Here is a 55685-nt window from a genome sequence, read left to right as displayed (position 1 = left end):
CGCTGGCCGGCTACTGTCACGGCATATTCCTGCATACTTTCCAGCAGCGCGGCCTGGGTTTTGGGGGGCGTCCGGTTGATTTCGTCGGCCAGAATAATGTTGGCAAAAATGGGGCCTTTCACAAAGTGAAAATCCCGCTGCTGGTTCATCGTTTCCGAGCCCACGATGTCGGAAGGCATCAAATCGGGCGTGAACTGGATGCGATTGAACGACAAGTCCAGCGAGTCGGCGATGGTCTGAATCAGCAGGGTTTTGGCCAGGCCAGGCACGCCCACCAGCAGGCTGTGGCCCTGCGAAAACACCGCGGTGAGCACCAGTCGCACCACCTCATCCTGCCCCACGATGACCTTGCCGATTTCCTGGCGCAGCTTCTGGAAGGAGGCCGCCAGCGCATCAGCGGCTTCTTTGTCGTTTTGAAATTGAGCCATTGGGGATTTTAGAAGGAGAAAAGCACGTCATGCCGGGCGCAGCCGGGGCATCTCGCGGGTAGTAGTAAATCTAATCGTTGAAAAAGGTTTACTGGTAACAAGCGAGATGCCTCGGTTGCGCCCGGCATGACGTGCTTTCGGGGCGCGGGTTTACTTTTCCGTCGCGTCCAGCACTTTGCACTGCGCGTATTCGGGGGCCACTTCCAGGTACACGGTACCGCGGTTCTTAGCAAACCACTCGTCGAGTGCCTTGGTCTTTTTCTCGTTCAGGGCGGCGGCGGCAATCTTCTGGTAGTCCTCCTGCAGGTTGGCCTGGTGAGGCGGGGTGTTCGATTTCAACCACAGGATGCGCATGGCGTCCTTGCCGTCGTCGGTGCGGTAGGCCATGGGTGGCGTAATGTGGCCCACCTTCATGGTGTCAATGGTAAAGAAGATGGCCGGGTCGAGCTTGTCGAGCGGCAGGCGCGAGCCGCCGTCCTGACGGTTGGCCAGCAGGCCGCCGTTGCCGCTGCTGGCTTTGTCCGACGAATTTTCCTTGGCTGCCTTGGCAAAGCTGATGCTGTCGGACAGAATCTGACGCCGCAGCTTAGTCAGGGTTTTCGCGGAGGCGCTGGCATCGGCTGCGCCGGTTTCGGGCTTCAGCAGGATGTGGCGCGTGGAATATTTATTGCCCTTGCGCTCAATAAACTGGATAAGGTGGAAGCCAAACTGCGACTGCACCACCGGCGAAAGCTGGCCGGGCTCCAGCTTCATCGAAGCCGCCTCATACTCTGGCACCAGCTCGCCACGCCCGAAAAAGCCCAAATAGCCGCCTTCCTTTCCCGAGCCGGGGTCTTCGGAATACTGCTTGGCCAGGGTGGCAAAATCAGCCCCACCCAGCACCTGCGCCCGAATGTCGTTCAGCTTGGCCATGGTGGCCTGCTTAGCCTTGTCATTCACCTGCGCCGGAATCACAATCTGACCCACTTCTACCTCGGTGCTGAAGTAGGGCAGGCTGTCCTTGGGCACTTTGCTGAAATACTGAGCCACTTCACGCGGGGTCACGGCCACCTTGCCGGTGATGGTTTCCTGCATTTTCTGCTGCGTGAGCTGGTCTTTGATTTGGGGCCGCAAATCGTCTTTCAGCGCCTTAATGGGCTTGTTGTACTGCTCTTCGAGGCGCTTCTCTGAGCCAATCTGCTGCACGAAGTAGGCCATGCGGCGGTCAACCTCGCCGTTCACCTGCTGGTCAGTCACGGTCACGGAGTCGACTTCGGCCCGGGCCAGCATGAGCTTGTTCAGCACCAGGCTTTGCAGGATTTTACATTTCAAATCGGGAGGCATGGTCTTGCCTTCGGCGCGGGCCATTTCCTGGTTGTAGATATTCTCCACATCGGAGCGGAGCACAATCTGGTTATCCACTTTCACCACAATGCCGTCGAGCAATTGCTGCCCTCTGGGCCGGCTAATGCCCAGCTGGGCTTGGGATGCGGGCGCGAAGCCCAGCAGTAGCAACAACGTAAGCAGGGCCGGCAACGCGGCACGATTCACTTTAACAAGCATAGTGTAGTAGGGTAAAGCCCGGCGGCCGGTGCCGGGGGCTTGGGCCGCCCGCACGTAACGCGCAAACGGGCCCACAAATTTCACGATAAATCCGTTGGCAGACAAAAACAGGGAGCGTCGGCTGGGCCGGATGGTTGCAGACGGATAATGGGCGCAAGAAAGAATGGGCGAATGGGCGAATACCAACGAGCATTCACCCATTCGCCCATTCTTTCTTGCACCCATTTATTACTTGGTTACCAGCTTGCTCACCTCCGCCTCATTCACCTTCACGGGGCGAGCGGCCCGCATCTGGGTAATCCACTCTTTCTCGAGGTAGGTCTGGTAATCGGAAGTGGCCTGGCCGCGGGATTCGGCCAGGGTTTTAGGGCCGGCGGGCAGAATTCTATCAATGGTGACGGCGTAGTAGCGGCCGTCTTTCTGCACGTTATAAGTGCCGGGGCCTTTGCTCATCAGTTCGTCAACCACCTTGTTGTCGCCTTTCTGGAACACCTTCTGGCTGATTTGCACCGACAGTGGGTTCTGCTCATTCAGCTCCGCCTCGATGGCGGCCGGGTTGGCACTGGCGAGGGCAATTTGCACGCTGCTCTCCGCGGCGGCGCCAGCCTGCATCTTTTTGCTGATGCGGCGGCTGGGTATGCCCCGGCGGTTGAGGAAGCGGGCCGCCGAGTCGGCACGGGCGGCGGCCAGGCTGGCCTTTTCGCCCTTTTTCATGCGGCCCGTGAAAGTCACGCGGGCCAGCGTATCCTGTAGCAGGCGCTTGGTCACATCCTCCAAAGCCAGCACACCGCCTTTCAACAGCGAGCCCGACCCTGTGCGGAAGCCCGCAGTTTTGGGTACGTTCTTGGTCACGGGGAAGCGGCCGGTTTTCAGCTCTTTTTGCACGCGGGCCAGCAGGGCGGGGGTAGCGGCGCTGGTAGCGGTACCCTGCACGCGCTGCTCCCACTGGTACTTGGTCTGGTTCTCGGCGAAGTATTTCTTCAGGCCCACAGTGTCCTCAATGGCTTTGCTCCACACTTTCTCATCCATTAATTGGAAGAGCAGAATGCCGTCGCGGTACTCTTTCACCAGCATGCGGTAGTCCTCGTACTTGGTTTCGAGGCTGTTTTTCTCGAACTCGGTCAGCGACTGTTCCACGTACTGGTCGTAGAGCTGCTGCATGGCAAAAGCGGGCTGCGTGCCGGTGCGGGGCCGCTGGTTCTGCTGGGCGTAGGTCAGGAAATCCTTCACCAGGTAAGGCTTGCCCTTGATGGTGAACAGTGCCGTGTTGTCGTTGGCCGTGCCTTTGGCGGCTTTGGCCGGAGCAGTCGGAGCCGTATACTTGTAGCGGCCGGCTACCAGGGCCGTATCCGCCTTGCTGAAGGCGTAGGTTTTGGCCACCGCAGTTTCCATAAACTGGTCTTCCTGGCGCACGCGCTTCAGGAAAGCCGCTTTGTTGAGCTCCGAGCGGGAGTCTTTGGCCACCTTGCTTTTCAGCGTCGATTCCACGTCGGCGAACTTGGCGAGCGGCTGGCGCTCAATCAGCTTGATGACGTGCCAGCCGTAGGGCGTTTGCACCGGGGCGGCAATCTCGCCCGGCTTCTGCATTTTGAAGGCTACTTCCTCGAAGGAAGGAATCATGCGGCCGGTGCCGAAGGGCGGCAACTCGCCGCCGTTGGCGGCCGAGCCGGCATCCTCCGAAAACTGCGCTACGAGCTTGTCCCAGTTTTCGCCTTTTTTCAGGCGGCTGTAGAGCTCGTCAATTTTCTTCTTGGCCGTGAGCGAGTCGCTTTTGGCACCGTTGGCGTTCATGCGAATCATGAGGTGAGCCACCTTGATTTCGCCCTGCGCCATCCGCTTGTCATTTACCTTGATAACGTGGTAGCCGAAGCGCGTACGAATGGGGGCCGACACCTGCCCCACCGGCGTCTTGTAAGCGGCCGACTCAAACGGGTACACCATCTGCATGGCCGTGAAGTAGCCCAGCTTGCCGCCGTTCTCCTTGGCCGAAGGGTCTTCGCTCTGGGCCCGGGCCAGCTGGGCGAAATCGGTGCCCGCCAAGGCATCCTGCCGGATTTTGTCAATTTTTTGATAAGCAGCCAGCGTGTCCTGCGGAGTAGCATCGGGCGCTACACGAATGAGAATGTGCGAGGCGTTCACCTCTTGGCTCATGCGCTCGTAAGCTTCGCGCACCAGCTGGTCGGTCACGCTCTTCTCCGTGAGGTAGGGCTGCGAGAGCTGCTGGCGGTAGCCGTCAAGCTCGCGCTTGAACGCCTGCGTGGTGTCGAGGCCGCGCTGCTCCGCTTCCAGCACCTTGAGGCGGAAGTTGGTGTAGAGGTCCAGGTACTCAGTCACGCTTGGGCGGGTGCCGTAGTCGGCCGCCGTGCTGTTGTTCTTGCGGTACACGTAGGCAAACTCGTTGGCGGGCACCGGGTAAGTGCCCAGCGTTTCAACGGCCGGACCGGTAGCAGTGGTCGCCGTAGCGGCCGAAGCAGCCGATTTAGAAGTTTGGCAGCCAGCCAGCAGCGTAACAACGGCCGCGCCGGCGTACAGAATGCGTTTGTGCATATAAGAATGAAGGAGACGATGGCACCGCACCGGAAGGAGTTAGCGGCGCGGGCACAAAATTACCGGTGCGAAATTAACGAAATTCCGGGGGGAAATTGCTAAACCGTAGCCCAATAGAAACAGAAAGCATTCGCCCCAAAAAACGGTCCTGCCGAGGGCCTCCGGAGTGCCTTCTGCGCAGCAATAGCCCAGTTGAAGGGCGTGGCTGCGTGGTGAAGGGTTCCGGAGGCCCTCGGCAGGACCGTACTCGTGTTGGCTGTGCTGCTAGCTAACGTTCTTGCTCAGGTGGCACACCGTGTGGTTGCCCCGCGTGAAAAATTCAACCCGGTCCATGAGGCGGTTAACCAGGGTCATGCCCATGCCGCCTTTGCGGCCTTGGCGAATGTAATCGCGCAAGTCAGGGTTTTGGTGGGGTGCGGGCAGAAAAATGGTGTCGCCGTGGTCGGCAATTTCCACGTTCAGGCTATGGGCGTCGAACGTCATTTCCAAATCGAGGAACTGAGTTTCATCCTCCCCGTTGGCATGAATAATGAAATTGGCCACCACCTCATCCACGGCCAGCACTACTTGGTTAACCATGACTTCCGACAGCTGCCGGCTACTGAGGTAGTTCCGCACGAAGTCACGCACCTGCTGGAGGTGTTTGCGTGAACAGGCGATACGGAGGACGGACTTCATTTTTAGTTATGAGTTAAAAGTTAAGAGTTATAAGGTAGTAGTCATGTGGCTAGACGGCATTGGCAAAATGTTCATCCAACTCACAACTCATAACTGATTAACTCACAACCACCTTAAGCTGCTTCGGCTTCAGTCACGCTTGGCACGATGGTCATCAGAGCATCCAGTCCCAGGATTTCAAACACGTTGAAAACCTTCTCCTGCATGTTGAAGAATACCAGTTTCACGTTGGCGTCCTGAAAGCGCTGCAGGTGGGAAATAAACACGCCCAAGCCAGCCGACGAAATATAGCTGAGCTTAGCACAGTCAATCAGGACTTTGCGGTAATTAAGGATATCGGGTTTCGCCAACTCAGTATCAAGAACAATGGCGGAGCTAGCGTCCAGCTCGCCATCGAGCAGTAGGGTGAGGGTATCGGCGGAGGGTTGCGCGGTAACTTTCATAATGAGGGCGATACGTCAGGCTAGCGGCAGGGGTTGGGCCGACTTGAATTTAATGACCAGTAGGGTCTGGTCGTCGTGGATGGGATGGCCGTGCGTAAAGCCGTTTAGGTCGTCCAGGATGAAGGATTTGATGTTCTCCGCGTCCTGAAAATAACTTTCCTCGAGCCGCTGCTTGAGTCGGTCTTCACCGTATTCGTCGGTGCCATCGCCGCCGCGCGCCTCCACGATGCCGTCGGTGTAAATCACCATGACATCGCCGGGGCTGTAATCGTAAAACTGGTTCTTGATGTGCTTCTCGTAGCTGTCGTTCCGGATGATGCCCAGCCCCAGGCCCGCCGACTGGAAGTAGAATACTTCCTCACGCAAGGCGTGGTAATACAGGGTGTGGCAGTGGCCGGCGCGGGCAAATACGAAGCCGCCCTGCTCATAATCAATGATGTAGAGCGAAGAGGTGATGAACGACGACTTTTCGAGGCAGTGGCTGAGGGCGGTGTTAGCCTGGGCCATAAATTTGCTGGGCACCGGGAATTTGTCGCGCTCGTTGCGGGCCAGGGGGTTTTCCTGCATCAGCGAGTGAAAAATTCCCTTCATCTGGGCCATGTGGAAGGCGGCGGTTACGCCCTTGCCGCTCACATCACCGATGATGACGGCCAGCCGCCGGCCCTGTAGATGCAGAAAGTCGTAGAAATCGCCGCCCACTTCTTTGGCTGCCAGCGAGTGCGAGCTGATTTCGAACCAGTTATCGGTAGGCAGGTTTTTTGGAATGAGGCTGTCCTGTACCTGCGAGGCAATTTTGAGCTCTTCCTGCGTGCGCTGGTTCTCGAGCGAAGTGCGCATCAGCTCCAGGTTTTCGATGCTGAGCACGGCCTGGTTGGTGAACGTTTGCAGAATGTTCAGGTCTTCGGGGGCGAACGTACGGGGCTCTATTTTAATGAGATAGAGAGTTCCGTAGTTGTTATGCAAACCCCGTATGGGCAACTGAATAAGCGAGCGGAAGGCCTGTGAGGTTCCCACGAAGCCCGGGTGCTGATTCAGGTCGTTGGTCACATAATCACCCTCGGCGGGTAGGTGCGCCAGCAGACCAGTCCGCAGCGTATCGGCCTGCTGGGGCAGCAGGTGGTAGTACTGGGTAGCGTTGGTTTCGTCGATTCCCGTGTGGCTGGGGTCAAGGTCAAGCCAGGCGGCATCGGCCCGGACGGTTTGTACCGCCGACTCCAGCAGAACACGGTACACTTGGGTCGAAGTCTGGCCGCGCTGCACGATTTGCGCCAGGCGCTGCAGGCTCAGAATTTCGTCGTGCCGACGTGGAACGGCCGGCTTTTCGGCCGGGACGGGAGCGGCTGGCCGGAAAAACAGCTTAGCCAACACGGCCAGGATGCCCAGGTCGGCCACCAGCAATAGCCAAGGTGCCCACGACGACGTTTCCGTGCCGCGGTCAGCCAACAGACTGCTCACGGCTACTCCGCCAATTAGCAGCGCCAATAAAAAACCAACGTAAAGTAACGGATGACGCACAGACAGAAACTAGGAATAACACAAGCGTACCAGCCTACCGCGCCTTTGCCGCCGCTCAACTGGCGTGCAAGATACAATCGGGTGGTCAAAGCCACTCACATAATTCTGGCACGCGCCTGGCGCGCAACAGCCGGGTAAATCGGTGTTGCGCGCTGACTACCAATGACTGCGACTGTGAATTTATCGGCTCGAATAATTCGGGGCCTCGCGGGTGATTTGCACATCGTGCGGGTGCGACTCGCGCAGCCCGGCTCCGGTGATGCGCACAAACTGAGCGGCCTGCAAGGCTTTCATGTTGGCGGCTCCTACGTAGCCCATGCCGGCGCGCAGTCCGCCTGCCAGCTGGTAAATGACTTCCGATACATCGCCTTTGAAGGGCACCCGGCCCACAATACCTTCGGGCACCAGCTTCTTTACGTCGTCTTCGGCATCCTGGAAGTACCGGTCTTTGCTGCCGTCTTCCATGGCTTCCAACGACCCCATGCCGCGGTAGCTCTTGTACTTGCGGCCTTCGTAAATGATAAGGTCGCCGGGAGCTTCCTCGGTGCCGGCCAGCAGCGAGCCCACCATCACCGCGGCTGCGCCACCAGCCAGGGCTTTCACGATGTCGCCCGAAAACTTAATGCCGCCGTCGGCCACCAGCGTCACGCCGGTGCCTTCGAGGCCCTTGGCGGCTTCCAGTACGGCCGAGAGCTGCGGCACCCCAATGCCGGCAATAATGCGCGTGGTGCAGATGGAGCCCGGCCCCACGCCTACTTTTACGCAGTCGGCTCCGGCATCGGCCAGGGCGCGGGCCCCGCTGGCGGTAGCCACGTTGCCGGCCATCACATCCAGATTCGGGTAGGCGGCTTTAATGGCGCGCACGGCATCGAGCACGCCCTTGGAGTGGCCGTGGGCAGTATCCAGGCTCACAATATCAACGCCGGCCTCAACCAAAGCGGCTACGCGCTGCAGCAAATCGGGGGTGACACCCACGGCGGCTCCTACGCGCAGCCGGCCCTGGCCGTCTTTGCTGGCGTGCGGGGCGCGCCGGCGCTTCCGGATGTCCTTGTAGGTCATCAGGCCAGCGAGGCGGCCTTCGCTGTCTACCAGCGGAAGCTTGTCCACTTTGCTGTCGGTGAGGAGCTGCTCGGCTTCGGCTTGGTCGATGCCGGCGGGCGCCGTGACGAGGTTGGCCAGCGAAATCATCACCGTCGTCACGGGTTGGCTAAGGTCTTTCTCGAAGCGCAAATCCCGGTTGGTGAGGATGCCGTGCAGGCGGCGGCCGGCGTCAACAATCGGAATGCCGCCGATGCCGTGCTTGCGCATCAGCTGGCGGGCATCGGCCAGGGTGGCGGTGGGCGGCAGGGTGAAGGGGTCCTGAATCAGGGCCGACTCGCTGCGCTTCACGCGGCGCACTTGGTCGGCCTGCGCCTTGATGGACATATTCTTGTGAATAATGCCCAGGCCGCCTTCCTGCGCCAGCGCAATGGCCATGTCCGACTCCGTAACGGTGTCCATGGCCGCCGAAATGAGCGGGGTTTGTAGCCGGATGGTAGCGGTGAGGCGGGTGCTGGTGTCGCAGTCGCGGGGCAGGACTTCGGAGTAGGCTGGTAGCAGCAGTACGTCGTCGTAAGTCAGGGCCTCGAAGGCAATTTTTGGGGTTGCGGAATCCGCCATAGCAAAAGGGGTTGGGAGTTAGGGCCTTTTGCCAGGCAAAGGTACGGCGGGAAGTTGGGTTAGAAGTCCGCCGTGCCCCGCTTTTTGGTTATTCCTTGCTGAATTTACTCACGCCCACGGCCCCGCCAGCCGAGAGGCGCGACAGGTAGAGGCCCGCGGGCAGGCGGCTCACGTCCACCGTTTGCCCGTTGCGGACGCGGGTTCGCAGCACGGCCCGGCCCGCCACGTCGCTGATTTCGAGTTGCGCTTCGCCGGCCACAGTGGCGGGCAGCGTCACGCGCAGCTCGCGGGCGGTGGGGTTGGGGTAAAAGCTCACCGCGAGGCGCTGGGCCGAACGGGCCGCCGAAGTCGTAGCCGGAGCGTAGAGCCACGAGTAGCCGGCCGGAAACTCACGCCGCCAGAACCATTCGGCGTGCTGGCCGGCGGGCAGCGTAATCTGGTAGCTGCGGTCGGTGGCGTCATACGTGAGGGCGTGGGCCGCGCTGCCCGGGTTCCAGTTGTTGAAGGAGCCCGCTAGGTAAATGGTGGCATTGGCCGGCGTATTGGCCGGTACGGCCGTGATTTTGAACGTGACCTGGGCCTGGGCCGTGAACGCCAGCAGGGCCAGCAGGAACGAGAAAAGCTTTCTCATGAGGGCAAAAATCTGGTGGATGGGAAGGTGATTTTGCGGAGCACATAAAGGCATGGCTTGCGCCTTTGGCTGGCGGCCGCGCCCAGGAATTTCAAACAATTCCCCGCTGCAATCCGTCTTAGCTGCTACCATTTTTTAACTTGTCTTATCATGTCTGACTCTAAATCCCAAACCTGGTTTATTACCGGAGCATCGTCCGGTTTCGGCGAAGCCCTGGCGGCCTACGTTCTTGAAAAAGAAGGCCGGGTGGCCGCTACCTTCCGCAAGTCCGAGCAGGCGGCCGAATTTACTGCTCAGGTTCCCGGCCGCACCCTGGGCGTGGTGTGCGACGTGACCAACGAACCTCAGGTGAAAACGGCCGTGGCCGAGGCTATTGCGCATTTCGGCCAGCTCGATGTCATCGTCAATAACGCCGGCTACGGTTCCATGGGCAGCATCGAGGAAGTGCCGGCCGAGGAAGTGCACCGCCAGTTCGACGTGAATGTGTTTGGGGTTTTGCACGTGCTGCGGGCCGTGTTGCCGCAGCTGCGCAAGCAGCGTTCGGGCCACATCCTCAACATCACCAGCATTGGCGGGCTGAAAACCTTCCCCGGCGTGGGCATCTACAACGCCAGCAAGTTTGCGCTGGAGGCTATCGGCGAGAGCCTGAGCCAGCAGGTAGGGCCGCTGGGCATCAAGGTCACCAACATAGAACCCAGTGGTTTCCGCACCAAGTGGGCCGGCGAGTCGGCGACCTTCGCTAACACCAAAATCGATGACTACGAGGCCACGGTAGGTGAGAACCTGCGCGGTATCCAAAGCTACAGCGGCCGCCAGCCCGGCGACCCGGTACGCGCCGCCCACGCCATGTACGAAGTAGTGCAGATGGAAAACCCGCCCCTGCACTTGCCACTAGGCAAAGCCGCCGTGAAAGGAGCCCGCGACAAGTTTGCTGGCTTAGTGAAGGAGTTGGAGCAGCACGCCGAGATGGGCGATGCAGCCGACTTCCCGGCCGGCGAGTAGAACGACACTCCCCTCCTTTCTTAAGGAGGGGAGTTTTTGCGAAGCAAAAACGGGGGTGGTGAAATCGTTGAACGATGGGCGAACAACTCGTCCGGGTATCGTTCAACGATTTCACCACCCCAATTTTGCTTTCAGCAAAATCTCCCCTTCTTGAAAAAGGAGGGGAGTTTATCGTTCTTGCGTACCCCAACCTTCCTACCACCATGTCCCTTTCCGCCAACGACTACGAAGCCACTTCCTGGGAAGACCTGCAGCGGCTGCTGTTTCAGGACACTTGGGATGCCCGCATTGAGCGGTTCCGGTCGCCGTACGTGTATCGGGGCGGCCGCTCGCGCCACTTTCAACTTGAGACCAGCCTGCAACGCCTAGGCGGCGACTACCACCAGCTGGAGCACCACCTGCTGCGCAACTTCCGCAAGTATGCCCGCGATACCACCGTGCCCGCCCAGGCGGCCAGCACCTGGGACTGGCTGGCCCTGGCCCAGCACCACGGCCTGCCTACCCGTCTGCTCGACTGGACGTATTCGCCCTACGTGGCCCTGCATTTCGCCACCGACGACCTGGATGCCTACCATGAAGACGGCATTATCTGGGCCCTGAACTACGTGAAAGCCGCCGAGCATCTGCCCCAACGCCTGCGTCAGGCTCTGCAAAACGAAGGCTCCAACGTCTTCACCTCCGAGCTGCTGCAACCCGTGAGCAGCAGCCTGCGCGAGTTGGAAGAGCTGCAGGCCGAGCCCTACGTTCTGTTTTTGGAGCCGCCCAGCCTCGATGCGCGTATTGTGCACCAATACGCCCTGTTCTCCTCGATGAGCACGGCCCAAAGCGTGCTGCACGACTGGCTGGCCGACCGGCCCGAACTTTATTTCCGCATCATTCTGCCCGCCCGCCTCAAGTGGGAAGTGCGCGACAAACTCGACCAGGCCAATATCACGGAGCGGGTGCTTCTGCCGGGCCTGGGCGGCCTCAGCCGCTGGCTGCACCGCCACTACTCGCCCCGCGGTCACGGCCGGAGCTTTCTGGATAACAACGAGATGCGCTAACGCCGCACCAAAGCCTGGTGGCTGGGGGCTGCAAACGCCACGCTCATCTGCACCGCGTTGCGGGCCAGGGCCCGCCCGGCTACGCCCGAGGCCTGCGTCTGATTCAGGTAGGCCAACTCCATGGTCGCCAAGCGGCTGATACGGTAACCCAGGCCCGCGCTGACGCGATTCTCCTCCAGAAAGCTGGCTCCGTCGCGCCGGCCGAGTCCGGCAAATACCTCATCGGCCACCACGGCATACACGCCGCCAACCGGTAGTGCGCCGCCTTTGCGCAGCGGCACCACCAGCCGCAGCTGGTAGCGCAGGCGTGGCGCGTAGCGGAACGCGGCTTCGGGGGTGGGGCGCAGCCACCGTTCTTCGGCACGCAGGCGGTGGCTTGCGCGCACGGGGCCACTCACATCAGCCAGGGCTATTTCCTGGTAAAAACGATGCTCGGGGGCTTTGGGGCCGTCGCTGGGGCCGTAGTCGTTGCCGGCCAGCACGTAGCCCGTAGTCAGGCTCAGGCTGGGTGCTAGGTGCAGCCGAAAGCCCAGGCGGCCGAGCTGCTGGGCGGCCAACTGGGCATTGCCTTGGCGGCTTTCTACTTCCGAATACAGGGTCCAGCGGCCTCGCATGGATACATCAGCGCTAAGCTTCAGCCAGCCCACGGGCGCCCCGCCGCCTTGGGCCCGGGCCGCACCGGTTCCGGCCAGCAAGGTCAGCAATAGCAACGAGGAGAGGTGTTTCATACCCTCAAGTTACGTAATTGTTACCTCATATTACGTAATTGTTACCTAAATAATCCGAAAATTCCCGGTGAACGGCGAAACTAGCACGACCAAGGTCTACTGGCCTAACCGCTTCTTGGTCAGTTTGGTCGGAATGTGCTCCATCGGCTTGTCGGGCCAGGGGTGTCGGGGGTAGCGGCCTTTGAGGTCTTTACGCACCTCGAAATAGCCTTTCTCCCAGAAGCTGCGTAGGTCGCGCGTCACTTGCGCCGGCCGGCCGCCGGGCGAAAGCAGGTGTAGCAGCAGGGGCACGCGTCCGCCCGCCACGGCAGGCGTTTCGGTGAGGCCGAACAGCTCTTGGAGCTTCACGGCCAGCACCGGGGCAGCGGGGTCGCTGTAGTCCAGGCTGATGTGCGAGCCGCTGGGCACTTCCAGCGCGGCGGGGGCTAGGCGGTCGAGGGCTTGGCGCTGGTTCCAGCCGCCGGGCAGGCGGGCGAGCAACGGCTCCATTAGGTCGAGGCGCTGCACGTCGGCCAGGGTTCTGAGGCCGGTGAGGTGCGGGCCCAGCCAGTCGGCTAGTTCCAGGGTCAGGGTTTGGTCGTCGAACGCCGGCCAGGTTTCAGCTGCTGATTCGTGGTTGGATACTTGGGTTGAATCAGCGGTTGCGCTGGAGAAGTGCCGCCGCAGAAACTCCAGCCGCTGTTGCAGCTGCTGGGCCCCGGCCGTCCAGTTTAGCTTGCTCAGGCCCGCTTCCTGCAAGTACGCGAGCAGGGCGTGCGCCACCAGTTCGGGATTGGGCTGGCCGATGACTTTCTCATCCAGCAACAGGGCTCCCAGGCGGCGCACACGTCGGCCCGTTACGCGTTGCGCCGTGGGGTCGTAGCGCACTTCTTCGGTAGTCGTAATCTGGTCGGCAAAAGCCAGCTCCAGCTCGTCTTGGTCCAGCGGCGCGGCCAGGGTAGCGCGCGGAGCCGAAGCCGTGCCCGCCAGGTGGGCCACCGCAAAAAAGGTGGCTTGGGGGTCTACATCCGTCGTATTCAGGCTCACGCGCTGGCCGGTCACGAGGCGCAGCCGGTCGTGGGTTTCGCGCTGGGCCAGCCGGTCGGGGTAGGCCAGCGCCGTAAGCAGGCCCACCGGCGCCTGGGCAACGGAGTGGCTGAGAGAATTGGCAGACTTGCCCAAGCGGCTGGTTAGGTTCCGGGCCACGTCGCGCACGCGCTGCAGCGTGGCGTGGTGCAACGCCAGGCCCGGCAAAGGCGGCCGGCCGCTGGCCAGCGCCTCAAGGCGCAAGCGCAGGTCGGGCGGGGAAGGGCGCGTATCGGTGGTGGCGGCCCAGCGCAGCAGGTCGCGCTCGGCCAGCAGCGCCGCTAAGGAAGCTGCCGCCGCGCCGTGGCCCAATTCCTGTCCGCGCACCACCAGGTGGGCCAGTCGCGGCGGCAGGCCCAGCGCGGCCAGCTGCCGGCCGTGGGCCGTGGGCTTTAGGGAGGAATTAAAAATGGCTTGTTCGGCATCGGGTTTTGGTGATGCTGAAGATTTTTCAAGGGCCTCATTTTTAATTAACTCCGACACCGCGCCCAGCCGTAACAGCAACTCTTGGGCCTGGGCAAAAGCGGCCGTGGGTGGCGCGTCCAGCCAGCGCAGGCTGTTGGGCGTGGCCGCTCCCCAGAGGGCCAGCTCCAGCGCGAGGCTGCTGAGGTCGGCGGTGTGGATTTCGGGAGGGCGGTGGGCGGGCAGGTTATGGTGCTCGGCTTCGGTCCAGAGGCGGTAGCAGGTGCCGGGGGCCAGGCGGCCAGCGCGGCCCCGGCGCTGGTCGGCGGCGGCGCGGGCCACGGGCACGGTTTCGAGGGTAGTGAAGCCCGTGCGCGGCACAAAGCGCGGCACCCGCGCAAAGCCGCCGTCAATCACCACCCGCACGCCCTCAATGGTCAGGCTGGTTTCGGCAATGCTGGTGGCGAGGATAACCTTGCGCCGCCCGCCGCCCACGGGGCGCAGCGCGGCATCCTGCACCTCCAGCGGTAATTCACCGTGCAGCAAATGGAGGTCGACGTGGTCGGGGAGCGAGTCGGTGAGCTTGCGGGCGCTGCGCTGCAAGTCGCCCACGCCGGGCAGGAACACCAGAATATCACCCTCGGCGTGAGCGCTCAGCGCAGCGCGCACCTGGGCGGGCACCAGCTCAGCTAGTCGTTCATTGGCCTTGTTAGGCAAAGCCGAGGCCCGGCGCGGGTCGAGGTAGTGCGTATCAATGGGAAACAGAAAACCGGCCGACGACACCACCGGCGCGGGCAGCCATTGCTCCAGCCGTTGCGCCTCCAGCGTGGCACTCATGATGAGAATACGCAGCTCGGGCCGCAGCACGGCTTGCGCATCCAGCGCCAGGGCCAGGCCCAAATCGGCATTCAAACTCCGTTCGTGAAATTCATCGAACACCACGGCCGCCACCCCTTCCAGCGCCGGGTCGTCCTGAATCATCCGGGTCAGAATGCCTTCGGTGATGACTTCCACGCGGGTTTCCTTGCTCACCTTGCTGTCGAGCCGCACGCGGTAGCCTATGGTGCGGCCCACGGGCTCGCCCAGTAGCTGGGCCAGGCGGGCGGCAGCTCCGCGCACGGCCAGCTGGCGCGGTTCCAGCAGCAGGATTTTGTCCTCGGGCGCACGCCATTCGGCAGCTAATAGCTCCAGTGGCACCACGGTGGTTTTTCCCGCGCCGGGCGGGGCTTCCAGTACCACGCGGCTGTTGGTGGCCAGCGCAGCCCGCAGCGCGGGCAGCGCCGCCAGGATGGGCAGGTTGGGAAGAGGCGGCAGGACGAAGGCGGGGTTCACCGACCAAAATTACGCCCCGCATCGTGGCAGCCGCCGGACTGTGGCTTGCCTAGCGCCCGGGCGGGCGGGAGGCTGGTGGTAAAAGCGTGCTCGCGGTTAAAAATAACTGAATTGTGGCCGAATTCACACCCGGCGCATGGGCCACAGCTCCACGCTCACGGGACTACCGGCGTGCACCACGGGCTCGCCAGCGGGCGTAGGCAGGCCCTGGCTTTCAATCAGGGTTGATTCCAGGTGCAGCACTTGAGCCGTGCGGAGCGGCCATGGCGCGTGCGCCACCCGGCCCCGGTAGAGCTTGGTTTGGGCCTTGTTGCTAGCGTAGAGGCAGTAGCGCTCGGTAAGGAAAAAGGCCAGCGAGCCGGGCTCGGCCGCCGGGAGGGGCGGCCCCAGCTTCCAGGTGGCGCGGAAAATGGCGGGTGCCACACCCGAGTGGGTGCGCGTGGCCGTGAACTGGCGCAGCTCCGGGCCGGGCTCGTCGAGGCGCATGGTGGCGCGCAGGTAGGGCAGGTTGAAAAACGTGCGCGCCGCCCACACGGCCAGCGGGTTGGCAGCGTCGAGCGAGAAAAACCACACGCCCGGCACGCCGTCCAGATGCACGTAGGTGCGCACGTTCAGCTCCAGAAACACGTTGGCTCCCGGCACAGGCGGACTGATGCGGGTGCGGACTTTCGACATGCGAAACGGTACGATGGCCAGCCACGCCATGCCGTCGTGGGTATCAATCTGAAGGCGGGGCGGCAGGTAGGGCTGCAGCAGCTCGGCCGGCACCGGCCAGTGCAGAAACAGCAGCTCGCTCCAGTCCTGGCGCATGATGGGCGTACCGGCGGGGCGCTCGCGCAAAGCCAGGCGCTGGGCGAGGGTGGGGGCAGCTACCGTAGCGGGCAGGGTGGGAGTTGGGAGAAAATCGGGCATGGGCAGCAGGCGGAATGTGGCAGCATAACAGCTGGCCCCGGCAAGTGGCTGCCGTCGCCCGCTTAATACGTTGGAAAGGCCGGGTCGACGCGCGCGGCCCAGGCGGCCACGCCGCCGCGCAGGTTCAGCACGTTGGTGCGGCCCAGGTGCTGGCGCAGGTAGGCCGTGGCGTGGGCCGAGCGCACGCCGTGGTGACAAATAAGCACCACCGGGCCCGTGAGGCGGATTTCGGCGGCGCGGCGCGGCACCTCATCCAGTGGCAGGAGCAGGCTGCCGGGCAGGTGGCAGTAGTCGAATTCCATCTCTTCGCGCACGTCCACCAGCTGGAGGTCGTCGCCGGCTTGCAGGCGGTGGGAGAGTTCTTCGGCAGTGATTTCCAGCGGAGCGGTTTCCATTTACGGGGGGATTATGGGGCAAATTTAGCCCCTTTGGGCTCTACCTTGCGGCTTCGTTTATCTCCACTGAATTTGGCCGCATATTTCTTTTCTGACTTCCTGACGGCTGCCCTGGCCGCCGTGCAAACTACCGACCCGCTCGAAGTTGCCGGCGTGGTCACGGGCATCGCCTGCGTGTGGCTGGCGGCCCGAAATTCGGTCTGGAATTTCCCATTGGCCATCGTCAGCTGCGCGCTGTACCTGGTGGTGTTTGGTCGCGCACGGCTCTATTCCGATGCCGGGTTGCAGGTGGCTTTTATCGCGCTGGCAATTTATGGCTGGATAGTATGGGCGCGGGGCTCGGCGGTCACCGATGGGCCTGCAGTGCCCATCAGGCGCACGCCTGGGCGGCTGGCGCTGGGGCTGGCGGGCGCGGGCCTGGTCTATGCGCTGGGGGCGGGTTTCCTGTTCTCCCACACCGATGCGGCCCTGCCTTACTGGGACAGCACCACTACGGCCATCAGCCTGGTGGCGCAGGTGCTGCTTTCGCGGCGCAACATCGAAAACTGGCTGCTTTGGATTGGTGTCGATGTGGCCTACGTGGGCATGTACTGGCACCGCGAGCTTTACCTGACCAGCGGCCTGTACCTCGTGTTTTTGGGCCTCGCCGCCTACGGCTACTGGCAATGGCGGCGCGAAATGGCACTGGTAGCGCCCGGGGGCCGGTAGCGGTTGGTAGCGGCCGGTAGCGGCCCCCGGTGGCCGGTACGCCGCTGGGCCTTTTGCGCTTGCGAGGTTAAAGCACATCAGTGTGCAACCTTTGCGGCCGTGTAGCCGCCAAGGTTGCCTGCATTATTCCCGCCCAATAATGCGTTTCTGGCGGCTTGTAGCGTACTTCTGCTTTCTCCACCGCCTTTTTTTGCACCCACCCAAGTTGCTGCGCGTTTCCCTTACCGGCCCGGAATCCACGGGCAAATCGACGCTGGCTGCCCGGCTGGCGGCGCACTACGGCACGGCTTTCGCCCCCGAGTTTGCCCGCGAATACCTGGCCGATGTTGGCCCGCATTATTCTCCCGGCGACCTGGAGAAAATAGCCCGTGGCCAGCTGGCGGCCGAGGCCGGGGCCGAGGCCCGCGCCCACCGCATCGTTTTCTTCGATACGGACTTGCTGGTGATTAAAATCTGGTACGAGCACTCGTTCGGCAACTGTCCGGAGTGGATACTTAAATGCATCGACCAGCAGCAGTACGACCTGGTGCTGCTTATGAGTGTGGACCTGCCCTGGCAGCCCGACCCGCTGCGCGAGCACCCGCATTTGCGCCAGCAGTTCTACGACCTCTACCAGCGCGAGCTGCGGGAGCGAATGTCCAACTTTGCCGAAATCACCGGCAACCCCGACCGCCGCTTTGCCCACGCCTGCTACCTGATTGATGAGCTGCTACGCAATGCCCCAGCCTTGCCGACGGCCCCCGAAAAAATCATGCCTGCATCGCCCCCCACCCACTACACGCTGAGCACGCCGCAGTGCCGCGCCACGTTTGCCCGCCACGGGGCCGAGCTCACCAGCCTGCTTACCACCGCCGACGGCCTCGAATATATTTGGCCCGGCGACCCGGCCGTGTGGGGCCGGCACGCGCCGGTGCTGTTCCCGCTGGTGGGCCGCCTGCCCGGTGATACTTACCAGCACCAGGGCCGCGATTACAAGCTGCCGCAGCACGGCTTTGCCCGCGACCAGCAGTTTGCCGTGCTGCAGCACAGCCCCACCGAGCTGGTGTTTCGATTAGAGCACGACGAGTTTACACGGGCTGTGTTTCCCTTCGCTTTCGAGCTTATCATCACCTACACGCTGCGCGACCGGTTGCTGACCGTGCGCTGGGACGTGCGCAACCCCGCCCCCGACCAGCCGCTGCTCTTCAGCATTGGGGCGCATCCGGCGGTGCGCTGCCCGCTGCTGCCAGATGAGACTTTCGAGGATTATTATTTTGCCTTCGACCACCCCGTGACCCTGGAGCGGCACCTGTTGCAGGGCGGTCTGCTCACGGGCAACACCGCTCCGGTGATGAGTCAGGCGGCGGAACTGCCGCTCAGCTACGGGCTATTTGCTGATGACGCCCTGGTGTTTAAGCACTACGATTTTACGCGCCTCACGCTGCGCTCGCGCAAGTCGGCGCGCTTTGTGCGCTTCCGCTTCGATGGCTTTCCCTACTTGGGACTCTGGACCAAAGGCCCGGGTGCGGGCTTTGTGTGCGTGGAACCCTGGCACGGAGTGGCCAGCCCTACCGGCGAGCCCGGTGAGCTCCACGAGAAAGAAGGAATTATGACGCTGGCTCCCGGGCAGTCATTCTCGGCCAACTACTCTATGGAAGTTGGCTAGCGTCTGTCATGGCGAGTGGAGCGCAACGAAACGTGGCAATGACGGCCGGCCCAATCAAATCTCGACTCGGCGGTTGTTGTAGTCGGGCTCCCAATCGTTGATGGGGCGCGAAATGCCGGGCGGCAGGTCGAGGTCGGGCAGGCCCGGGTCGTGGGGTTCGCCGCCGTCATCGTCGCCGGTGGGCGGCGGCGGGGGCGGCAATACCCGGCGACGGCGGGGCAACACGAGCACAAACACGAAAAAGGCGCAGAAAGCAAGGGCGTAGACTAAGCTGAACATGGCGAGTGTGGCTGATACTGTGCTGACCTGCGGTGGCAAGTCCCGGACCCGGCAGTGTGCCGGACTATGTCCCTAAATTAACTGACAGTCAGCAAACCGCCAAGGTAATCGGAATGTTACGCCGATTATTCCCCCAATTTCCAGGCAGAAATTACGGGCGCAATGACCCGGCAGGCTTACCTTTGCGCCATGTTTAGGGGTGCTGATGTTGTGCACAATATCGGCTGAGATGATACCCATCGAACCTGAACCGGATAATGCCGGCGAAGGGAATAAACAATCCGCGGACGTTTCCGCTGCCGCTCCGACCCCTGGGGCGACGGCGCGTTCCTTTTTTTACGCCATAATCTTTTTGAAAACTGTACTCCTCGCGGGGGCGGCGCTGTGTGCGCTGGCCGCCGCGCCGGCGTGGGCACAAGGCCCCGTGTCCGGCACTATTACCGATGCCCGCACGGGCGGGGCGCTGCCCGGGGCCACCATTTTCCTTGATGGTGCGGCCAGTGGCAGCACCGATGCCGCCGGGGCCTTCGCTCTGCCCGCCGTGCCAGCGGGCCCGCACGAGTTGCGCGTCACTTTTCTGGGCTACGAGCAGCAGCTGCGCCAGGTGCAGGGCCAGGCCGATGCGCAGCGCCTGAACGCCTCCCTCACGCCCGGCGGCGTGCTCACCGGCGAAGCCCTCGTAACCGCTTCCCGCGCCAACGACCGCACCGCCACGGCCTACACCAACCTGGGCCGGGAAGACCTGGCCAAGCGCAACTTCGGCCAGGACCTGCCCTACTTACTCGACCAGACGCCCTCGGTGGTGGTAAACTCCGACGCGGGGGCTGGCGTGGGCTACACCGACCTGCGCATCCGGGGCACCAGTAACACGGGCATCAACATGACCATCAACGGCGTGCCGTTGAACGACCCCGAGTCGCACGGCGCGTTTCTGGTGAACCTGCCCGACCTGGCTTCGTCCATCAATTCGCTGCAAATTCAGCGGGGTGTGGGCACCAGCCAGAACGGTGGGGCGGCCTTCGGGGCCAGCCTCAACATCAGCACCCTCGACAACCGCCGCGAGGCCTACGCCGAAACCAACAACACGTACGGGTCCTTCAACACGTGGAAAAATACCGTGCAGTTCGGCACCGGGCTGGTGAACGGGCGCTTCACGGTGGACGGGCGCCTCTCGCGCATTGCCAGCGACGGCTACATGAACCGGGCGGCGTCGGATTTGAAGTCCTACTACTTCGCTGCCGGCTACCAGGCCAAGAACACCCAGCTGAAGTTCATCACCTTTTCGGGGCGCGAAAAGACCTACCAGGCCTGGTATGGTGTGCCCGAGCCGGCCCTTACCGGCGACCGCGCCCAGCTGCAGGTGTACGTGGACAACGGCGAGCTGAGCGCCGCCAACGCGGCCCGGCTGCTACAGGAAGGCCGCCGCTACAGCTACTTCACCTACGACAACCAGACCGACAACTACCAGCAGAACCATTACCAGCTGCACCTCTCGCAGGGCCTGGGCGCCGACTGGAACCTGGGGGCGGCGCTGCACCTCACGCGCGGCTTCGGGTACTACGAGAGCTTTCGCGCCCGCCGCAAACTGGTGAACTACGGCCTGCAGAACGTGGTGATTGGCGGCCAGACCATCACGCGCACCGACCTTATCGACCGCAAGTGGCTGGACAACTACTTCTACGGCGGCACCTTCGCCCTAAACTACCAGCCCAAGGCCCACGAGGCCTTTCAGGCCACGCTGGGCGGCGCCTGGAACCGTTTCAACAACGACCACTACGGCGAGGTCATCTGGGCGCAGTATGCCTCCAACGGCACCATCCGCCACCGCTACTACTTCAACGACGCCACCAAAACCGACTACAACGCCTACGCCCGCGCCACCTGGCAGGTGCTGCCCCGGCTGGGCGTGTACGGCGACGTGCAGGTGCGCCACATCGACTACGCCCTGGCCGGGGTGGAAGACGACCAGAACGACGTGGCCACCCGCGCCCGCTACACCTTCTTCAACCCCAAAGCCGGCGCCACCTTTGCCCTGGGCGCCGGCCAGCAGCTCTACGCCAGCTTTGCCGTGGGCCAGCGCGAGCCCGTGCGTTCCGACTTCACCGACCGCCCCGCCGGCAGCCCGCCCGCCCAGGCCGAGCGCCTGCACGACTTTGAGGGCGGCTACCGCCTCAACCGGCCCGACGCGGCCTTCCTGGGCGCGGGCACGGCCCTGCGCCTCGAAGCCAACTACTTCTACATGAACTACCGCAACCAGCTGGTGGCCACCGGCCAGCTGAACGACGTGGGCACCGCCCTGCGCACCAACGTGGCCCGCAGCTACCGCACCGGCGTCGAGCTGACCGGCGCGGTGTCGGCCAACGACAACATCAGCCTGAGCAGCACGCTGACGCTGAGCCAAAACCGCATCCGGGACTATCGCGACGTGACCTACAACGCCGATTTCGACCGCGTGGAAGCCGCCCCGCGCACCACCACCATTTCCTATTCGCCCGCCGTGGTGTCGGCCCACACCCTCGAAGGCCAGCCCCTCAAAGGCCTGCGCGCGGCCCTGCTCTACAAAACCGTGAGCCGCCAGTACCTCGACAACACGGCCACCTCCAGCCGCAGCATCGCGCCCTACCAGGTGCTCGACTTCCGCCTGCGCTACGCCCTGCACCCCAGGTTTGTGAAGGAAATAGAGCTGGGCCTGCTGGTGAACAACGTGCTGAACCGCGAATACGTGGCCAACGGCTACACCTACGGCTACGTGGGTGCCAGCGGCCGCCAGGAAAACTTCAACTACTACTACCCGCAGGCCACGCGCAATTTCCTGGCCTCGGTCGGCGTGAAGTTTTAGTATCCGAAATCCAAAGCAAAAAGCCCCGATTCTGCTCAGAATCGGGGCTTTTTGTGTGTAGCGCGGCGGCGGTTTATTTTTTCAGCGAGGCCATGTCGATGACGTACCGGAAGCGCACTTCTTCGTCCATCATCTTATCGAACGCCTTGTTGATGTCCTGCATCGGAATCATTTCCACCTCGGGCAAAATATGGTGCTTGACGCAGAAGTCCAGCACTTCCTGCGTCTCCGCGATGCTGCCGATAATCGAGCCCGATATCGTGCGGCGGTGCATGGCCACCTCTTGGTTGTTGATGGCCGACTTATAAGGCCCGAGCAGGCCCACGGTCGTAAGCACGCCGTCGCGCTTCACCAGCGTCACGTAGTCGTTCACGTCGAAGGCATCGGGGATGGTGATGATAATGAAGTCGAACTTCAGCTCATGGGCCTTCATGGCGGCCGCATCGGTCGAAATCAGCACTTCGTGGGCCCCCAGCTTCTCGGCTGCGGCCTGCTTGTCCTGGTTGCGGGTGATGGCCGTAACCGTGGCGCCCAGCGCCCGCGCAATCTGCACGGCCATGTGGCCCAGCCCGCCAATGCCCACCACGGCCACGTGCTGGCCGGGGCCCACGTTGCAGTGCTTCATCGGCGAGTACGTTGTCACGCCGGCGCACAGAATCGGGGCCGCCGCCTTAATATCGAGGCCCTCCGGAATGCGCAGCACGAAAGATTCCTTCACCGTCATGTTGGTCGAATACCCGCCGAAGGTGTTGAAATCCTCGTTGGCGGGCTTCATGTAGCCGTTGTAAGTGGCCGTCCAGCCCACGGGGCCTTCGCAGTAATTTTCCTCCTTTTGCTGGCACGATGGGCACACGCCGCACGAGTCAACCATGCAGCCCACGCCCACCACGTCGCCCACCCGGAACTTAATTACGGCGCTGCCCACCTCGCTGATGCGGCCGACCACCTCGTGGCCGGGCACGCAGGGATAAATCGTGTTGTGCCAGTCGTTTTTCACTTGGTGCAGGTCCGAATGGCACACGCCGCAGTAGAGAATATCGATGTGCACCTCGTCGGCCTTGGGGGCCTGGCGTTCGATTTCCATTTCCGACAAGCCACTAAAAACGGAATTCGTAGCGCCGTAGGCTTTGGTTTTAGTTATGTCCATGGGAAGGTACTGGAAAAGGGAGGGTGAAGAAAATGAATGAAAAACCCGTGCCGCAAGCAGCTAACTGTCATGTCATCAGCCCTTTTTATAACGATATTCACCCGCTGGGGTTGGCCCCATCGCGCCCCGGATGCGTTCTTAAAGCGCCAACCTCCCCCGTAGCGCTTCGGTACTGCTTGATTGCCAGTAATTGTTTCGGCCACAACAAATTGGCGCAAGCCCACCGAACCGCGCCCTCCCTGCGCCTGTTATCTTTGCCGAAACTCCCACCCCACCCACAACCCCCGCCCATGTCCTCCGAAGCCGACGTTCTCTCCCCCGAAGCTAAAGCCCACACCGCCCAAAAAGGCAGCACCAACGCCAACGGCTTCACCGATTATTTCGACCTCGACGGCCTGCTGACCGAGGAGCACAAGCTCATCCGCCAGTCCATCCGCGACTTCGTGAAGAAGGAAATCAGCCCCAACATCGAAAAATGGGCGCAGGACGCGCATTTTCCGAGCGAAATCGTGCGCAAGTTTGGCGACGTGGGCGCCTTCGGTCCCACCATCCCGCAGGAATACGGCGGCGGCGGTATGGATTACATCAGCTACGGCCTCATCATGCAGGAAATCGAGCGCGGCGATTCCGGCATGCGCTCCACCGCCTCGGTGCAGGGCTCGCTGGTGATGTTCCCCATCTACGCCTACGGCTCCGAAGCGCAGCGCCATAAGTTTCTGCCCAAGCTCGCCAGCGGCGAGTGGCTGGGGTGCTTCGGCCTCACCGAGCCCGACCACGGCTCAAACCCCGGCGGCATGACCACCAACATCAAGGACATGGGCGACCATTACCTGCTGAACGGGGCCAAGATGTGGATTTCGAACTCGCCCGAGTGCCAGGTGGCCGTGGTGTGGGCCAAAAATGAGCAGGGCCGCATCAAGGGCGTTATCGTCGAGCGCGGCATGGAAGGCTTCAGCACGCCCGAAATCCACAACAAGTGGAGCCTGCGCGCCAGCACCACCGGCGAGCTGGTGTTTGAGGACGTAAAAATCCCCAAAGAGAACATCCTGCCCAACATCGACGGCTTGCGCGGTCCGCTCTCCTGCCTCGATTCGGCCCGCTTCGGCATTGCCTGGGGCGCCATCGGCGCGGCCATCGACTGCTACGAGTCGGCCCTGAAATACTCGCTCCAGCGCGAGCAGTTCGGCCAGCCCATCGGCGGCTTCCAGCTCCAGCAGAAAAAGCTGGCCGAGATGATTACCGAAATCACCAAAGCCCAGCTGATGGTGTGGCGTTTGGGCGTGCTCAAAAACGAAGGCAAGGCCACCAGTTCCCAAATCAGCATGGCCAAGCGCAACTCGGTCGAAATGGCCCTGCACGTGGCCCGCGAAGCCCGCCAGATTCACGGCGGCATGGGCATCACGGGTGAGTACCCCATCATGCGCCACATGATGAACCTGGAATCGGTGGTGACCTACGAAGGCACGCACGACATTCACCTGCTGATTACGGGCGCGGATATTACCGGCATTCAGGCGTTTAAATAAGCTATTTGTAGTACATGCTCTAGCCTGTGCTGCCCAGAACGAAAAACGGCCGCTCCCGCAATGGAGCGGCCGTTTTTGCTCAATAGCAGGTATTAGTTTTTTTCCAACACGTAAGTCGTTTCGGTGGAAAATATGTTGCCCTCATCGCTAGTCGAGGTCGGGATAGAGGAAGTGCTGATTATCCGCCACCCTTCGCGCCGCAGCTGGTTTAGCTTCAACACTTCGGCCGAGTGCAGGTCAGTAAACCTATACCGCATTTTGGTAAACGGCACCAGGGTTTCAACCCGTTGTCCGTCGCTGGTGAATGTGTTTAGCGTGATGCCGCTGCCTAAAAGTGGAACGTTGCTAACAACCATCATATATCCCGCTGGCTCGGCCGCCGCTTTCGGATAAAACGCCCACGAGCCAGCCACGGCCAGCGCCAAGGCGGCGGAGAGAAAGACTTTTTTCATAAGATTTGAAGAAGGAAGGGGGTGAAACGATGGCGCAACATAATCAGAACGGGGCTGTGCGGCTTTGAGCGCAAGCACTGGGTGCAACCAAAACCCGCCGCCCGTGCCGTAATTTGGTCCCATGATGAAAGTCGTTTCTGCTACCGAACCACTCGTGCTGCTCGAATGCCTTGTGGCCGGCACCTCGCACCGTCCCAATCTGGAGAAATACGAGCCCGAGCTAAAGGTCGGTCAGGCCCTGCTGCTCACCCGCGAGGCCGATAGCCACTACGACGACTGGGCCGTGCAAGTCCACACTGCTCCCGCCACCGACCCGGCCAACGTGTGGCTCGGCTACCTGCCCGAGGGCCGCAACGAAACCGTGGCCCGCCTGCTCGATGCCGGCAAGCACCTTTCGGCCCGCCTCAATCACAAATCCTGGGAAACCGATTGGCTCCATCTTGATATTGAAGTGCTGCTGCACGAGTAGCTTAAGGCGTTTCGTCTAACCAAAAAAGACCGTCATGCCGAGCGCAGCCGAGGCATCTCGCGTGCTCAGGTAAACCAATCGCTTGAGTTACTGCCCCACGCGAGATGCCTCGGCTGCGCTCGGCATGACGGTCAAATAATACGTGCAAAAGGAGCTTTTTTGCTTCCAAATAAGTTACTCATCTGCTTAGCAAGCAACGACCAATAATTTTAGCAACTATATTTATGCGCGAAGCCTTTCTCACCGGCGACAACGAGCACTTCGATGCGACCGACAAGGACATCGACAAGGCCCTGCGGCCCCTGAGCTTCGACGATTTTACGGGTCAGGAAAAGATTCTGGAAAACCTGAAAGTCTTCGTGGCCGCCGCCAAAATGCGCGGCGATGCCCTCGACCACGTGCTGCTGCATGGCCCTCCCGGCCTGGGCAAAACCACCCTCTCGCACATCATCGCCAACGAGTTGGGCTCCGGTATTAAGATGACCAGCGGCCCGGTGCTGGACAAGCCCAGCGACCTCGCCGGCCTGCTCACCAACCTGGAGCCGCACGATGTGCTATTCATCGACGAAATCCACCGCCTCAACCCCGTGGTGGAAGAGTACCTGTACTCGGCGATGGAGGACTACCGCATCGACATCATGCTCGATTCGGGTCCGAATGCCCGTTCGGTGCAGATTTCGCTGTCGCCCTTCACGCTCGTGGGCGCTACCACGCGCTCGGGCATGCTCACGGCTCCGCTGCGGGCTCGTTTCGGCATATCAGCCCGTTTGGAGTATTACGACTCCAAGCTGCTGACTACCATTGTACTGCGCTCGGCTGAGATTCTGGGCACGCCCATTCACGACGACGCGGCCTTCGAAATCGCCCGCCGCTCGCGGGGCACGCCCCGCATTGCCAACAACCTGCTGCGCCGCACCCGGGACTTTGCCCAGATTAAGGGCGATGGCACCATCACGGTCGAAATCGCCCAGTTCGCCCTCAATGCTCTCGATGTGGATGCCCGCGGCCTCGACGACATGGACAAGCGCATCCTGACTACCATCATCGACAAGTTCAAGGGTGGCCCGGTGGGTATCAGCACTATTGCTACGGCTTGCGGCGAAGAGGGCGAAACCATTGAGGAAGTGTACGAGCCGTTCCTGATTCAGGAGGGCTACATCAAGCGCACCTCGCGGGGTCGGGAGGCCACCGAAGCGGCTTATCAGCACCTGGGGCGGTTATTGCCGCAGCACATGCGCGGTAACTCGGGTAGCTTATTCGATGAGATAACGGCGTAGAGACGCAAGTATGCGTCTCGACAACCCAACGGAACGCGCCGCCCCCAGCGGCGCGTTTCCTGTTTCTTTGCAGTTCCATTACCCCTTGCCCATGCTTCCCCAGTCCCAATGGGCCTCTTTCATTAAGCGTCGCGCGGCGGAGCTGGGCTTTATGGCCTGCGGCATTTCCAGGGCGGAATTTCTGGAAGAAGAAGCCCCGCGTCTCGAAACCTGGCTCACGCGCCGCATGAACGGCAAAATGGGCTACATGGAAAATCACTTCGACAAGCGCCTCGACCCGCGCCTGCTGGTGGATGGTGCCAAATCGGTGATTTCGCTGCTGCTCAACTACTATCCCGCGCCCGAAACCCAGCAGCCCGACGACACCCTCAAAATCAGTAAATACGCCTACGGGCGGGATTACCACTTCGTCATCAAAGACAAGCTGAAGTTGCTGCTGGCCGACATGGAAGCCGAAATTGGGGCCATCGGCGGGCGCTGCTTCGTCGACTCAGCTCCGGTGCTGGACAAGGCCTGGGCCAAAAAATCGGGCCTCGGCTGGGTGGGCAAGAATTCGAATCTGATAACGCCCGGTGCTGGCTCATTCTACTTCATCGCCGAGCTGATTGTGGATGTGGAGCTACCCGCCGACGGGCCCATCCGGGACTACTGCGGCACCTGCACCAAGTGCGTGGATGCCTGTCCCACCCAAGCCATAACGGAACCGTACGTGGTGGATGGCAGCAAGTGCATCAGCTACTTCACCATTGAGCTCAAGGACCAGATTCCGACCGAGGTAGCCGGGCAGTTCGGCAGCTGGGTATTCGGCTGCGACATCTGTCAGGACGTGTGCCCGTGGAACCGCTTCAGCAAGCCGCACAATGAGCCGCAGTTCAACCCCGCGCCTGGCCTGAAAGACCTGACTCCCGGTGACTGGCGCGAAATTACCCACGAGTTATTTACGGAGCTATTCCGCCAGTCGGCCGTGAAGCGCACAGGCTATGAGGGCCTGAAACGCAACATCAAGTTTGTACTGGAATAACGGCTACGGCACAGGCCGTGACTTAGGCAGCTAGCCCAATTGCAGCTCGCCAAACACGCGCTTGAGCACGCGCCGATAGATACGGCCAAACTGCTGATAGCACCAGCTGCGAAAATCCGGCATATCGGTTGGGACAAGCACTTTGAGGGCCTTGCGGAGTTCTTTTTCAAACAGTGCTCTGTTGAAGCTGACCTTCAACAAAATCATTTTCACGTAGTCTAGCATCGGAAGGGAAATGAGGACGGTGAAAGAATAGGTAACAATGCCGGGCCATACCCAGTAGGGGAGTCTGGACGGAATTAGTATATGAAAGATACGAAAACGGGGCGACGCTTCCGCGGCTGCCGGGCCTAATGGAGCCCAGCCAACTACCCGGATACGCAAAGAGAGTAGCCAGGGCTACTCTCTCGCTGCAAAAGGCCAGAATTTTGTACCCGCCTGCTTAATGCTGGGTACATGAGGTTGTCAAAATCGGATTGTATAAGCCTGAACAGCTGTTGTACTAGCCATAATCAGAGGGATATAGCCGCGAAATAACGGTGATGCGGCAGCTGGTCGGGTAGGTTTAGAAAAACAGGTTCAGGGCAGCCTGCGCGATGGCGCTGTTCACGGGCTCATCGAACGCTTCGGGCAGGGCCGAATCGTGAATGGCCGTGTTGTCGCGGATAAGTAGAAAGTCGCTGAACACAATGGGCTTGCCTGGCGTCTGGTATTGTAAGATGTTTTCCTCGCCGCCAGTAGCGGCGGTGGTGAGAATCTGGGCGGCCGCCGGCCGCGTAATCGCGGCATCGGAGTCGCTGGGCCAGTTCTCTACCACTACGCCACGTCCACGGCGCAGCCCGCGCACATGCGCCGAATGCTGGGCCTCGACGGGGTGCAGGCGCAACACGGCAAGCGTGAGCTGCAGGTCATTAACGACGGCGAAGGCGTGGGTTTTGTAAAGGCGTACGCCCAGGTCCTCCAGCTGCTGAGCCAGGGCCAGAAAAGCGTCGTAGTCGCTCAACACGTTTGGAAACAGCTCCGGGTTGGAGGCCACCCTGCGCCGGCCGCTAAAATCGAACGCCGGCAGCGCTGGCACCAACGAGCCGGCACCTTGCAGGGCCTGGGTCAGGAAGGTGACGTGCTGCTCCTGATGGGTGCGCAGGCGCTGGAAATCGGCCGTTTGCGCGGTGGGAATGAGGCCGGGAACCGCCAAGGCCCGGGTATAGAAGGCCAGCTGCAGCCGCTCGAGCAGCAGCAGCTGCGTGAGGGCATCATACGCGGTGTCGTTGGTGCTGGCAGCGGCGGGCAGGGCCGCCGCCAAGGGCAGGGCCGCTACTGCGGCGCGGCCCAAGTGCTGAAGCAGGGCCCGCCGGGGCGTGGCCGTCGTGGCCGGAGCCGCGGCCAGTTGGTCAAGAAGGGAAATCAGCTTCATATAGGAAGTGGCAGATTGCCAGCAGAAATAACATACGGCGCGAAGAAGGGAGCCAGCACGGCCAGCACTTCGAGGGGAGTTTTGGTGCGGAGCTGGCCGGCCAAGACCCCGGTCGTGAGCACTACGTCGTCGGCGGCAAAGGTGCCGGGCGTGCGCAAGTTGCGCAGGGTGGCGGCGTGGCGGGCGTGTACCGACGACATTTTGAGCAGCAGCGTCCGGGGGAGTAGGTTGGCACTGCTGAACAGCGGCAGAACCGTGGGATAAACGGCCGCCGCCAGGTCGGCGAACTGCTGGGCCGCGGCCAGCGCTCCGGCGCGGGTAGTGAGGGAGAGCGAGGTCAGCGAAAAAGCGAAATCAGCGGGCAGCAGCGCTACCTCACCTTTGGGGTCGAGGAAGCGGCGAAGCAGCTCGCGGTGAATAACCTCATGGTCGCGCAGGTCGGTAAACACGGCGCGGTCGGTGGCGGTGAAATCGGTGGGCGGGGCATCGGCCACTTTCTGGAAGATAGTGGCTTTGGCAATGGCCAGCAGGTAGGCGAAATAAAATAGCCCCACATCGCCGGCAGGTAGCGGTGAGAGCAGGTAGGGGTCCACTTTCACCGGCTCTGGTGTAGTGGTGGTGCAGCCCGCGGCTACCAGGGCCACCGTAGCGGCCGAGGCCGCCGAAACCCGCAAAAACACGCGTCGCCCCAGCGACTGTTCCCGCCAGGCGGGCAATAAGTTGTGGTCAGACATCCGTAGGTTAATCAAGCCAGCCTGCTTGCCCCGTACGTCGGGGCGCGGCCGCTACAAAGGTACTCGTTGCCCATCCATTGGTTGCAAAGCCCTAAAAAACAAAGCCGGTCCCGCATGCGCGGAACCGGCTTTATCAGAATATGTTACCCTAAAAATTGGGGCAATCAACAATTAGGCGCCAATAAATATGCCTGCACGCGAGTTGTCGAGCACCTCAGCAACCTGCAGGAACTCATCGAACGAGGCTTGTGCATCAGCAGCCGTGTAAGGGGTACCCAAGCCGGTGGTGATGGGCACGTTCGACTGCACGGTGTTGTCTTCACGTGGGCTAGCAGCCGTGTAAGGTGGAACCACGAGACCGAATGCTCCAGGAGTCGAGCCGGCAGTTACGCCGCTCGTGTACACGGGGTGAGCCGCCAGGTCATCGGCAGGGTTCACCCAGGCGCGCTGACCGCGCATGCCGCGGATTTTGGCCGCGTGACGGCCTTCTACCGAGTGAATTTGCAGTGCCACAGTCAGCAGGTCGGTGCCGAGTAGTTCGCCGGCGCGGCCTTTGTAGGCACGTACGCCGGTGTCTTCCAGCAGCTGGGCAACACCGAGCTGGGTGGTGGCAGCCGGACCAGTTTTGAAAGTAACCAAGCCTGCAAATGCTGCTTGCTTAAACGTAACACCAGTTACTGGCACAGCGCCGAGGCCCCGAATAGCACCGGCCAACAGCGTGGCGTGCGCGTCTTCGTGCCGCTTGATTTGGTCGATGGCCGCCTTGTCGGCCGCCGAAGCCGTCGTGTACTGGGCCGAAGCCTGCACCTTCTTGTAGAAGTCTTGCTCGAACAGCTCTAGGGCCAAGGCGTACTGCAGCACTTCAACCGGAGTGGCGGTAGTACCAGCGTAGGCCTTTTGGAACAATGCACCCAGGAACAATGGAGCGGCAGCCAAAGCCGAACGCTTAGCGGCAGTGCCCAGCGAACCGAATACGGCGCGGCGCGAATCGAAGCGGCCTAGCACATCGGCATCCACTTCCGAAAGTTGGTCAATTATTTTGAAGAAATCCATAACAAAAGTTGATTACAAGTGAGGGAAGGGAGATTATTTGCCGACCGTGCTGGCGTCGAGCTTCTCCATGATGAAGCCTTGAGCCGCGGCGATGACGTCCACTGGCGTCATGGCTTTGTCGAGGCCGGAGACGCGGTCCACGATGTCGTCGGAGGCAAACGAGCCCGGCGTCACCAGTTCACGCACATAAGCGGCGTGGCGGGCTTCCACCGATACAATCTGTCCAGCAATAACCAGGTAGGCAGGCGTTTTAATGAGCTTGCCCGCGCCGTTGTAGGCGGCTACACCAAGGTCCTCGAATGCTTTGGCGGCATCGAGCACACCCAGTCTCGTGTCGGAAGCCGACTTGAGACGCTTGGTGAAGTCAATATTGGTAAAGTTTGGGGTCAGGTTCTGCAGAATCTTGCCGGGGGCATCACGGTTGATGGCCGCCTTAAAAAAGTCGCGGTGAATAGCTTCGTGCGCGGCCACTTCGTTGAAATAATCTTTCTCAATCTGCGCAAGGCCAGTTCCACCAACCGGAGTCAGGGCTTTTACCTGCGCGTAGAAAGCGGCTTCGAGCTGCTCCAGGGCGTAAGCATAGTTGAGCACACCGACGTCGCCAGCGCCGAGGGGGATGCCGTTGTTGGGAGCAACATCCTCATTGTCGTCGCTGCAGCCCGCGAGCACGAGAGCCGTAGCACCGGCCGTAGCACCGGCATACATGAAGAAAGAGCGGCGCTTGATGGGCGTGTACAGCGGCTGGGCGAACGTGGTATCGTCGGAGCCGCGGGGCTGAATTTTATCAGACATGAGCGTGGTGTGATTAAGTGAGAAATTGAAAATAATTGGGGGAAACAGTCAAATTACAAGCGGCACCGAAGCCCGATTTGCGCAGCAGCCGTCAGCCCCGATAGGGTGATTCGTGGGCAGATACGGTACTTGAGGTGCAAAAGGATTCAGTGAACCCGTATTTTTCACTTATTGAATCGTTGCTTACTTATAAATAAGGAATTGTAATTTTGTCGGAAAGGCGCATTGAAGCGTTTAGCGCTACTTTCAAAGGGGCTAATTATCGGGTGGCTATGGGGAGATTTTGGGCGGTTACTATACTGTTGCTGGGCCTGCTGAAGCCGGTGAGCAACCGGGCCCAAACGCCGCCTCAACCGGTGCCCACCACCCCCGTCCCGCCCGACGTGGCGCTGGTGCCCGGGCCGGCTACGTTGCTCGTAACGGGCGTATTCACACTGGGGTTTCGGCTGCGTGGCGGTACGTTGGGCCGGTATTCTGATTTTCCGGAGCTGGAAGGCTTTAAGAAAAGTGGAAAAACCAGCACCACCACTACGCGCATCGTGCAGGGCCGCCGCTTTGCCGACCTTACCATTACCCAACGCTACGTGCCCTACGGCGAGGGTGAGTACGTCATCAAACCGTTTCAGCTGACGGTGAATGGGGTGGTGCTGCGCAGCAGCGGGTCCACCGTGCGGGTGGGGCCGGCCGCACCCGCAAATCCCACGGCGCTCACCAAGCCCGCCAACCCTACGGCACCCCTGCAAGCCGTGGGCGACCTCGACAAGCTGTTTGGCAAGCCCAAGCCCGTGCTGTACCAGGAAGTGCCCGACCACGCCTTTATGGCCGTGGTGGCCGACCGCCCCAGCGTGTTTGTGGGCCAAGGTGTGCGGGTGGGCCTCTACTTTTACCTGCTGCCCACCGACCAAGAGCTGCTGGCCTTTCACGATTTCGACGACCAGCTGCCGCCGCTGCTGCACGAGCTGCACCAGCCCACGGCTTGGCAGGAGCCCGGTCCCGAAGCCAGCGTCACGCCCGATTCGGTGCGCTACCGGGGCCAGCGCTACCTGCGTTTTCGCCTGGCCGAAAACGTGTACTATCCGCTTACGGCCCAGCCCTTGCGCTTTCCGCCCCTGGCCCTGACCATGGTGAAATTCAAAGTGTTGAAAAAGCCCGAAGCTGGCCAGGACAATCGGCTGGCGGGCTACAAAACCTTTCTGTCGCCGGGCGTCACGGTGCAGGTGCGGCCCCTGCCCGACGCTTCCCGGCGCGGAGTGGCCGCCGTGGGCAGCTACCGGGCCGTGGAGGCCATCAGCCGGACCAGTTTCCGGGTGGGGGAGTCGTTCACTTATTCCTTTGGGGTGGAAGGCCAGGGCAACTTGTCGGCGGTGCTGGCTCCGCCCATAGCTCCGTGGCCCGGGTTGGAAGTGTACGGGCCCGAAGTGCGCGAGAACCCCACTCCCGGGGGCGGGCGCAAGTTGTTTCGCTACCGGCTGGTGGCTCGGCGGCCCGGCCTGCTGCCCCTCGACAGCCTGTTGCAGTTCATCGTATTTAATCCTGCCACGGGCCGCTACGACACGTTGCGGCCCGGCCTGCGCCCAATGGTGCGCGGCGTGGTAGCCGCAGCGGCCCCGCTGCCCAGGCCGGAGGCCGACCCCTTCTATGGCCCCGCGCTGGCCCAGGCCGACACGACGATGCAGTCGCTCGACGTGTACCGCGACGTGCGCCGCTACGCCGACTGGCTCTTGGTGGGGCTGGTGGCCGTGGCAGGCGTGGGCTGGTGGCGGGCCGGGCGGCGGCAGTAGTTTTGCGGTGGTGCGGGCCGATTATCATCCTGAGCCTGCGAAGGACCTTGTGCCGCTGCAATGTTAAGTAGGATTACTGCAAAACCGTGCTGACCTGCTAAGGTCCTTCGCAAGCTCAGGATGACAGTTGGCTCGTAATTAAAAACTAATTTTCCGCAATCTCAACCCATGTCCAATACCTTCGGCTCTCTCTTTCGCATCACCACATTTGGCGAGTCGCACGGGGCGGGCATCGGCGTCATTATCGACGGTTGCCCGGCTGGTGTGGCCGTGGATGCGGCCCACATTCAAGCCGCGCTGGACCGCCGCCGGCCCGGCCAAAGCGACCTGACCACCCCGCGCAAGGAGGCCGACACGGTGCATATCCAGTCGGGGCTGTTCGAGGGCGTGACCACCGGCACGCCCATCAGCCTGTTCATCCCCAACGCCGACCAGCGTTCCGACGACTACTCGCACATTGCGAACGCCTACCGCGCCAGCCACGCCGACTACACCTACGACGCCAAGTACGGCCGCCGCGACTACCGGGGCGGGGGCCGCAGCTCGGCCCGCGAAACGGCCGCCCGCGTGGCGGCCGGGGCCGTGGCCGCGCGGCTGCTGGCGCATTTTGGCATCGATACGGTGGCCTACGTTTCGGCGGTGGGCGAAATAGAAGTGCCCATGGGCTACGAATCCCTGGATTTGAGTCTCATCGATACCAATCTGGTGCGCTGCCCCCACCCCGAAACCGCCGCGCTGATGGAAGCGCGCATTCGGGCCGCGCAGGCCGCGCACGACACCGTGGGCGGCGTAATCACGGGGGTGGCCCGCAACGTGCCCGCTGGCCTCGGCGAGCCCGTGTTTGATAAGCTGCCCGCCGTGCTGGGCCACGCGCTGCTCAGCATCAATGCCGTGAAGGGGTTCGAGTTTGGCTCCGGCTTTGCGGGCACGCAGCTGCCGGGCTCGGTGCACAACGACGAATTTTATACCGACGCGGCCGGCGCGGTGCGCACCCGCACCAACCACAGCGGCGGCAGCCAGGGCGGCATTTCCAACGGCCAGGACATTTATTTCCGGGTCGCCTTCAAGCCCGTAGCCACGCTGCTCCAGCCCCAGCAAACCATCAATGACCAGGGCGAGGCCGTTACGTTGGTGGGCCGCGGCCGCCACGACCCCTGCGTGCTGCCCCGCGCCGTGCCCATCGTGGAGGCCATGACCCAGCTCGTGCTGGCCGACCTGCTGCTGCGCGCCCGGGCCAACCGGGTTTAACTCAATCAATGTAGGTACATTTGCAACCTCCGCGGCCCGGTCGCGGTTGTACCTTTGCATGGTCAGGTGCTTGTTGTTCGGTTGAAACCGGGAGGCAATGAGCCATTTGTGAAACTGACCGTTAATCACTGACCATTAACTACTAGCTATATGTCCGCCGTTTCCATTTACGCCGAAGCCTCTCCCAACCCGGAGAGCATGAAGTTTGTCCTCAACTCGAACCTGCTGGTCGATGGCGTGAGCGTAGATTATCCCAATCTCGAAGCCGCCGCCAACTCGCCGCTGGCGCAGGAGCTATTCGGATTCGACTACGTGGGCCGCGTGTTCATCGCCCAGAACTTCGTTACCATCACCAAAAGCCAGCCCGCGCTAGCCTGGACCCAGCTCATCCCCGAGCTGCGCCAGTTTCTGAAAAGCTACGTGGAAGCCGGTGGTCCCATTTTCCTGGTGGACCCCGCCGCTGAGCAGAAGGCCGCCCAGGCCGCTACCGCCGGCGACCCCACCCAGCAGGACGGCCAGATTGCCCAGAAAGTCATCGACCTGCTCGACAACTACGTGCGTCCCGCCGTGGAGCAGGACGGGGGCAACATCACCTTCAAAAGCTACCACGAAGGCGTCGTGACCGTGAACCTGCAGGGTTCGTGCTCCGGCTGCCCCTCGGCCACCGTCACCCTGAAGTCCGGTATCGAGAACCTGCTGAAGCGCATGGTGCCCGAGGTGCAGAGCGTAGTAGCCGAAGGCATCACGGTGTAGGGAATGAGTTAAAAGTTGAGAGTTAAAAGTTAAAAAAACCCTATCCGAGTAATCAGGTAGGGTTTTTTTAACTTTTAACTCTCAACTTTTAACTCACTTCAGCTGCGATTTGATGGTGAAATTCCTGGCTACCGTGAAGCCGAAGTAGATGTCGCCGTTGAAAATATTGCCATCGGTTTGGGGCACGAAAAACTTCTCGGTCATGCCCTTGGCATTGGTGAAATGCAGCTGGAAAACGTGGCCGCCGGTTTCAATGTCGAAGCCCAGGCCCAGGGCGTTGCGGTAATTGCGGGCGGTGTTGCCGGGCAACAGGTAGAAATAGTCGGCGGTGAGGGCCACGCGCTTGGTCAGCTTCTGGCGCAGGCCGGCCCCAATGGCGTACACATCGTTCTGCATGGCCGCGTTGGCCACGAAGTTGCGGTGAATGAGCGTGGGCATGAGCTGCACCGACAGCCCGGGGCTGAATTTCCGGGCGATGAGGGCCTGGTAAGCGTAGTCGACCCGCGAAGCGGTGTTGCGTTCCACGGCGGGGTCGGTGAAGCGCAGCGTGGTGATGGCCGCCGATGCAAACAGCGTAACCGAAACCGGCATGGGCCGCGCGCCGGTGGTTTGTTGCAGCGCCTTGTATTTCACGAAGCCATCGAACGTTTTGTCGATGTTGGTACGCCCCACGCCCACCGCCAGCCGGTTGGTGAGGCCGTACTCGAAGCTGAGGCGCAGCACGGCCTGGTCAAGCCCGAAAAACTCGTACGCGCCGCTGTTCAGCGTGCCGAAGCGGTGCTGAATGAGGAAGGCCAGCGTGCCCTGCCCCGGCGTTTCGACGGACTGCGCGTTGATAATGTGCGTGCCCTTGAACGTGGCCGCCACCACCTCGCGCCTGGTCGAGTCGACGGTCTGTTTTTCGAGGTCCGCCAGCAGGTCGGTTTGGGCGTGGGCGGGAGTGGCCAGGGCCAGTAGCCCGCTTAGCAGCAGGCCCGCGCCCAGATGAGGGGTGTAAAAATTGCGAAGCATAGAGCAGTGGAAAACGATGGGAAACTAGCGCGGCGAGCGGGCCGCATCGGCTACGCTTGGCACCGGCGCACAGGTGAGGTCTACCCGCACCGTAACGGTCTTGGCGATGTTGTCGCGCACGAGTAGTGGAATTTCGATGCCATAGTCGGCCGAGGCCACAATGAAGGTGGCGGCGGCTACCAGCTGGCCACCCTGCAGTTCCAGGCTGGCGGGCACCAGAATGCGCCGCGTCACGCCGTGCAGGGTAAGGTCGCCGGCTACCTGCACGGCGTGGGGGCCGGGCAGGGCAAGCGTGGCTGCATCAAGCCCGGCAAAACGGCCCGTAAACGTAGCCTTGGGGTACTTGTCCGACTCCAGGTAGCTCTCGTTGAAGTGCTCCTGCATCAGGGTGCGCTTAAAAACGAACCCTTTGACGGGCAATGAAAACGCCAGTTGGCCGGTGCCTAAATCGAGCACAGCGGCCACCTGCTGGTTACGTGCGTCGATGTCCTCAATGGGCGTAGCCGAGAAAAAAGACACGTGCCCTGTTTTGGTCAGGTACCGGGTTTGGGCGTGCGCCGCGCTCAGGCTCAGTAGCCACAGCACCGCTAGGAATAGCGAAAAAGGCCGTTTCATAAGCAATAGAATTAATTATTAAGTGCTCCCGCTGCCATCCAGACCTTGATGCGGATAATGTCGCACTCCGCCATTTTGGCCCGGCCCTTGGGCATGGGGAGGTAGCCTGGGGTGTGCTCGATGGAGCCCAGTATGCCGACGATTCCGTAGCGCTTAATGCTCTGATAATCGCCGAGCGCAACGCCTCCACCCAATGTAGAGGCCACATTGTTGGCATGGCACTGCCGGCAATTGGCATCAAAAATGGGCGAGATTACCCCGGCGTAGGTAACGGTTTGGCTGGTCGCATCGCAAGGCACCACAATGGGGGCTTGGTCGCCGTTGGCATAGGTGCAGCCGGCCGCACTGCCCAAAAGGGCGACAGCTCCCAGCAGCAGTATTCGGCTCAGCGCCGGAAATAAACGGGGCATAAACATCGATTAGTAATGAAAATCAAATAAGTAAGTAGGGCGCTTTCCCGAAGCTAAGCGTGAGGAAGCCGTGGATGTCGAAAGGGTGTTTCTCGCTTGGTCGCGCTTTCCGGCAGCGGTTATTGAGTTGCGGGTCCGTGCCTCAGTCGTTAGCGTTTTTGCTGCCAATATTGATGATTCAATAGCAGCGCTGCGGACTGCTACCAGTGGTGCTGGGGTAATAATAATTTCGAGTTGGCTTGCTGCCTGCTCACGATGGGTTTCTGCGAAAGCTATTTTGATAGTTCTGGAACGGGATGCGTCTGAGGAGGCTGCCAGTAGCTTGACAGCGTGGGGCTTCGAATGGTTTAGCTTAGCTGATGTAGCGAGCGCTGTGGTTTGGCCATGTCCTGCCCCCATCACCGCAGCAATAGGTTTTTCGAGCCGGGAATTAGCTTGAGTGCAGATAGTAGCCGATGACGATGAGGCCGGCATTCCGGCAGGGTGGGAGGCGCAGAATTGGAGGGTAACACGTGCAGCATCGGGCGGCGGTTGGCGGGCTTTTGCCTACCATTCGGAAGGTAAGTAAGAAGCGTTGCCTGAGCTACGTACTTAGTTGATTTTGAGATTTTCTGACCAATTGATTTAACGCGTAGGACCCACAAAAAAGGCCGCCCATCGGGCGGCCTTTTTGCAGTTGAGGATTCACGAAAAGTTCGGGAAACCCGACTAATTTCGTGCTTACACGTTCGACGTGCTTAGCTTGGGCGCGTCGCCGGGCAGGCCGGATACGTCCTCACCGGCGGCGAGGCGCTCGCGCTCCTCTTTCTTGCCGTAGGTGTCGAGGATAATCGGGGTGGCGATGAACAGCGACGAGTACGTGCCGAAAATCACGCCGATAATCATGGCAAATGAGAACGAGCGCAGCGTCTCACCACCGAAGATGTAGAGCACCAGCACCACCAGGAACACCGTCGTGAACGTAATCATCGTCCGCGAGAAGGTCGAGTTCAGGGCCGGGTTTACCACCTGGGCGAAGGTCAGCTTGGGATTCTCGCGCAGGTACTCGCGAATACGGTCATAGATAACCACCGTGTCGTTCATCGAGAAGCCGATAACCGTGAGCACGGCGGCCACGAAAATCTGGTCCATCTCGTAGTTCAAGCCGAAGAGGCGGGCAATCGGGAAGGCCGCGATTACCAGCAGCGCATCGTGGAACAGGGCCACTACGGCGGCCATCGAATACTGCCACTTCTCGAAACGGAACAACACGTACACGAAGATGCCCAGCAGCGTGAGGCCCAGCGAGAGTACCGACGTCCGCTTAATATCGTCGGCGATGGTAGCGCCTACTTTCGAGGTCGACTTGATGTCCGGCGCGTCGGCGCTGTACTGCTGCAGGCCCTGGTTGAGAGCGGCGGCTACTTTGGCGTCGGCCGCGGTGCTTTCATCCTCGGCCAGGTAGCCGGTGGTGATGCGCAGGCGGTCGGGAGCGCCGTACTGCTTCACTTCGAGGCCGGCCCCCTGGAACACGGGGCGAAGCTTGTCGGCTACGGCCGAGGCTTCCATGTTTTTGTTGAAGTCGACCACGTAGGCGCGGCCGCCTTTGAAGTCCACGCCCAGGTTCGGACCGCCCTGCACGTACATCAGCACGAAGCCCACGATGATGAAGAACGCCGAGAAAGCGTAGGCTTTCTTGCGCATGCCCACGATGTCGAAGTTCAGGTTCTTGAACAGGTTGCTCGAAATCGAAGTGCTGAAGGTCATCGGGTGGTTCTCGTTGCCCTTCACCAGCCACTCGATGATGATGCGCGACACGAACACTGCCGACAGGAACGAGGTGAGCACGCCAACCCCGAGGGTGATGGCAAAGCTCTGCACTGGGCCCGTGCCGAAGAAGCCGAGAATCACGGCAATCAGCATGGTGGTTACGTTCGAGTCAAAAATAGCCGAAAATGCCCGCGAGTAGCCTTTGTTGATGGCATCGGTCAGCGTCAGGCCGTGGTCGAGTTCCTCTCGGATTCGCTCAAAAATCAGTACGTTGGCATCCACCGACGAGCCAATTACCAGAATAAGACCGGCGATGCCGGGCAGCGTGAGGGCCGTGCCGAACTGCGCCAGCACGCCCAGAATCAGGAACATGTTGAAGAGCAGCGAAACGTCGGCTACCACGCCGGCGCGGCCGTAATACAGGGCCATGAAAATCATGATAATCACCAGGCCGGCCAGCGACGAGTACAGGCCCTGGCTGATGGCTTCCTTGCCTAGCGACGGGCCCACTACGGCTTCTTCCACGATGCGCGTGGGGGCGGGCAGCTTACCGGCTTTCAGCTGGTTGGCTAGGTCATCGGTGTCTTCCACCTGGAAGCTGCCCGTGATGCTGGTGCCACCGCCCGAAATCTCGCCCTGCACTACCGGGGCCGAAACCACATAGTCGTCGAGCACCATGGCAATCTGCTTGCCGACGTTGGCCGCCGTCATTTTCTGCCACTTGCGAGCGCCCGAGGGCGTCATGTTCATCAGTACTTCGGGCTGGCCGTTGGGGCCGAGGTCGGCGCGGGCATCGCTCACTACTTCGCCGCCCATGGGGGCCACGCCGTCGCGGGTTTTGCGCACCGGAATCAGCTCCAGGTACTCCTGCTTGTCAATGGTGGTGGGCTTCAGGCTCCAAGTGAGGGCCAGGGTGGGGGGCAGCGAGGCTTTGGCTTCGGCCGAACGCAGAATGCGGTTCATGGCCGAGGTGTCGCGCAGGTTCACGCCCAGGCGGCCGGGCATGGTGAAGAGTTTGGCCAGTACCCCGCCCTTGGCGGACGTAGCGGCCGAGTCAGCCGCCGTTTTGCCAGCCGTTGATTTCTTGGCCAGCTGCGAAGCCAGCGACGAGGAGTCGCCGGCGGCGGCCGTAGCCGTGGTGTCGGCCATGTTCAGGGTCACGGCGGGAGTAGTTGTGGCCGCGACGGCCTTGGCTGCCAGCTGCTGGTCGAGCTGCACCAGGTACGGCCCTACCTCGTTCTGATTCCACACTTCCCAGAACTCCAGCTTGGCTTGGCCTTGCAGCAACTTGCGCACGCGGTCGGGGTTGTCCACGCCGGGCAGTTCAATCTGGAGGCGGCCGGTGCCTTTCACGCGCTGAATGCTGGGCTGGTTCACGCCGAACTTGTCGACGCGGGTACGCAGGATGTTGAACGAGCGGTCGATGGCTTCTTCCACTTCCTTGTCAATCGCGCCAATCACCTTCTCGTTCGAAGAATTGATGTCGATGTTGCGGCTCTTGTTGGTCGTGTTGGCGAAAATGGTAGCCAACGGCTTGCCGGGGGCATTCTGCTGATACGCCTGGGCAAACAGCGCCGTGAACGGCGTGCCGGAGCTGGTTTTCTGGGCTTCCTGGGCCTGCTCCAACGACTTGTTGAAGGCAGCGTCCTTGCTGTTGCCGCTCATGGCGCGCACAATTTCCACCGGCGAAACTTCCAGCGTGACGTGCATGCCGCCCTTCAGGTCGAGGCCGAGGCCGAGCTCGCTCTGGCGCACCTCGCGGTACGTGAACGGGCCAAACACCGGCGCGCGCCACACCGAATCCAGATAGTGCTGGCGCACGGCCTCGTTGAGCTTGCCGTTGCGTGTGGCGTAGGCCACGGCCTTGCTCTGCACCCCACGCGATATGTAGGTGAAGAACAAGAAGTACGCGCACAGCGCCGTCACAATGACGGTGAGGGCGATAATAAATCCTTTGTTACGCATTTGGTTGAGTTATGAATTTTGAGTTAGTAGTTATGAGTTTGATGCGGATAGACGTTGTGAGCCAAAGTAGTGAGGGAGGCCCTGGCAAAGCGAAAACCTCGCTCCAGCAGCCAACTCATAACTTTTAATTCACAACCCATAACTCCCTTTAGGGGGCCTGCGGCGACAGGGCCACGGCCAGCAGCCGCGCCCGGAACACCTCGCCGGCCCGGATGCCCGCCCGCAGGCGCGGCACGGCCAGCGCCTGGCGCAGGGCCGGCAGCCACGCGGTGGCGGTAGTAGGGGTAGGCAGCCAGGCCTCGGCCAGGGGAGCCACCAGGTATTTCACCGCCGCAGTGGCTTCAAAAAGCACCTTTTGTTTCACTACCGTGGCCTTCGCTACGCGGGTTTCGCCCTTGCCCACGGGCAGGCGCAGCACGCTCACGGCACGCTGGTTCAGGCCCAGCACCAGCAGCACCGTAGCGGCGAGCAGGGCAAAGCGGAGCGAGAACCAAAAACGAGAGAGCAGAACCGGCATGGGTATAAACGGGGTCTGCAAAGATACCATTTTGACGCGAACGGGCGCAACAGGCCCAACGTGGCATTTCCCAGCCCCAACCAAACGCTTATTTCAACGCCTCAAACGCATACTGCGCATCGGTCCAGAACGCATCCAAGGCGATGAGCCGGGGCTTGAAGAACGAAATCAGGGCCGGCCAGTCGTCACGGCTGAACAGGTTGGCCGGGGCCAGCTCGGTATAAATCCGGCTGAGCGGCAGGCCGTTGGCATCGGTGGCGTCGGCCTCCCAGGTCCAGGTTTCGCCCAGCGTTTCGTGCAGCAGCGGGCGCAGCTCCTGGAACTGCTCCCAGAACAGCTCCCGAATGCCCGCGTCCGGGTGTAGCAGATCTATGGCTATGCTGGCCCGGCGGTTGTCGGCCTGCATCCGGAAATACACGTGCTTGACGCCGGTTTTGTAGTTTATCCAGTTGGTCGTGTCGCCCTCGGCCGAGGGCACCGGGGCCATATACTGCCCCAGCGCCGTCCAGAACGCCTGGCGGAGCTGGGTAATTTCTGCTTTGCTATACATTCATCAAGGAAAGGATGCAAAGAACACAAGGGAAGGATAAAAAAACGTCATGCTGAGCGCAGCCGAAGCATCCCTGTCGCGCAAGTAATTATTACTTACCCAGTAGGGATGCTTCGGCTGCGCTCAGCATGACGGACTGCGTGTGTGTTGCTCCTGGCAAATCTATAGGGGCGTGGCCCACCAGCCGGCTTCGTTGCTCTGAATGGCCACGCCGCCGGCGCTCTGGTAATACTCTCCTACGCAATCCCGAAAGCCGGAATTATTCGTGCTGGCGAAGCAAACGGCGCGGTCGGCTAGGGGCAGCGGGCCGGTGTGCATGGTGAAGACGCTGCCCCGCGCGGCTTTGGTGATGATGAGGTAGGTGGTCTCGCTCAGCTTGGGTAGCGTCGCGTCGAACATCTGGTTGTAGCCTTTGTCGGGGGTTATTTCGCCGCGCAGCGAGGCGTTGCCCGGCGGATGTTGCAGCACGCCAGTCTGGCCATTCTTGTCACAGCTCACGAGTCCGGCAAAGGCGATAAGCGCTGCCAGGCGCAAAACAGGGATAGTAAGGTGCTTCATAGCATTCAGGAAGAGGTGATTGCCTCGGCAGTGGAGGGCACAAGCCTGTGCTGTTCTCACTCCTCAGCTTTAATTAACCTATGCAATATAATCTGTTTTTACTTATATTTTATCATATCTCGAAAAAAGACAAATAAAAAAGCCCCACCAAGTGGGGCTTTTTGTACTTCTCATGAAGTGGTTTGCGTTTCCGCGTCGGCCGGATTTTCGCAAACCACTTCGTGACGGGTACCACTAGTGAAAATTGCGTTTCAATGCGGCCAGCATTGGCTAAAGTTGGTCACAGATTTTGCTTTTCAGAAAGCCCACCAGCACCTCCAGGCCCTTTTCGAAGTGGCGGTTGTTGGGAATCACGATGTCGGCGTAGTGCTTATACGGAGCAATAAATTGCTCATAAGTTGGGGCCACGTGGTGGGTGTAGCGGTACAGCACATCGGCCAGGTCATAGCCCCGCTCGTCGCGGTCGCGGATGATGCGGCGGTGCAGTTTCACATGCTCCTGAGCATCGATGTACACCTTAAGGTCGAGGAGTTTGGCAATCTCCTCGAAGTGAAACACGAAAATGCCCTCCACCACCACAATAGGGGCGGGCCGAAACACCAGCTCCTGCGGCGTTACGGCCGCGTTGTTGAACGTGTATTCTTCGCGGCGCACTTCGCGGCCCTGGCTAATGCTGAGCACATCGGCCGCGTAAGCCGCGGCATCAATGCTGGCCGGCAGGTCGAAGTTTTCCACGCCCATGGCGTCGCGTAGCTGCTTCTCGCGGGGGTGGTAGTAGTTGTCCTGCGAAATCAGGCAAATCTGCTCTTCGGGAAACGCGGCCAGGAGCCGGCGCAGAAAGGTGGTTTTGCCAGAGGCGCTGCCGCCGGTGATGCCAATTAGATACGGGGTGTGCATAGCAGGCAAAGGTAAGGCAGCAATGAGATAGGAGGTCGCCTGTCATCCGGAGCTTGCGAAGGACCTTATCACAGGTCTGCCATTAGATTACTGCCAAATGTTCTGGCGTAGTAAGGTCCTTCGCAAGCTCAGGATGACAGACCGGTTCTTTCCTCATTTAAAAATGCCAGCAGCCCGGCCACGGCTCGGGCCCGGTGGCTGATGGTGTTTTTTTCGGTGCCGCTCATTTCGGCGAAGGTGCGGCCGTCGCCTTCGGTGGGGGCAAACACGGGGTCGTAGCCAAAGCCACCCGCGCCGTGCGCTTCCTCGGTGATGTGGCCGGCCACTTCGCCCGCAAACTCGTGCACCGGGCCGTCGGGGCTGGCCAGGGCCACCACCGTGCGGAAGCGGGCTGAGCGGTCGGCTGCGCCGTTCAGCTCCTGCAGCAGCTTGGCCACGTTGTCGGCAGCCAGGCGCTGGGGACCCGCGTAGCGCGCCGAGTACACGCCGGGTGCGCCGCCCAAGGCGGTTACCTCCAGGCCGGTGTCGTCGGCGAAGCAGGCTACCCCGTAGTTATTCAGCACGTACTCGGCTTTTTGGCGGGCGTTGCCGGCCAGCGTATCCTGCGTCTCGGGCAGCTCTTCGTGGCAGCCGATGTCGGCTAGGCTCAGCAGCTTGAGGCCGGGCGGCAGCAGCGGGCGGATTTCATCGAGCTTGTGGGCATTGTTGGAAGCGAAGCAGAGCTGAGCGGGAAGCGGCATTTTTGCGATTGGTGATGGGAGGAGCAGTGGTTGGCAGAAAAACAGCGCGTCATGCTCAGCATGACGCGCTGTCAAATTGTAACAATGAGCAAAAAAGATTTCTACCGGAACATCGACTTGATGGTACCCCACGAGCGCTGCACGGCGCTGGGCGTTCCGGTCAGAATGGTGAGGTAGGCCTGGTCGCCGTTGGGGCTACGGACCAGGAGGCGGTAGGTGTAGGGGCCGCTGCCGGCAGCCGGCGTGGTGTTGTTGCCGGGCAGTGCGCGGTACACGTTGATATCGGTGAACTGGTAGCGGCGCTGGCCGGTAGGCGTCACGGTAGTGACGGCCGTGTAGCTGGTTTCGTTGGAGGCTTTGCGCGACAGCTCGAATCCGTTCACATCGGTCTCGGTGCTGACTTCCCATTCTACGCGCACGCTGGTGCCGTCGTAGGCCGCGGTGAAGAGCGTGAGGGTAGCGGCCAGGGTTACGGCTACGCTGCATAGTACCAGCACCAGCGTGGCGAGGCCCGAACGGCAAAAAGTACGGCGGACGAGTACAGCTTTTACCACGTGCAGCGGTGCGGCCCCAAGTGTGGGCCGGATTCAAATGTACAATGTTTTTAGAAAGGCAACAAGCTCAGCCGCACGGGGTGGCAGCGCCCGTTGACCGGAAAATATTGGGCCCACGGTTGGGTATTTCCGAGCTAAGCTGTACTTTTGCAGTCCCTTCCGCAAAATCGGCAGGGTTCAACCGGTAAAACCGCACCCTCGATATGAAAAAGGACACCCACCCCGAGTACCAGGAAGTCGTTTTCCAGGACTCCTCTTCGGACTTTAAGTTCATCACGCGCTCCACGATGAAGCCGACCGACACCATTGTGATGGAAGACGGCAAGACGTACCCGCTGGTGAAAATCGAAGTTAGCTCCGCTTCGCACCCCTTCTATACCGGCAAAAACATGTTCATCGACACGGCCGGTCGCGTGGAGAAATTCCGCAGCCGCTACGCCAAGAAAGAGCAGGCCAGCGCCAACAAAGAATAGCTTGTTATCAGCTGGCAGCTTTTGGCTGTTAGCCGCTAGCTTTTTGAAAACTCCTTTCGGTTCGGCCGGAAGGAGTTTTTTTTGGCCTTTTGCCAAGCCCGCTGCCGTAATTTCGTTTTTGAAAAAAGCTAACAGCCACCAGCTATTAGCTACCAGCTAAAGCCCATGCACATCCTGCTTTTCGACGACCCGGCCATCCGGCCGCACCTGTTGCCATTCACCTTCACCCGGCCCGTGGCGGCGCTGCGCTGCGGCATTCTCACGCTGGCCGAGAAGTGGCAGCGGCACCTGGCCGCGCCCACCGTGGGCTACCTCACCCAGCCGTATCTGCAGGCCAAGTTCCCGGTGTGCGCCGACGGCGTGGTGACCGGGCCGGCGCTGGTTATCAACGGGGCCGTGTGCCCCGATGCGGTGCTGGTGAAGCAAGTGCAGGCGCTGCAACCCGGCCAGGGCCTGTATTGCGATGACCTGCTGGTAGCCGCCCACCTGGCCGATGCCACCCACATTGTCGAACTGGTGCAGGACGGATTAGCGGAGGAAATTCAAGTGGCCGAGCCGGTTACGGTTATAAGTCGGCCGTGGCACTTGTTTCTGCGCAACGGCGTGGAAATCCGCCGCGACTTCGCCCTGCTCACTAAGGGCCGCACTTCGCAGCCGGTGAACGACGCGCACACCATTGTGTACGGGGCCGAAAACATCTTTATTGAAGAAGGCGTGAAAATTCGCGCCGCCATTCTCAACGCCGAGGACGGCCCCATTTACCTGGGCAAGAACTCGCAGGTGCACGAGGGGGCCATCATCAAAGGTCCGCTGGCGCTGTGTGAGGGTTCGCACATCAACGCGGGCGCCAAAATGCGCGGCGACAACACCGTGGGGCCGTTCTCGAAAGTGGGCGGCGAAGTGGGCAACAGCATCCTGCTGGGCTATGCCAACAAGGGCCACGACGGCTACCTCGGCAATTCGGTCATTGGTGAGTGGTGCAACCTGGGGGCCGATACCAACACGAGCAACCTCAAAAATAACTACGCGCCCGTCAAAATCTGGAGCCACACGGCCCACCGTTTTGTGGATACCGGCCAGACCTTTTGCGGTCTGATGATGGGCGACCACAGCAAGTGCGGCATCAATACCATGTTCAACACCGGCACGGTGGTGGGCGTGGGGGCCAATATTTTCGGAGCCGGTTTCCCGCGCACTTTCATCCCGAGCTTCAGCTGGGGCGGCGCGGCCGGCTTCGAAACCTTCAAGCTACCCAAAGTGAACGAGGTGGCCGAGCGCGTGATGGCCCGGCGCAGCCTACCGTATGATGCGGTGGAGCAGGGGATTATGAAGGTGGTGTTTGAGGCAACGGAGGATGATAGAGCTTGGGAGAAGGTAAAGTCATGACCTTCGCCTCTATTCCCAACCAAGCCGCTGTGAAGCAGCTGTTGCGCCAGTCGGTGCAGCGGCAGCACGTGGCGCACGCCCAGCTTTTTCGGGGGCAGGAAGGTGGCGCAGCGCTGGCGCTGGCGCTGGCTTACGCCCAATATCTGAACTGCGAGGCCCGCGCCGCCGATGCCGACGACAGCTGCGGCCACTGCCCGGCCTGCACCAAAACGGCCAAGCTGGCCCATCCCGACCTGAACTTTATCGTGCCCGTGACCACCACCAAAACGGTGAGCAAGGACGCGGTGAGCAGCAAATTTATGGGCGAGTGGCGCGCCTTCGTGCTCGACAATCCCTACCAGGGCCTCAACGACTGGATGCAGCACATCGGGGCCGAAAACAAACAGGGCAACATCTCCAAGGACGAAGCCGTGCAAATCCTAAAGCTGGTGAGCTTAAAGGCTTTCGAAGCGCGGTTCAAAATCGTGATTCTCTGGCTGCCCGAGCTCATGCACCCCGCCGCCGCCAACGCCGTGCTGAAGCTGCTGGAAGAGCCGCCGCCCGCCACCATTTTCCTGCTGGTATCGCACGCCCCCGAGCAGCTGCTGCCCACCATCATCAGCCGGGTGCAGCCGGTGGTGGTGCGCCCGTTTTCGGAGGATGATATCACCGCCTACCTGCGCGACCACTACCACGTACCCGAGGTGAAAGCCCGCCAGGTGGCGCAGCTGGCCGATGGCAGCCTGGGGGCCGCCCTAGCCAGCCGCGACAGTAATGCCGACCACGACTACTTCGAATTCTTCCGCGACTGGATGCGCCTCTGCTTCAACCACGGCAGCAAGGCAGCCGATATTCTGAAGAAAAGCGAGGAATTCCAGAAGCTGGGCCGTGAAAACCAGAAAGAAATGCTGGCCTACTCGCTGGGCCTGCTGCGCAAGGTGCTGCTGTTCGGAATCGACCCGAAATTTGTGCCGCACCTGGCCAACGGCGAGCAGCAATTCGTGACCGGATTTGCCAAGTTTGTGACCCCGCGCAACGCCGACTTGCTGACCAAAGAACTGACCGATGCCCACTACCACATCGAGCGTAATGCCAACGCCAAGATGGTGTTTATGGATAGCTCGTTGCGCCTGGGCGGGTTTTTGAAAATCTGACCGTCATGCATCATCCCGTCATGTCGAGCGTAGCCGAGACATCTCGCTCGCATCATCCAACGATGGTTTAGTTCAGCACGCGAGATGTCTCGGCTACGCTCGACATGACGAGTTTAGACATGACGTTCTTAATCTAATAAAACAATCTTTCCTATGACTATCCGCCTCGCCACGCGCGCCAGCCGCCTCGCCCTTTGGCAAACCGAACACGTCGCCAGCCTGCTGAAAGCCGCCGGTTTTGCCACGGAAATCGTGCCCATGCAAACCACCGGTGACGCGGTGCAGGACCGTAGCCTGGCTAAAATCGGCTCCAAGGGGGTGTTCACCGAGGAGTTGGAATTGAGCCTGCTCCGGGGCGAAACGCAGTTGGCCGTGCACTCGGCCAAGGACGTGCAAAGCAGCATTCCGCGCGAACTGGAGCTGCTGGCTTTTCTGGAGCGCGAGCAGGTGAACGACGTGGTGCTGAGCTACGACGAAAAATTTTCTCTCGACAAGCCGGGTATCTTACTGGGCACCAGCAGCACCCGCCGCAAAGCGCAGCTCCGCCGGTTCTACCCCAACGCCAGCACCGCCGAAGCCCGCGGCAACCTCCAAACCCGCCTGCGCAAGCTCGAAGAAGGGCAATTCGACGCCTTGGTGCTGGCCTACGCTGGCGTGCACCGCATGGGCTACGAGCACCTCGTGCGCCACACGCTGCCCGCCAATCAATTTGTGCCCGCTACCGGCCAGGGCAGCATTGCCATCGAGTGCGCCGCCAGCCTAGATGAAGACCTCAAAGCCCGCCTCAAAGCCGCCCTCGACCACCCCGCCACCCACACCTGCCTGCTGGCCGAGCGCGCCTTTCTGCACACCATGGAAGGCGGGTGCAGTATCCCGTCCTTCGCGCTGGCTACGCTGGATGGCCACGGCCGCTTGCGCCTGCACGGCGGCCTCATCAGCCTGAGTGGCGAAGAATACGTGGAAGAAATCCAGACTGCCGAAACCGCTGCCGAAGCCCACACGCTGGGTGTTTCCGTCGCTGATGCGGTACTGGGGCGCGGCGGGCGCGAAATCCTGGCCAGCATCCGCGAGCACCGGGGCTAGAAGTTGCTTTTGAAATGCCCGCGAGCTCGCATGGCCCCGCCTGCACAAAGACGCCAGCCCGTGGGCTACGCTGTCGGCTGGCAACGGTGGTTACGGCCGCGAAGCAAATAAGAGTATTTTTGCTTTCCATCCGCTCCAAAAAATACGTGTAATGACCCAGCAATTTCACCGCGTCGGCCTGTGGCTATTGGCTTTGATATGGTTGGCCGGCCCCGTGCTCGCCGCCAAACCCGATAAGCCCGCCAAAAAAAGCAGCAAGGACGAAGTCGTGACCATCAGCACGTCCCAGGGCACGATTCGCCTTATCCTCTTCGACGACACGCCTTTGCACAAGGCTAATTTTCTGAAGCGCGCTCAAAGCGGGGCCTACAACGGCACTACTTTCCACCGCGTCATCGACGGCTTTATGATTCAGGGCGGCGATACCAACACCAAGGATGCCGACCCCAGCAACGACGGTCTGGGCCAGGCCAGTGAGGGTACCATCCCGGCGGAGCTTGGCCCGGGCCACCAGCACAACTACGGGGCCGTGGCCGCCGCCCGCATGGGTGGCCCCGTCGGCACGCCCAGCAGCAGCACCCAGTTTTACCTGGTCGAAAACCACGATGGCACCCATTTCCTCGACGGCATGTACACCGTTTTCGGCCAGGTAATCCAAGGCCTGGACGTTATCGACAAAATAGCCAAACTGCCCAAGGACGGCCGCGACCGTCCCACCATTGAGGCGAAGATGACCGTGAAAGTGGAAAAGCTGAAGCGGAAAAAAATCACCAAGCTCTACGACTATAAGTACGAGTAAGCAGTTGCAAAAGGGCCCGTTGCCCACCTGGAAAATGAAGGTCTTGCTCACGGGTTCCAATGGCCTGCTGGGCCAAAAGCTGGTAGCGCTGCTGCGTGAGCAGCCCGGCGTGGCGCTCGTGGCTACGTCGCGCGGTCCTAACCGGCTGGCCGACCTCTACCCCGACCTGCCCTACCGGACTATGGACGTGACTAATGCCGCCCAGGTGCAGCTGCTGCTGGCCCAGGAGCAGCCCACGCACGTCATTCACACCGCGGCCATGACCAACGTGGACGAGTGCGAGCTCAACCACGCGGCCTGCTGGCTGCAGAACGTGACCGCCGTAGCTAACCTGGCGGACGCCTGCGCCCAGCACGATATTCACCTGACGCACCTCAGCACGGATTTTGTCTTCAGCGGCGAAGCGGGCCCGTTGGCGGAAGATGCCGTGCCTGCACCCATCAACTTCTACGGTGAAAGCAAGCTGGCCGCCGAGCAGCTGGTGCAGGCCAGCGCGGGCCGTTGGGCCATTGCGCGCACCGTCCTGGTGTACGGCGTGGCCCATCACTACGGCCGCACTAATCTGGTGCTCTGGGTGCGCGATTCGCTACTCGCGGGCAAGCCCATCAAGGTAGTGAGCGACCAATGGCGCACGCCCACCTTGGCCGAAGACCTGGCCCAGGGCTGCTGGCTACTGGCCCGGCAAGCCGCTCAGGGTGTTTATCACCTCAGTTCCGATGAGCTGCTCACGCCCTACGCCATGGCGCTGCGCGTGGCTGCGCATTTTGGCCTCAATGCCGGCCTGATTGAGAAAGTTGATGCCAGCACGTTTTCGCAACCCGCCCGGCGACCGGCCCGCACCGGTTTTCTCATCGGCAAAGCCCAACGCGATTTGGGCTACCAGCCCCACACATTTGCCGAAGGCATTGCCTTAGTCAGTGCTCAAAGTGACGCAGAGAGCAAAAAAAACCCGCCGGGGTAGACGGCGGGTTCAACTCAACAAGGGTAGCTGGTGAGTGGTAGATACTAAATAGGGGTAGCTATAGTATACTGGATTGGTAGATGGAGCTAGAACAACTATGGAGTTTGAGGAAGTTGGACGGGAAATAATGGAAGGAAAATAGGAATTACGATTGGGCCCAGACGCCTACCAGCAAGCCACCTACCAGCACAGCCGTGTGGCCCAGTAGGGCCGCCTCGCCCAGCGCGCGGGGCACTATCATACCATCGGGCGTTACGAAATCAACACCCATGGAAATAGGGCGAGTGGCTGGGGTCGAGGCTTTAGCGCGACGAGGCGCGCCCAGCGACGGATAAACGAGAAGGTACATGGCAGTGGGTAGTAAGAGAAGTAAGGAAACATGCCACTCTTTAGGGAATCGGAATTCCCTAAAGACAATACAATATTACTGTCGTATTCTGTCCGAAAAAAGGACACTACAGTTAGAATTGCGACATCGTAAACCAACTGTTTGTAGCCGAAAAGCATAAGTATTTACCTGGAAATAGTAGTTGTAAGAACAAGCTAGCAGGTGATAAATTTCATTTACACCTAACTATCAGTTTATTGAATAAAAATATTATTGCAGTTACTTTGAGCACGATTCCCGGAAAATAACTCGATTTGCGACATCTGTAAAATAGAGTGATTGAATAAAAGCGAGTAACCAAGAAGCTGTTTGCGTTTGCTAAAACCATTCTGAAACGGTCATGCTCATCTAGCGTCCGCTTGTCGAAGCATCTCCACCGCTTCGCTTGAGCCGGTGCAACGAAGCGGTAGAGATGCTTCGACAAGCTCAGCATGACCGTTTTATTAACTCAAACAGCTTCTGAGCGGTGCTTTGCCAACGGGAATAGCTCGGTGCTATCAGGCCGCAACAGGCTGTTGGCGGCTCAGATTTAGGAGGCTTAGAATAGTGAATATTAGGCAGATGGCGGGAAATAAGAACAGCCACCAAGCTGCGGGTTCTTGGCGCACAGTACTCAGCAGTCGTCCCCAGCTGGCAACTTCGGGGGGCAGGCCAACGCCGAGAAATGACAGCGTGCTCTCCAGGCCCAGTAAACTGGCTACGCTGAGTGGCATAGCCGTGCGCAAGGGCTGCAAAGCGTGCGGGAGCGCATGCCGAAACCAGACCTGAAAAGCGGGTAAACCAGCTGCGTGAGCTGCTTCCACAAAGGGCAACTCTCGAATGCGCAGCATTTGGGCCCGCACCAGCCGCGCCGGATGCGGCCAGGCCGTGAGCGTGAGCAGCCCCAGTAGCCCCGCCGATGATACACCCGCACCAGCCGCCACGGCTACCACCAGTATCAATCGGGGAATGGTATCGAGCGTGGTGGCCGTGCCCATTACTATGGCATTGATGGGTACGGCCCACGTGGGAAAGGGCCGTTGGCGCAGCCTGGCTAGTGCCGCCACAACCAGTCCCCCAGCCGCTATTACCAGGGCCAGGGTTGGTATGGGCAGGCGCAGGGCCCACCACGCGCCACCGGTTGCCAGCAGCCAGTAGGGCACGGGCAGCCGAGCTTTATTGCCCCAAAAACCTGCAGCACCACCTGCTAAGGCCCCCAGCAGCGCCGAAAGCGCAGCCGCCGGCAGGGTGAGCAGCACGGCCGTGCGGGCCCCGAATACCAGCACGCTCAGCACATCGCGCCCCTGGGGGTCGGTGCCAAGCCAGTGCTGGCTGGTGGCGAAAGGTGGCTGGGCTATATGGGCCAGGTCGGGCACGCTGGGCAGGTAGGGCAGCGGCAGCACCCCAGCCAGCCCGGCGACCAGGACCACCAGCGCCAGCCAGACGCAGGCCGCCTTGTGCGACCAGGAGCGCGACCCTGAGCTTAGACGTGCCAACGGATGCGGGGGTCAGCCCAGAAATAAAGTACATCAGCCAGCAGCAGGGCCAGCAGCCGGGCCGTTCCCGTGAGCAGCACGCCACCTACCAGCACCGGGTAGTCGCGGGCGGCGGCGGCAGCGGCCAGCAAGCTCCCCATGCCGGGCAAAGCAAATACTACCTCGACGACGACGGCCCCCGCCACCAGTGCCGGAAGCAGCTCGGCCACCTGCGTGAGGGTGGGCAGCACGGCGTTGCGAAAAGCGTGGTGCCGAATGACTGCCCCTTCGGCCAAGCCCTTGGCGCGGGCAGTGGTGGCATAGCCCGCTCGCAGCTCGTGGCGGAGGGCGGTGTCGAGCTGCAAAGTAAGTTCCGGAAGCGCGGTGATAACCAAGGCGGTGACTGGCAGGGCAAGGTGCAGCGCATACGTGGCAACGCGGGTCCAAAAGTCGGCGTCCGTATCCAGCGCTTGGTCGAAGCCATAGGCCGGAAACCAGTCCAATGCTTCCGGATTGGCCAGTAATAGAAGCAAAGCCAGCGCCACCAGAAACAGCGGCAGGGCATGCAGCCCCGCCAGCGCAGTCCGCACGGGCCGCTGCCACCAAGGGCCCGCGGCGAGGCGCCGCGCCAAAAAAATAGCCGCCAGCACCGCCAACGCCGCCGCGGTGCCGGTGAGGGGCAGCGTGAGAGTCAGCGCGTTACTCAACTGGGTGGTTACGGCCTGGCCCGTACGAAAAGAAGTGCCCAAATCGCCGTGCAGTAGCGCTATTGCCCAGCGATGGTACTGATTGCGCCGGCCGTTCCAATGCCACTGCCCTGGGTGCGCGGCCGGGGGACGGCTCAGGTAAAAAAGCGGCAAGCCCGCACCTAAGCGTTGGAGAATAGCCCGGGTAGTGGCCTGCTGCTGGGTGGCCGAGGGGTTTGCACTACCGCTCATGGGCAGGTCGGCCGCGTCGGGCGTAGCCATGCGGGCAGCTCCGCTCAGGTCGTGGTGGCTCAGCAGAAATATGCCCGACGCCAGCGCCCACACGGCCAGTCCCGTCCGGGCCAAGCGCCAGAATACCAGCCAATTCATGCGCTAAGGAAGAGGAGTAGACGTAGGGGGGCGCTCAATGGCAGCAACCGTATAGCCAGGTTTGAGGCTGTTGACGTGTAAGCCAGTGAGGCCGCGCCCAGCTGCTACGCGAGTGGACACAAAAAAGAGCGGAACCAAAGGCGCCTCCTGCTGCATAAGCGCCTGAAAGCGGTGCAGGAGCCGCGCGCGGCGCGCGGGGCCATTGGCCGCCGCAATGGCTTCGATGAGCCGGTCGGCGCGGGAGGAGCTGAAGCCCGTGGAGTTGCCCGCCCCAACACCCAAGGTGTGCAAAATAGGCGTGAAGTTGAACACAAAAGGGTTGCCCATCAGTATCCGCACATACACATCGAAATCGCCTTCCTGCAACGCCTGCGAAAAAGCGCCCGACTCCGTGGGCAGCAGCAGTACCGGAATGCCCAACTCCGCGGCGGCCGCCCGAAACTGCAGCGCCACGGTGGCAAAAACATCTTCGTTGGCACGGTAGCGCACCCTCAGTTGCAGATGTTGGCGCGTGGCGCTTGGCCCCGGTCGGTACCAGCCCCCGGCCGGGCCGGTGGTGCGGCGCCAGCCTGCCTGGCGCAACAGGCTGGCCGCACCGTTCAAATCGAACGGGATGAGGGCCAGGCTGTCGTTGTAATTAATACGGTCGGAAGGACTGATGATGCCCACCGTGCGCTGGCCGTCGCCCAGCTGAGTAGCGCGCAGCAGGGCCGTTGCGTCGAAGCATCGGCTCAACGCCTGGCGGGTAAGCGCATCGGCTAGTATCGGCCGGCGGGTATTGAAGCCCGCCGTTACCACATTGTGGGAAAGCGCCGTGTAAAAACGCAAGCCCGCCTGGGCCGCAGTTGAGTGGCGCAGCCGGTTAAACTCCCGCGCTGGCATCAGCGGGTACACATCCAGCTCGCCGCCCCGCAGGGCCAGCGTGGCCGTGGCCGCATCGGGGATGATGACAAAATCCAGTTGTTTAGGCTTCGCCTGCAGCACAAAGGGCACGGGCTGCAATTGGTCGGCCCACCAGTTGGGCTTGCGCTGAAAGCGCAGGTACCGGTCCTTTTTCCACTGCGTGAGTCGGTAGGGGCCGCAGCCCGGCCATGCCGCCAGCGCGGCGGTGCCTGCGGCCAGGTACCGCCGCGCCACTGCTTGCAGTCCCGAATCGGCGGGTGCGGTATTGGGGCGACGCTGCAATTCGGCCAGCGAGTAGCGCCGTAGGGTTCCCTGAGGGTCCAGCGCCGCTTCGGACTGCACAAAAAAGTCGCCCGAGGCGTGGGCGTACTCCGGGGATTGCCCTTGGCAAACCAGTATGAAATGCTGCGGCGATTTCGGGTCCGTCAGCACGGCCTGCACGAAACGGTATTGGTTCCGGATGCTCTCGTTGGGCAAGCCCGGGCAGAACATTAGCTTAAGGCTGAATTCTACGTCGCGGGCCAGTACCGGCCGGCCGTCGTCCCAGGTTGCAGCGGCTCGGATGTGGTAATCCAGCCGTGTTAAAGAGTCCCCAACCAAATAAACCGATGGCAATGCTTTGGCCAAGGAAGGGACATTCTCATGTTTTGTGGCGTCGGTCTGCAGTAAGCTGAGGCCAAGCAAGTTATTGGCATCGATGGACGCCTGATTTGGCGTCTGCATCGGGTCCAGGGTTTCGGGGTCGTGGGACCAGCGTATCCGGACAGCTTCAACTCTGCGCTCTTTGTCTTTACACCCTGCCAGACAAATTATTATAGCAGCCCAAAGCAGCGCTATAATCTGGAGATGTTGCTTTGGTCGGGACACTTATCTGGAGCCCCCTTAATCATGGGTTGGCGGCAAGATAAGTACAAAATGTTGGCGGGTGTTTAAGCCACAATGTCGCCGCCCCAGCCGCTGCTGCCGCCCGCGGCAATGTCGCCGCCCCAGCCGCTGCTGCCGC

The 55685-nt window shown here is 61.2% G+C and carries 52 protein-coding genes and 1 riboswitch (1 of these 53 running past the window's edge); of the genes, 18 read left to right on the top strand and 34 right to left on the bottom strand.

Features of this window, described 5'->3' with window-relative positions; all coding sequences use genetic code 11:
* The 8 genes from IEW17_RS06180 to IEW17_RS06145 form a co-directional block, all read right to left on the bottom strand.
* On the bottom strand, positions 1–428 hold the 5' portion of the coding sequence (locus tag IEW17_RS06180; RefSeq protein WP_188561164.1) for an AAA family ATPase. The gene continues 538 nt to the left of window position 1, outside the view; 428 of the gene's 966 nt are visible here — the first part of the coding sequence; it begins with the start codon at positions 426–428; its stop codon lies off the left edge, out of view.
* 150 nt (positions 429–578) lie between these two features.
* Positions 579–2075 carry a peptidylprolyl isomerase gene (locus IEW17_RS06175; RefSeq protein ID WP_229748839.1) on the bottom strand — a complete coding sequence of 499 codons (1497 nt, stop codon included), beginning with the start codon at positions 2073–2075 and terminating at the stop codon, positions 579–581.
* A 123-nt stretch (positions 2076–2198) separates the two neighbouring features.
* Positions 2199–4517 carry a peptidylprolyl isomerase gene (locus IEW17_RS06170; protein WP_188561163.1) on the bottom strand — a complete coding sequence of 773 codons (2319 nt, stop codon included), beginning with the start codon at positions 4515–4517 and terminating at the stop codon, positions 2199–2201.
* 264 nt (positions 4518–4781) lie between these two features.
* Positions 4782–5195, bottom strand: a complete 414-nt coding sequence (locus IEW17_RS06165; RefSeq protein WP_188561162.1) for an ATP-binding protein — start codon at positions 5193–5195, stop codon at positions 4782–4784.
* Positions 5196–5308: 113 nt separating this feature from the next.
* On the bottom strand, positions 5309–5638 hold the full coding sequence (locus tag IEW17_RS06160) for an STAS domain-containing protein (RefSeq protein WP_188561161.1): 330 nt from the start codon (positions 5636–5638) through the stop codon (positions 5309–5311).
* A 15-nt stretch (positions 5639–5653) separates the two neighbouring features.
* Positions 5654–7153 carry a PP2C family protein-serine/threonine phosphatase gene (locus IEW17_RS06155; RefSeq protein ID WP_188561160.1) on the bottom strand — a complete coding sequence of 500 codons (1500 nt, stop codon included), beginning with the start codon at positions 7151–7153 and terminating at the stop codon, positions 5654–5656.
* 180 nt (positions 7154–7333) lie between these two features.
* Positions 7334–8812 carry an IMP dehydrogenase gene (guaB, locus tag IEW17_RS06150; protein ID WP_188561159.1) on the bottom strand — a complete coding sequence of 493 codons (1479 nt, stop codon included), beginning with the start codon at positions 8810–8812 and terminating at the stop codon, positions 7334–7336.
* 88 nt (positions 8813–8900) lie between these two features.
* On the bottom strand, positions 8901–9443 hold the full coding sequence (locus IEW17_RS06145; RefSeq protein ID WP_188561158.1) for a T9SS type A sorting domain-containing protein: 543 nt from the start codon (positions 9441–9443) through the stop codon (positions 8901–8903).
* A gap of 150 nt (positions 9444–9593) precedes the next feature.
* Between IEW17_RS06145 and IEW17_RS06140 the strand changes: the two genes are divergently transcribed.
* Positions 9594–10445: an oxidoreductase gene (locus tag IEW17_RS06140; protein WP_188561157.1), complete on the top strand. Its 852-nt coding sequence runs from the start codon at positions 9594–9596 to the stop codon at positions 10443–10445.
* Between the two features lie 203 nt (positions 10446–10648).
* Complete coding sequence (locus tag IEW17_RS06135; protein WP_188561156.1) at positions 10649–11488, top strand: FRG domain-containing protein; 840 nt, start codon at positions 10649–10651, stop codon at positions 11486–11488.
* Here IEW17_RS06135 and IEW17_RS06130 read toward each other — a convergent pair.
* From IEW17_RS06130 to IEW17_RS06115, 4 genes are all read right to left on the bottom strand, one after another.
* A complete protein-coding gene (locus tag IEW17_RS06130; protein WP_188561155.1) occupies positions 11485–12216 on the bottom strand; it encodes a DUF2490 domain-containing protein in 732 nt (243 codons plus the stop codon). The genes IEW17_RS06135 and IEW17_RS06130 overlap by 4 nt on opposite strands.
* A gap of 96 nt (positions 12217–12312) precedes the next feature.
* Positions 12313–15015 carry an ATP-dependent helicase HrpB gene (gene hrpB, locus IEW17_RS06125; protein WP_229748838.1) on the bottom strand — a complete coding sequence of 901 codons (2703 nt, stop codon included), beginning with the start codon at positions 15013–15015 and terminating at the stop codon, positions 12313–12315.
* 123 nt (positions 15016–15138) lie between these two features.
* Positions 15139–15927 (bottom strand): YqjF family protein, encoded by a 789-nt coding sequence (locus IEW17_RS06120; protein WP_188561154.1) that lies wholly within the window; start codon positions 15925–15927, stop codon positions 15139–15141.
* A gap of 62 nt (positions 15928–15989) precedes the next feature.
* Positions 15990–16322 (bottom strand): rhodanese-like domain-containing protein, encoded by a 333-nt coding sequence (locus tag IEW17_RS06115; RefSeq protein ID WP_188561153.1) that lies wholly within the window; start codon positions 16320–16322, stop codon positions 15990–15992.
* A 72-nt stretch (positions 16323–16394) separates the two neighbouring features.
* Here IEW17_RS06115 and pnuC point away from each other — a divergent pair, with 72 nt between their 5' ends.
* Together pnuC and IEW17_RS06105 are read left to right on the top strand one after the other, a co-directional pair.
* A complete protein-coding gene (gene pnuC / locus IEW17_RS06110; protein ID WP_188561152.1) occupies positions 16395–17030 on the top strand; it encodes a nicotinamide riboside transporter PnuC in 636 nt (211 codons plus the stop codon).
* Positions 17031–17220: 190 nt separating this feature from the next.
* Positions 17221–18675, top strand: a complete 1455-nt coding sequence (locus IEW17_RS06105) for an aldose epimerase family protein (protein ID WP_188561151.1) — start codon at positions 17221–17223, stop codon at positions 18673–18675.
* A gap of 54 nt (positions 18676–18729) precedes the next feature.
* On the opposite strand, the gene IEW17_RS06100 is transcribed toward IEW17_RS06105, so the two are convergent.
* Positions 18730–18954, bottom strand: coding sequence for a hypothetical protein (locus IEW17_RS06100; RefSeq protein WP_188561150.1), 225 nt, complete (start codon positions 18952–18954; stop codon positions 18730–18732).
* A 185-nt stretch (positions 18955–19139) separates the two neighbouring features.
* A riboswitch (TPP riboswitch) is annotated at positions 19140–19245 on the top strand.
* A gap of 61 nt (positions 19246–19306) precedes the next feature.
* Here IEW17_RS06100 and IEW17_RS06095 point away from each other — a divergent pair.
* Positions 19307–21793 (top strand): TonB-dependent receptor, encoded by a 2487-nt coding sequence (locus tag IEW17_RS06095; protein ID WP_188561149.1) that lies wholly within the window; start codon positions 19307–19309, stop codon positions 21791–21793.
* Between the two features lie 73 nt (positions 21794–21866).
* Here the strand turns inward: IEW17_RS06095 and IEW17_RS06090 are convergent, their stop codons facing one another.
* Positions 21867–22940 (bottom strand): NAD(P)-dependent alcohol dehydrogenase, encoded by a 1074-nt coding sequence (locus tag IEW17_RS06090; RefSeq protein WP_188561148.1) that lies wholly within the window; start codon positions 22938–22940, stop codon positions 21867–21869.
* A 290-nt stretch (positions 22941–23230) separates the two neighbouring features.
* Here IEW17_RS06090 and IEW17_RS06085 point away from each other — a divergent pair, with 290 nt between their 5' ends.
* A complete protein-coding gene (locus IEW17_RS06085) occupies positions 23231–24466 on the top strand; it encodes an acyl-CoA dehydrogenase family protein (RefSeq protein WP_229748837.1) in 1236 nt (411 codons plus the stop codon).
* A 92-nt stretch (positions 24467–24558) separates the two neighbouring features.
* Here IEW17_RS06085 and IEW17_RS06080 read toward each other — a convergent pair whose 3' ends face one another.
* Positions 24559–24918: a hypothetical protein gene (locus tag IEW17_RS06080; protein ID WP_188561147.1), complete on the bottom strand. Its 360-nt coding sequence runs from the start codon at positions 24916–24918 to the stop codon at positions 24559–24561.
* 121 nt (positions 24919–25039) lie between these two features.
* Between IEW17_RS06080 and IEW17_RS06075 the strand changes: the two genes are divergently transcribed.
* The 3 genes from IEW17_RS06075 (at position 25040) to queG (ending at position 27685) form a co-directional block, all read left to right on the top strand.
* Positions 25040–25387, top strand: coding sequence for an HIRAN domain-containing protein (locus IEW17_RS06075; RefSeq protein WP_188561146.1), 348 nt, complete (start codon positions 25040–25042; stop codon positions 25385–25387).
* 224 nt (positions 25388–25611) lie between these two features.
* Positions 25612–26664 carry a Holliday junction branch migration DNA helicase RuvB gene (gene ruvB / locus IEW17_RS06070; RefSeq protein ID WP_188561145.1) on the top strand — a complete coding sequence of 351 codons (1053 nt, stop codon included), beginning with the start codon at positions 25612–25614 and terminating at the stop codon, positions 26662–26664.
* Between the two features lie 91 nt (positions 26665–26755).
* The gene (gene queG, locus IEW17_RS06065) at positions 26756–27685 is read left to right on the top strand and encodes a tRNA epoxyqueuosine(34) reductase QueG (RefSeq protein ID WP_188561144.1); all 930 of its coding nucleotides are present in this window, start codon (positions 26756–26758) and stop codon (positions 27683–27685) included.
* Between the two features lie 30 nt (positions 27686–27715).
* Here the strand turns inward: queG and IEW17_RS06060 are convergent, their stop codons facing one another.
* The 5 genes from IEW17_RS06060 to IEW17_RS06040 form a co-directional block, all read right to left on the bottom strand.
* Positions 27716–27910 (bottom strand): hypothetical protein, encoded by a 195-nt coding sequence (locus tag IEW17_RS06060; protein ID WP_188561143.1) that lies wholly within the window; start codon positions 27908–27910, stop codon positions 27716–27718.
* A gap of 340 nt (positions 27911–28250) precedes the next feature.
* On the bottom strand, positions 28251–29099 hold the full coding sequence (locus IEW17_RS06055) for a ferritin-like domain-containing protein (protein ID WP_188561142.1): 849 nt from the start codon (positions 29097–29099) through the stop codon (positions 28251–28253).
* On the bottom strand, positions 29096–29833 hold the full coding sequence (locus IEW17_RS06050) for a ferritin-like domain-containing protein (protein WP_188561141.1): 738 nt from the start codon (positions 29831–29833) through the stop codon (positions 29096–29098). The genes IEW17_RS06055 and IEW17_RS06050 overlap by 4 nt, the downstream gene beginning before the upstream one ends.
* Positions 29834–30004: 171 nt before the next feature.
* Positions 30005–30886, bottom strand: coding sequence for a ferritin-like domain-containing protein (locus tag IEW17_RS06045; RefSeq protein WP_188561140.1), 882 nt, complete (start codon positions 30884–30886; stop codon positions 30005–30007).
* Positions 30887–30919: 33 nt separating this feature from the next.
* On the bottom strand, positions 30920–31678 hold the full coding sequence (locus tag IEW17_RS06040) for a ferritin-like domain-containing protein (RefSeq protein WP_188561139.1): 759 nt from the start codon (positions 31676–31678) through the stop codon (positions 30920–30922).
* Between the two features lie 272 nt (positions 31679–31950).
* On the opposite strand from IEW17_RS06040, the gene IEW17_RS06035 reads away from it, so the two are divergent.
* The 3 genes from IEW17_RS06035 to IEW17_RS06025 all read left to right on the top strand — a co-directional run bounded on the left by IEW17_RS06035 (position 31951) and on the right by IEW17_RS06025 (position 35460).
* Positions 31951–33459: a BatD family protein gene (locus tag IEW17_RS06035; RefSeq protein WP_188561138.1), complete on the top strand. Its 1509-nt coding sequence runs from the start codon at positions 31951–31953 to the stop codon at positions 33457–33459.
* A 168-nt stretch (positions 33460–33627) separates the two neighbouring features.
* The gene (gene aroC / locus IEW17_RS06030) at positions 33628–34707 is read left to right on the top strand and encodes a chorismate synthase (RefSeq protein WP_188561137.1); all 1080 of its coding nucleotides are present in this window, start codon (positions 33628–33630) and stop codon (positions 34705–34707) included.
* 150 nt (positions 34708–34857) lie between these two features.
* Positions 34858–35460, top strand: a complete 603-nt coding sequence (locus IEW17_RS06025) for a NifU family protein (protein ID WP_188561136.1) — start codon at positions 34858–34860, stop codon at positions 35458–35460.
* A gap of 93 nt (positions 35461–35553) precedes the next feature.
* Here the strand turns inward: IEW17_RS06025 and IEW17_RS06020 are convergent, their stop codons facing one another.
* From IEW17_RS06020 to IEW17_RS05975, 10 genes are all read right to left on the bottom strand, one after another.
* On the bottom strand, positions 35554–36471 hold the full coding sequence (locus IEW17_RS06020) for a DUF5777 family beta-barrel protein (RefSeq protein WP_188561135.1): 918 nt from the start codon (positions 36469–36471) through the stop codon (positions 35554–35556).
* Positions 36472–36495: 24 nt separating this feature from the next.
* Positions 36496–37086, bottom strand: coding sequence for a YceI family protein (locus IEW17_RS06015; RefSeq protein WP_188561134.1), 591 nt, complete (start codon positions 37084–37086; stop codon positions 36496–36498).
* Between the two features lie 11 nt (positions 37087–37097).
* Complete coding sequence (locus tag IEW17_RS06010) at positions 37098–37496, bottom strand: hypothetical protein (RefSeq protein WP_188561133.1); 399 nt, start codon at positions 37494–37496, stop codon at positions 37098–37100.
* Between the two features lie 720 nt (positions 37497–38216).
* On the bottom strand, positions 38217–41210 hold the full coding sequence (gene secDF / locus IEW17_RS06005) for a protein translocase subunit SecDF (RefSeq protein ID WP_188561132.1): 2994 nt from the start codon (positions 41208–41210) through the stop codon (positions 38217–38219).
* A gap of 148 nt (positions 41211–41358) precedes the next feature.
* Positions 41359–41727: a hypothetical protein gene (locus IEW17_RS06000; protein WP_188561131.1), complete on the bottom strand. Its 369-nt coding sequence runs from the start codon at positions 41725–41727 to the stop codon at positions 41359–41361.
* Positions 41728–41815: 88 nt separating this feature from the next.
* Positions 41816–42277, bottom strand: a complete 462-nt coding sequence (locus tag IEW17_RS05995) for a DUF4268 domain-containing protein (RefSeq protein ID WP_188561130.1) — start codon at positions 42275–42277, stop codon at positions 41816–41818.
* Positions 42278–42439: 162 nt separating this feature from the next.
* Positions 42440–42835 (bottom strand): hypothetical protein, encoded by a 396-nt coding sequence (locus IEW17_RS05990; protein WP_188561129.1) that lies wholly within the window; start codon positions 42833–42835, stop codon positions 42440–42442.
* A 270-nt stretch (positions 42836–43105) separates the two neighbouring features.
* Positions 43106–43732: a uridine kinase family protein gene (locus tag IEW17_RS05985; RefSeq protein WP_188561128.1), complete on the bottom strand. Its 627-nt coding sequence runs from the start codon at positions 43730–43732 to the stop codon at positions 43106–43108.
* Positions 43733–43860: 128 nt separating this feature from the next.
* Positions 43861–44472, bottom strand: a complete 612-nt coding sequence (gene rdgB, locus IEW17_RS05980) for an RdgB/HAM1 family non-canonical purine NTP pyrophosphatase (protein ID WP_188561127.1) — start codon at positions 44470–44472, stop codon at positions 43861–43863.
* Positions 44473–44573: 101 nt separating this feature from the next.
* Positions 44574–45026, bottom strand: coding sequence for a hypothetical protein (locus IEW17_RS05975; protein ID WP_188561126.1), 453 nt, complete (start codon positions 45024–45026; stop codon positions 44574–44576).
* 203 nt (positions 45027–45229) lie between these two features.
* On the opposite strand from IEW17_RS05975, the gene IEW17_RS05970 reads away from it, so the two are divergent.
* The 6 genes from IEW17_RS05970 to IEW17_RS05945 all read left to right on the top strand — a co-directional run bounded on the left by IEW17_RS05970 (position 45230) and on the right by IEW17_RS05945 (position 50861).
* Complete coding sequence (locus IEW17_RS05970; RefSeq protein ID WP_168672421.1) at positions 45230–45499, top strand: type B 50S ribosomal protein L31; 270 nt, start codon at positions 45230–45232, stop codon at positions 45497–45499.
* A gap of 165 nt (positions 45500–45664) precedes the next feature.
* Positions 45665–46885: a GlmU family protein gene (locus IEW17_RS05965; protein WP_188561125.1), complete on the top strand. Its 1221-nt coding sequence runs from the start codon at positions 45665–45667 to the stop codon at positions 46883–46885.
* A complete protein-coding gene (locus IEW17_RS05960; RefSeq protein ID WP_188561124.1) occupies positions 46882–48018 on the top strand; it encodes a DNA polymerase III subunit in 1137 nt (378 codons plus the stop codon). Before IEW17_RS05965 ends, IEW17_RS05960 begins: the two co-directional genes overlap by 4 nt.
* A gap of 153 nt (positions 48019–48171) precedes the next feature.
* On the top strand, positions 48172–49101 hold the full coding sequence (hemC, locus tag IEW17_RS05955; protein WP_188561123.1) for a hydroxymethylbilane synthase: 930 nt from the start codon (positions 48172–48174) through the stop codon (positions 49099–49101).
* A gap of 151 nt (positions 49102–49252) precedes the next feature.
* Positions 49253–49900 (top strand): peptidylprolyl isomerase, encoded by a 648-nt coding sequence (locus IEW17_RS05950; RefSeq protein WP_188561122.1) that lies wholly within the window; start codon positions 49253–49255, stop codon positions 49898–49900.
* Between the two features lie 34 nt (positions 49901–49934).
* Positions 49935–50861 carry an SDR family oxidoreductase gene (locus IEW17_RS05945; protein WP_188561121.1) on the top strand — a complete coding sequence of 309 codons (927 nt, stop codon included), beginning with the start codon at positions 49935–49937 and terminating at the stop codon, positions 50859–50861.
* Positions 50862–51006: 145 nt separating this feature from the next.
* Here IEW17_RS05945 and IEW17_RS05940 read toward each other — a convergent pair whose 3' ends face one another.
* The 4 genes from IEW17_RS05940 to IEW17_RS05925 all read right to left on the bottom strand — a co-directional run bounded on the left by IEW17_RS05940 (position 51007) and on the right by IEW17_RS05925 (position 55282).
* Positions 51007–51210 carry a hypothetical protein gene (locus IEW17_RS05940; RefSeq protein ID WP_188561120.1) on the bottom strand — a complete coding sequence of 68 codons (204 nt, stop codon included), beginning with the start codon at positions 51208–51210 and terminating at the stop codon, positions 51007–51009.
* A 536-nt stretch (positions 51211–51746) separates the two neighbouring features.
* Positions 51747–52724, bottom strand: coding sequence for an ABC transporter permease (locus tag IEW17_RS05935; RefSeq protein WP_188561119.1), 978 nt, complete (start codon positions 52722–52724; stop codon positions 51747–51749).
* On the bottom strand, positions 52712–53779 hold the full coding sequence (locus IEW17_RS05930; protein WP_188561118.1) for an ABC transporter permease subunit: 1068 nt from the start codon (positions 53777–53779) through the stop codon (positions 52712–52714). Before IEW17_RS05930 ends, IEW17_RS05935 begins: the two co-directional genes overlap by 13 nt.
* A 3-nt stretch (positions 53780–53782) precedes the next feature.
* Positions 53783–55282 carry an ABC transporter substrate-binding protein gene (locus tag IEW17_RS05925; RefSeq protein WP_188561117.1) on the bottom strand — a complete coding sequence of 500 codons (1500 nt, stop codon included), beginning with the start codon at positions 55280–55282 and terminating at the stop codon, positions 53783–53785.
* Positions 55283–55685: the final 403 nt, after the last annotated feature.

Source organism: Hymenobacter frigidus (genome assembly GCF_014640435.1).
In the GTDB taxonomy this organism is placed as follows: domain Bacteria; phylum Bacteroidota; class Bacteroidia; order Cytophagales; family Hymenobacteraceae; genus Hymenobacter; species Hymenobacter frigidus.
Note: the sequence above shows the minus strand (reverse complement) of the source record. Positions and strands in the feature narration are given on the sequence as shown.

Excerpts from the sequence above, each read along its gene's own strand:
- IEW17_RS06170 (WP_188561163.1), bottom strand. The coding sequence starts at position 4,517 with ATGCACAAACGCATTCTGTACGCCGGCGCGGCCGTTGTTACGCTGCTG.
- IEW17_RS06165 (WP_188561162.1), bottom strand. The coding sequence starts at position 5,195 with ATGAAGTCCGTCCTCCGTATCGCCTGTTCACGCAAACACCTCCAGCAG.
- IEW17_RS06160 (WP_188561161.1), bottom strand. The coding sequence starts at position 5,638 with ATGAAAGTTACCGCGCAACCCTCCGCCGATACCCTCACCCTACTGCTC.
- guaB (WP_188561159.1), bottom strand. The coding sequence starts at position 8,812 with ATGGCGGATTCCGCAACCCCAAAAATTGCCTTCGAGGCCCTGACTTAC.
- IEW17_RS06145 (WP_188561158.1), bottom strand. The coding sequence starts at position 9,443 with ATGAGAAAGCTTTTCTCGTTCCTGCTGGCCCTGCTGGCGTTCACGGCC.
- IEW17_RS06140 (WP_188561157.1), top strand. The coding sequence starts at position 9,594 with ATGTCTGACTCTAAATCCCAAACCTGGTTTATTACCGGAGCATCGTCC.
- IEW17_RS06135 (WP_188561156.1), top strand. The coding sequence starts at position 10,649 with ATGTCCCTTTCCGCCAACGACTACGAAGCCACTTCCTGGGAAGACCTG.
- IEW17_RS06130 (WP_188561155.1), bottom strand. The coding sequence starts at position 12,216 with ATGAAACACCTCTCCTCGTTGCTATTGCTGACCTTGCTGGCCGGAACC.
- IEW17_RS06120 (WP_188561154.1), bottom strand. The coding sequence starts at position 15,927 with ATGCCCGATTTTCTCCCAACTCCCACCCTGCCCGCTACGGTAGCTGCC.
- IEW17_RS06115 (WP_188561153.1), bottom strand. The coding sequence starts at position 16,322 with ATGGAAACCGCTCCGCTGGAAATCACTGCCGAAGAACTCTCCCACCGC.
- IEW17_RS06100 (WP_188561150.1), bottom strand. The coding sequence starts at position 18,954 with ATGTTCAGCTTAGTCTACGCCCTTGCTTTCTGCGCCTTTTTCGTGTTT.
- IEW17_RS06090 (WP_188561148.1), bottom strand. The coding sequence starts at position 22,940 with ATGGACATAACTAAAACCAAAGCCTACGGCGCTACGAATTCCGTTTTT.
- IEW17_RS06085 (WP_229748837.1), top strand. The coding sequence starts at position 23,231 with ATGTCCTCCGAAGCCGACGTTCTCTCCCCCGAAGCTAAAGCCCACACC.
- IEW17_RS06080 (WP_188561147.1), bottom strand. The coding sequence starts at position 24,918 with ATGAAAAAAGTCTTTCTCTCCGCCGCCTTGGCGCTGGCCGTGGCTGGC.
- IEW17_RS06075 (WP_188561146.1), top strand. The coding sequence starts at position 25,040 with ATGATGAAAGTCGTTTCTGCTACCGAACCACTCGTGCTGCTCGAATGC.
- ruvB (WP_188561145.1), top strand. The coding sequence starts at position 25,612 with ATGCGCGAAGCCTTTCTCACCGGCGACAACGAGCACTTCGATGCGACC.
- queG (WP_188561144.1), top strand. The coding sequence starts at position 26,756 with ATGCTTCCCCAGTCCCAATGGGCCTCTTTCATTAAGCGTCGCGCGGCG.
- IEW17_RS06060 (WP_188561143.1), bottom strand. The coding sequence starts at position 27,910 with ATGCTAGACTACGTGAAAATGATTTTGTTGAAGGTCAGCTTCAACAGA.
- IEW17_RS06055 (WP_188561142.1), bottom strand. The coding sequence starts at position 29,099 with ATGAAGCTGATTTCCCTTCTTGACCAACTGGCCGCGGCTCCGGCCACG.
- IEW17_RS06050 (WP_188561141.1), bottom strand. The coding sequence starts at position 29,833 with ATGTCTGACCACAACTTATTGCCCGCCTGGCGGGAACAGTCGCTGGGG.
- IEW17_RS06045 (WP_188561140.1), bottom strand. The coding sequence starts at position 30,886 with ATGGATTTCTTCAAAATAATTGACCAACTTTCGGAAGTGGATGCCGAT.
- IEW17_RS06040 (WP_188561139.1), bottom strand. The coding sequence starts at position 31,678 with ATGTCTGATAAAATTCAGCCCCGCGGCTCCGACGATACCACGTTCGCC.
- IEW17_RS06035 (WP_188561138.1), top strand. The coding sequence starts at position 31,951 with ATGGGGAGATTTTGGGCGGTTACTATACTGTTGCTGGGCCTGCTGAAG.
- aroC (WP_188561137.1), top strand. The coding sequence starts at position 33,628 with ATGTCCAATACCTTCGGCTCTCTCTTTCGCATCACCACATTTGGCGAG.
- IEW17_RS06025 (WP_188561136.1), top strand. The coding sequence starts at position 34,858 with ATGTCCGCCGTTTCCATTTACGCCGAAGCCTCTCCCAACCCGGAGAGC.
- IEW17_RS06020 (WP_188561135.1), bottom strand. The coding sequence starts at position 36,471 with ATGCTTCGCAATTTTTACACCCCTCATCTGGGCGCGGGCCTGCTGCTA.
- IEW17_RS06015 (WP_188561134.1), bottom strand. The coding sequence starts at position 37,086 with ATGAAACGGCCTTTTTCGCTATTCCTAGCGGTGCTGTGGCTACTGAGC.
- IEW17_RS06010 (WP_188561133.1), bottom strand. The coding sequence starts at position 37,496 with ATGCCCCGTTTATTTCCGGCGCTGAGCCGAATACTGCTGCTGGGAGCT.
- secDF (WP_188561132.1), bottom strand. The coding sequence starts at position 41,210 with ATGCGTAACAAAGGATTTATTATCGCCCTCACCGTCATTGTGACGGCG.
- IEW17_RS06000 (WP_188561131.1), bottom strand. The coding sequence starts at position 41,727 with ATGCCGGTTCTGCTCTCTCGTTTTTGGTTCTCGCTCCGCTTTGCCCTG.
- IEW17_RS05995 (WP_188561130.1), bottom strand. The coding sequence starts at position 42,277 with ATGTATAGCAAAGCAGAAATTACCCAGCTCCGCCAGGCGTTCTGGACG.
- IEW17_RS05990 (WP_188561129.1), bottom strand. The coding sequence starts at position 42,835 with ATGAAGCACCTTACTATCCCTGTTTTGCGCCTGGCAGCGCTTATCGCC.
- IEW17_RS05985 (WP_188561128.1), bottom strand. The coding sequence starts at position 43,732 with ATGCACACCCCGTATCTAATTGGCATCACCGGCGGCAGCGCCTCTGGC.
- rdgB (WP_188561127.1), bottom strand. The coding sequence starts at position 44,472 with ATGCCGCTTCCCGCTCAGCTCTGCTTCGCTTCCAACAATGCCCACAAG.
- IEW17_RS05970 (WP_168672421.1), top strand. The coding sequence starts at position 45,230 with ATGAAAAAGGACACCCACCCCGAGTACCAGGAAGTCGTTTTCCAGGAC.
- IEW17_RS05965 (WP_188561125.1), top strand. The coding sequence starts at position 45,665 with ATGCACATCCTGCTTTTCGACGACCCGGCCATCCGGCCGCACCTGTTG.
- IEW17_RS05960 (WP_188561124.1), top strand. The coding sequence starts at position 46,882 with ATGACCTTCGCCTCTATTCCCAACCAAGCCGCTGTGAAGCAGCTGTTG.
- hemC (WP_188561123.1), top strand. The coding sequence starts at position 48,172 with ATGACTATCCGCCTCGCCACGCGCGCCAGCCGCCTCGCCCTTTGGCAA.
- IEW17_RS05950 (WP_188561122.1), top strand. The coding sequence starts at position 49,253 with ATGACCCAGCAATTTCACCGCGTCGGCCTGTGGCTATTGGCTTTGATA.
- IEW17_RS05945 (WP_188561121.1), top strand. The coding sequence starts at position 49,935 with ATGAAGGTCTTGCTCACGGGTTCCAATGGCCTGCTGGGCCAAAAGCTG.
- IEW17_RS05940 (WP_188561120.1), bottom strand. The coding sequence starts at position 51,210 with ATGTACCTTCTCGTTTATCCGTCGCTGGGCGCGCCTCGTCGCGCTAAA.
- IEW17_RS05930 (WP_188561118.1), bottom strand. The coding sequence starts at position 53,779 with ATGAATTGGCTGGTATTCTGGCGCTTGGCCCGGACGGGACTGGCCGTG.